General features: G+C 67.6%; 57 protein-coding genes (1 of these 57 running past the window's edge). 18 read left to right on the top strand and 39 right to left on the bottom strand.

The annotated features are described in order from the left end of the window. The 7 genes from EDC29_RS00295 to EDC29_RS00265 all read left to right on the top strand — a co-directional run. Positions 1-173, top strand: the end of a protein-coding gene (locus EDC29_RS00295; RefSeq protein WP_123139282.1) for an FxsA family protein. It extends 259 nt beyond the left edge of the window; 173 of the gene's 432 nt are visible here — the last part of the coding sequence; its start codon lies beyond the left edge, outside the window; it ends in the stop codon at positions 171-173. 279 nt (positions 174-452) lie between these two features. Then, positions 453-743 carry a co-chaperone GroES gene (gene groES, locus EDC29_RS00290; protein WP_005221801.1) on the top strand — a complete coding sequence of 97 codons (291 nt, stop codon included), beginning with the start codon at positions 453-455 and terminating at the stop codon, positions 741-743. 62 nt (positions 744-805) lie between these two features. Beyond that, on the top strand, positions 806-2,449 hold the full coding sequence (gene groL / locus EDC29_RS00285; protein ID WP_132228095.1) for a chaperonin GroEL: 1,644 nt from the start codon (positions 806-808) through the stop codon (positions 2,447-2,449). Between the two features lie 614 nt (positions 2,450-3,063). Next, positions 3,064-3,957 carry a D-hexose-6-phosphate mutarotase gene (locus tag EDC29_RS00280; RefSeq protein ID WP_165913400.1) on the top strand — a complete coding sequence of 298 codons (894 nt, stop codon included), beginning with the start codon at positions 3,064-3,066 and terminating at the stop codon, positions 3,955-3,957. A gap of 17 nt (positions 3,958-3,974) precedes the next feature. Further along, positions 3,975-6,833 (top strand): bifunctional [glutamate--ammonia ligase]-adenylyl-L-tyrosine phosphorylase/[glutamate--ammonia-ligase] adenylyltransferase, encoded by a 2,859-nt coding sequence (gene glnE / locus EDC29_RS00275; protein WP_420870456.1) that lies wholly within the window; start codon positions 3,975-3,977, stop codon positions 6,831-6,833. Between the two features lie 366 nt (positions 6,834-7,199). Then, positions 7,200-8,123, top strand: coding sequence for a branched-chain amino acid transaminase (locus EDC29_RS00270; RefSeq protein ID WP_005221792.1), 924 nt, complete (start codon positions 7,200-7,202; stop codon positions 8,121-8,123). Between the two features lie 59 nt (positions 8,124-8,182). Then, the gene (locus EDC29_RS00265) at positions 8,183-8,380 is read left to right on the top strand and encodes a zinc-finger domain-containing protein (protein WP_062277069.1); all 198 of its coding nucleotides are present in this window, start codon (positions 8,183-8,185) and stop codon (positions 8,378-8,380) included. A 42-nt stretch (positions 8,381-8,422) separates the two neighbouring features. On the opposite strand, the gene EDC29_RS00260 is transcribed toward EDC29_RS00265, so the two are convergent. From EDC29_RS00260 to EDC29_RS00175, 18 genes are all read right to left on the bottom strand, one after another. Continuing rightward, a complete protein-coding gene (locus EDC29_RS00260) occupies positions 8,423-9,391 on the bottom strand; it encodes an MBL fold metallo-hydrolase (protein WP_132228089.1) in 969 nt (322 codons plus the stop codon). A gap of 631 nt (positions 9,392-10,022) precedes the next feature. After that, entirely contained in the window at positions 10,023-10,391 is a 369-nt protein-coding gene (locus EDC29_RS00255) for a response regulator (protein WP_062275779.1), read from the bottom strand. Then, entirely contained in the window at positions 10,388-11,464 is a 1,077-nt protein-coding gene (locus tag EDC29_RS00250) for a sensor histidine kinase (protein ID WP_123139288.1), read from the bottom strand. The genes EDC29_RS00255 and EDC29_RS00250 overlap by 4 nt, the downstream gene beginning before the upstream one ends. Next, complete coding sequence (locus EDC29_RS00245) at positions 11,457-12,056, bottom strand: SpoIIE family protein phosphatase (RefSeq protein WP_123139289.1); 600 nt, start codon at positions 12,054-12,056, stop codon at positions 11,457-11,459. The genes EDC29_RS00250 and EDC29_RS00245 overlap by 8 nt, the downstream gene beginning before the upstream one ends. Further along, on the bottom strand, positions 12,047-12,490 hold the full coding sequence (locus EDC29_RS00240) for an anti-sigma regulatory factor (RefSeq protein WP_200189437.1): 444 nt from the start codon (positions 12,488-12,490) through the stop codon (positions 12,047-12,049). Before EDC29_RS00240 ends, EDC29_RS00245 begins: the two co-directional genes overlap by 10 nt. Before the next feature lie 28 nt (positions 12,491-12,518). Next, complete coding sequence (locus tag EDC29_RS00235; RefSeq protein WP_062275772.1) at positions 12,519-12,929, bottom strand: anti-sigma regulatory factor; 411 nt, start codon at positions 12,927-12,929, stop codon at positions 12,519-12,521. Then, entirely contained in the window at positions 12,922-13,314 is a 393-nt protein-coding gene (locus EDC29_RS00230; RefSeq protein ID WP_062275770.1) for an STAS domain-containing protein, read from the bottom strand. Before EDC29_RS00230 ends, EDC29_RS00235 begins: the two co-directional genes overlap by 8 nt. Next, positions 13,311-14,168 carry an STAS domain-containing protein gene (locus EDC29_RS00225; RefSeq protein ID WP_123139292.1) on the bottom strand — a complete coding sequence of 286 codons (858 nt, stop codon included), beginning with the start codon at positions 14,166-14,168 and terminating at the stop codon, positions 13,311-13,313. The genes EDC29_RS00230 and EDC29_RS00225 overlap by 4 nt, the downstream gene beginning before the upstream one ends. Positions 14,169-14,252: 84 nt before the next feature. Next, the gene (locus EDC29_RS00220; RefSeq protein ID WP_123139293.1) at positions 14,253-15,512 is read right to left on the bottom strand and encodes a methyl-accepting chemotaxis protein; all 1,260 of its coding nucleotides are present in this window, start codon (positions 15,510-15,512) and stop codon (positions 14,253-14,255) included. Between the two features lie 12 nt (positions 15,513-15,524). Further along, positions 15,525-15,899: a response regulator gene (locus tag EDC29_RS00215; protein ID WP_062275764.1), complete on the bottom strand. Its 375-nt coding sequence runs from the start codon at positions 15,897-15,899 to the stop codon at positions 15,525-15,527. 13 nt (positions 15,900-15,912) lie between these two features. Beyond that, positions 15,913-16,149 carry a hypothetical protein gene (locus EDC29_RS00210; RefSeq protein WP_062275762.1) on the bottom strand — a complete coding sequence of 79 codons (237 nt, stop codon included), beginning with the start codon at positions 16,147-16,149 and terminating at the stop codon, positions 15,913-15,915. Continuing rightward, positions 16,149-18,524: a chemotaxis protein CheA gene (locus EDC29_RS00205; RefSeq protein ID WP_132228087.1), complete on the bottom strand. Its 2,376-nt coding sequence runs from the start codon at positions 18,522-18,524 to the stop codon at positions 16,149-16,151. Before EDC29_RS00205 ends, EDC29_RS00210 begins: the two co-directional genes overlap by 1 nt. Next, on the bottom strand, positions 18,521-18,910 hold the full coding sequence (locus EDC29_RS00200) for a response regulator (RefSeq protein ID WP_123139295.1): 390 nt from the start codon (positions 18,908-18,910) through the stop codon (positions 18,521-18,523). The genes EDC29_RS00205 and EDC29_RS00200 overlap by 4 nt, the downstream gene beginning before the upstream one ends. Beyond that, positions 18,907-19,737, bottom strand: a complete 831-nt coding sequence (locus tag EDC29_RS00195; protein WP_223806122.1) for a CheR family methyltransferase — start codon at positions 19,735-19,737, stop codon at positions 18,907-18,909. The genes EDC29_RS00200 and EDC29_RS00195 overlap by 4 nt, the downstream gene beginning before the upstream one ends. 21 nt (positions 19,738-19,758) lie before the next feature. Then, positions 19,759-20,382 carry a HEAT repeat domain-containing protein gene (locus tag EDC29_RS00190; RefSeq protein ID WP_132228085.1) on the bottom strand — a complete coding sequence of 208 codons (624 nt, stop codon included), beginning with the start codon at positions 20,380-20,382 and terminating at the stop codon, positions 19,759-19,761. Between the two features lie 126 nt (positions 20,383-20,508). After that, positions 20,509-21,588: a chemotaxis-specific protein-glutamate methyltransferase CheB gene (gene cheB / locus EDC29_RS00185; RefSeq protein WP_123139298.1), complete on the bottom strand. Its 1,080-nt coding sequence runs from the start codon at positions 21,586-21,588 to the stop codon at positions 20,509-20,511. 36 nt (positions 21,589-21,624) lie between these two features. Further along, the gene (locus tag EDC29_RS00180; RefSeq protein WP_123139299.1) at positions 21,625-23,199 is read right to left on the bottom strand and encodes a chemotaxis protein CheW; all 1,575 of its coding nucleotides are present in this window, start codon (positions 23,197-23,199) and stop codon (positions 21,625-21,627) included. Between the two features lie 29 nt (positions 23,200-23,228). Then, positions 23,229-25,145: a methyl-accepting chemotaxis protein gene (locus EDC29_RS00175; RefSeq protein WP_123139300.1), complete on the bottom strand. Its 1,917-nt coding sequence runs from the start codon at positions 25,143-25,145 to the stop codon at positions 23,229-23,231. Between the two features lie 457 nt (positions 25,146-25,602). Between EDC29_RS00175 and EDC29_RS00170 the strand changes: the two genes are divergently transcribed. Then, positions 25,603-26,388, top strand: a complete 786-nt coding sequence (locus EDC29_RS00170) for a DUF2189 domain-containing protein (protein ID WP_132228083.1) — start codon at positions 25,603-25,605, stop codon at positions 26,386-26,388. A gap of 9 nt (positions 26,389-26,397) precedes the next feature. Here EDC29_RS00170 and EDC29_RS00165 read toward each other — a convergent pair whose 3' ends face one another. The 8 genes from EDC29_RS00165 to EDC29_RS00130 all read right to left on the bottom strand — a co-directional run bounded on the left by EDC29_RS00165 (position 26,398) and on the right by EDC29_RS00130 (position 33,305). Beyond that, on the bottom strand, positions 26,398-27,060 hold the full coding sequence (locus tag EDC29_RS00165; protein WP_132228081.1) for a sulfotransferase family 2 domain-containing protein: 663 nt from the start codon (positions 27,058-27,060) through the stop codon (positions 26,398-26,400). Positions 27,061-27,129: 69 nt separating this feature from the next. Then, positions 27,130-28,035: a tyrosine recombinase XerC gene (gene xerC, locus EDC29_RS00160; protein WP_123139302.1), complete on the bottom strand. Its 906-nt coding sequence runs from the start codon at positions 28,033-28,035 to the stop codon at positions 27,130-27,132. A gap of 7 nt (positions 28,036-28,042) precedes the next feature. Further along, the gene (locus EDC29_RS00155) at positions 28,043-28,735 is read right to left on the bottom strand and encodes a DUF484 family protein (protein ID WP_123142931.1); all 693 of its coding nucleotides are present in this window, start codon (positions 28,733-28,735) and stop codon (positions 28,043-28,045) included. 10 nt (positions 28,736-28,745) lie between these two features. Continuing rightward, positions 28,746-29,576: a diaminopimelate epimerase gene (gene dapF, locus EDC29_RS00150; protein ID WP_123139338.1), complete on the bottom strand. Its 831-nt coding sequence runs from the start codon at positions 29,574-29,576 to the stop codon at positions 28,746-28,748. Between the two features lie 31 nt (positions 29,577-29,607). Continuing rightward, entirely contained in the window at positions 29,608-30,279 is a 672-nt protein-coding gene (locus tag EDC29_RS00145; protein WP_123139304.1) for a class I SAM-dependent methyltransferase, read from the bottom strand. Further along, positions 30,276-31,523: a diaminopimelate decarboxylase gene (lysA, locus tag EDC29_RS00140; RefSeq protein ID WP_123139305.1), complete on the bottom strand. Its 1,248-nt coding sequence runs from the start codon at positions 31,521-31,523 to the stop codon at positions 30,276-30,278. Before lysA ends, EDC29_RS00145 begins: the two co-directional genes overlap by 4 nt. A 22-nt stretch (positions 31,524-31,545) precedes the next feature. Next, positions 31,546-31,734, bottom strand: a complete 189-nt coding sequence (gene lptM, locus EDC29_RS00135) for an LPS translocon maturation chaperone LptM (RefSeq protein WP_005221774.1) — start codon at positions 31,732-31,734, stop codon at positions 31,546-31,548. A 68-nt stretch (positions 31,735-31,802) separates the two neighbouring features. Next, entirely contained in the window at positions 31,803-33,305 is a 1,503-nt protein-coding gene (locus EDC29_RS00130) for an HDOD domain-containing protein (RefSeq protein WP_242466058.1), read from the bottom strand. Between the two features lie 212 nt (positions 33,306-33,517). Here EDC29_RS00130 and EDC29_RS00125 point away from each other — a divergent pair, with 212 nt between their 5' ends. Beyond that, positions 33,518-34,414, top strand: a complete 897-nt coding sequence (locus EDC29_RS00125) for a DNA ligase (protein WP_123142928.1) — start codon at positions 33,518-33,520, stop codon at positions 34,412-34,414. A gap of 34 nt (positions 34,415-34,448) precedes the next feature. On the opposite strand, the gene EDC29_RS00120 is transcribed toward EDC29_RS00125, so the two are convergent. Both EDC29_RS00120 and EDC29_RS00115 read right to left on the bottom strand, forming a co-directional pair. Beyond that, entirely contained in the window at positions 34,449-34,634 is a 186-nt protein-coding gene (locus EDC29_RS00120; protein ID WP_005221769.1) for a hypothetical protein, read from the bottom strand. 89 nt (positions 34,635-34,723) lie between these two features. Next, a complete protein-coding gene (locus tag EDC29_RS00115) occupies positions 34,724-35,287 on the bottom strand; it encodes a peptidylprolyl isomerase (RefSeq protein WP_200189413.1) in 564 nt (187 codons plus the stop codon). Positions 35,288-35,745: 458 nt separating this feature from the next. On the opposite strand from EDC29_RS00115, the gene EDC29_RS00105 reads away from it, so the two are divergent. Then, positions 35,746-36,168, top strand: coding sequence for a TerB family tellurite resistance protein (locus EDC29_RS00105; RefSeq protein ID WP_123139308.1), 423 nt, complete (start codon positions 35,746-35,748; stop codon positions 36,166-36,168). A gap of 6 nt (positions 36,169-36,174) precedes the next feature. On the opposite strand, the gene EDC29_RS00100 is transcribed toward EDC29_RS00105, so the two are convergent. Beyond that, on the bottom strand, positions 36,175-36,927 hold the full coding sequence (locus EDC29_RS00100; RefSeq protein ID WP_123139309.1) for a sulfite exporter TauE/SafE family protein: 753 nt from the start codon (positions 36,925-36,927) through the stop codon (positions 36,175-36,177). A gap of 91 nt (positions 36,928-37,018) precedes the next feature. Between EDC29_RS00100 and EDC29_RS00095 the strand changes: the two genes are divergently transcribed. Continuing rightward, complete coding sequence (locus EDC29_RS00095) at positions 37,019-37,570, top strand: N-acetylmuramoyl-L-alanine amidase (protein ID WP_223806120.1); 552 nt, start codon at positions 37,019-37,021, stop codon at positions 37,568-37,570. Positions 37,571-37,577: 7 nt separating this feature from the next. Here EDC29_RS00095 and EDC29_RS00090 read toward each other — a convergent pair whose 3' ends face one another. From EDC29_RS00090 to thiD, 9 genes are all read right to left on the bottom strand, one after another. Continuing rightward, a complete protein-coding gene (locus EDC29_RS00090) occupies positions 37,578-38,972 on the bottom strand; it encodes a sensor domain-containing diguanylate cyclase (protein ID WP_132228076.1) in 1,395 nt (464 codons plus the stop codon). 270 nt (positions 38,973-39,242) lie between these two features. Continuing rightward, on the bottom strand, positions 39,243-40,691 hold the full coding sequence (locus tag EDC29_RS00085) for a bifunctional 2-methylcitrate dehydratase/aconitate hydratase (protein ID WP_123139312.1): 1,449 nt from the start codon (positions 40,689-40,691) through the stop codon (positions 39,243-39,245). Positions 40,692-40,843: 152 nt separating this feature from the next. Beyond that, the gene (gene prpC, locus EDC29_RS00075; RefSeq protein WP_132228074.1) at positions 40,844-41,998 is read right to left on the bottom strand and encodes a bifunctional 2-methylcitrate synthase/citrate synthase; all 1,155 of its coding nucleotides are present in this window, start codon (positions 41,996-41,998) and stop codon (positions 40,844-40,846) included. A gap of 98 nt (positions 41,999-42,096) precedes the next feature. After that, positions 42,097-42,984: a methylisocitrate lyase gene (prpB, locus tag EDC29_RS00070; protein ID WP_062276915.1), complete on the bottom strand. Its 888-nt coding sequence runs from the start codon at positions 42,982-42,984 to the stop codon at positions 42,097-42,099. A gap of 93 nt (positions 42,985-43,077) precedes the next feature. Continuing rightward, the gene (locus EDC29_RS00065) at positions 43,078-43,755 is read right to left on the bottom strand and encodes a GntR family transcriptional regulator (protein ID WP_062276918.1); all 678 of its coding nucleotides are present in this window, start codon (positions 43,753-43,755) and stop codon (positions 43,078-43,080) included. 219 nt (positions 43,756-43,974) lie between these two features. Next, positions 43,975-45,870, bottom strand: a complete 1,896-nt coding sequence (locus EDC29_RS00060) for a propionyl-CoA synthetase (protein WP_132228072.1) — start codon at positions 45,868-45,870, stop codon at positions 43,975-43,977. Between the two features lie 665 nt (positions 45,871-46,535). Next, positions 46,536-47,819 carry a glutamate-1-semialdehyde 2,1-aminomutase gene (hemL, locus tag EDC29_RS00055; protein ID WP_062276924.1) on the bottom strand — a complete coding sequence of 428 codons (1,284 nt, stop codon included), beginning with the start codon at positions 47,817-47,819 and terminating at the stop codon, positions 46,536-46,538. Beyond that, the gene (gene thiE, locus EDC29_RS00050) at positions 47,819-48,451 is read right to left on the bottom strand and encodes a thiamine phosphate synthase (protein ID WP_132228070.1); all 633 of its coding nucleotides are present in this window, start codon (positions 48,449-48,451) and stop codon (positions 47,819-47,821) included. Before thiE ends, hemL begins: the two co-directional genes overlap by 1 nt. Then, positions 48,448-49,245 carry a bifunctional hydroxymethylpyrimidine kinase/phosphomethylpyrimidine kinase gene (gene thiD / locus EDC29_RS00045; protein WP_123139315.1) on the bottom strand — a complete coding sequence of 266 codons (798 nt, stop codon included), beginning with the start codon at positions 49,243-49,245 and terminating at the stop codon, positions 48,448-48,450. Before thiD ends, thiE begins: the two co-directional genes overlap by 4 nt. A gap of 285 nt (positions 49,246-49,530) precedes the next feature. Here thiD and EDC29_RS00040 point away from each other — a divergent pair, with 285 nt between their 5' ends. From EDC29_RS00040 to erpA, 6 genes are all read left to right on the top strand, one after another. After that, entirely contained in the window at positions 49,531-49,695 is a 165-nt protein-coding gene (locus EDC29_RS00040; RefSeq protein WP_062276931.1) for a rubredoxin, read from the top strand. 73 nt (positions 49,696-49,768) lie between these two features. Next, positions 49,769-50,272, top strand: coding sequence for a DUF5063 domain-containing protein (locus EDC29_RS00035; RefSeq protein WP_123139316.1), 504 nt, complete (start codon positions 49,769-49,771; stop codon positions 50,270-50,272). Between the two features lie 109 nt (positions 50,273-50,381). Then, positions 50,382-50,744 carry a HesB/IscA family protein gene (locus tag EDC29_RS00030; protein WP_005221723.1) on the top strand — a complete coding sequence of 121 codons (363 nt, stop codon included), beginning with the start codon at positions 50,382-50,384 and terminating at the stop codon, positions 50,742-50,744. Positions 50,745-51,063: 319 nt separating this feature from the next. After that, positions 51,064-52,095 (top strand): N-acetyl-gamma-glutamyl-phosphate reductase, encoded by a 1,032-nt coding sequence (argC, locus tag EDC29_RS00025; RefSeq protein WP_132228068.1) that lies wholly within the window; start codon positions 51,064-51,066, stop codon positions 52,093-52,095. Positions 52,096-52,099: 4 nt separating this feature from the next. Further along, entirely contained in the window at positions 52,100-52,777 is a 678-nt protein-coding gene (locus tag EDC29_RS00020) for a DUF6776 family protein (RefSeq protein ID WP_132228066.1), read from the top strand. 99 nt (positions 52,778-52,876) lie between these two features. Beyond that, positions 52,877-53,227 (top strand): iron-sulfur cluster insertion protein ErpA, encoded by a 351-nt coding sequence (gene erpA / locus EDC29_RS00015; RefSeq protein ID WP_123139319.1) that lies wholly within the window; start codon positions 52,877-52,879, stop codon positions 53,225-53,227. Between the two features lie 6 nt (positions 53,228-53,233). On the opposite strand, the gene EDC29_RS17355 is transcribed toward erpA, so the two are convergent. Next, positions 53,234-53,428, bottom strand: coding sequence for a hypothetical protein (locus tag EDC29_RS17355; protein WP_190287863.1), 195 nt, complete (start codon positions 53,426-53,428; stop codon positions 53,234-53,236). A gap of 258 nt (positions 53,429-53,686) precedes the next feature. Between EDC29_RS17355 and tyrS the strand changes: the two genes are divergently transcribed. After that, entirely contained in the window at positions 53,687-54,889 is a 1,203-nt protein-coding gene (gene tyrS / locus EDC29_RS00005; protein WP_123143303.1) for a tyrosine--tRNA ligase, read from the top strand. Positions 54,890-55,064 lie beyond the last annotated feature (175 nt).

Raw genomic sequence — 55,064 nt, 5'->3', positions numbered from 1 at the left:
CCGGATTCCTCACCGACGTGGTTGGCTTCCTGCTGCTGGTGCCGCCGCTGCGCCGGGCGCTGGTGTTGCGCTACGTGCGCGGGATCTCGGTGACCACGGTGCAGGGGCAGGACCCCTTCCGTTCGCCCGACGAACCCCGCGTCATCGAGGGTGACTACCGTCGCGAGGACTGATCCGCGCCCCTCTCGCGCATCGTCACGGCTCCGGTCGTGACGATGCCGCCCGCCGCTCGCCGCCCGCCTCTCCGCCGCCACCCCCAGCCCTTGCTCCGGCGTTGTGGTCTCTGCCTTCCGCAGTCGAGATCGCCCCGTCATCGGACCCTTGACAGCATGGATTTTGTCTCTACTATTAGCACTCGTTTCAGGTGAGTGCTAACAGACCTCCGGTCACCACCGCTGTGGCGCTCTAGATACAGATAGATCCACTTCTCAACCGTTACGAGGAGCCCTTGAATGAACATCCGTCCCTTGCATGATCGCGTCGTTGTCCGTCGCATGGAGGAAGAGCGCACCACCGCCGCCGGTATCGTGATCCCGGACTCGGCCACCGAGAAGCCGATCCAGGGCGAGGTGGTCGCTGTCGGCAACGGCAAGATCCTCGACAACGGTGAGGCCCGTGGCCTCGACGTCAAGGTCGGCGACCGTGTGCTGTTCGGCAAGTACTCCGGCACCGAGGTCAAGCTCGACGGCCAGGAGTTCCTGGTGATGCGCGAGGACGACATCATGGGTGTCGTCGAGGGTTGAGCCGAGCGCTCCCCCGCATCCATTCCGATACGACCAGAATTCATACTCGAGGAAGCTAGACAATGACTGCAAAAGACGTGAAGTTCGGTGGTGACGCCCGCGCCCGCATGATGGAGGGCGTCAACGTCCTCGCCGACGCGGTCAAGGTGACCCTGGGTCCGAAGGGCCGCAACGTGGTGCTGGAGAAGTCCTTCGGCGCACCGACCGTCACCAAGGACGGCGTCTCCGTGGCCAAGGAGATCGAGCTCACCGACAAGTTCCAGAACATGGGCGCGCAGATGGTGAAGGAGGTTGCCTCGCAGACCTCCGACATCGCCGGTGACGGCACCACCACCGCGACCGTGCTCGCTCAGGCGATGGTCCGCGAGGGTCTGAAGGCGGTTGCCGCCGGCATGAACCCGATGGACCTCAAGCGCGGCATGGACAAGGCCGTCGAGGCCGCCACCGCCGAGCTGCGTAACCTCTCCAAGCCCTGCACCGAGAACAAGTCGATCGCCCAGGTCGGCACCATCTCGGCCAACTCCGACGAGTCGATCGGCAAGATCATCGCCGAGGCGATGGAGAAGGTCGGCAAGGAAGGCGTCATCACCGTCGAGGACGGCACCTCGCTGAGCAACGAGCTCGACGTCGTCGAGGGCATGCAGTTCGACCGCGGCTACCTCTCGCCCTACTTCATCAACAACCAGCAGAGCCAGAGCGCCGAGCTGGACGACCCCTACATCCTGCTGTTCGACAAGAAGATCTCGAACATCCGCGATCTGCTCCCCGTGCTCGAGGCCGTCGCCAAGGCCGGCAAGCCGCTGCTGATCATCGCCGAGGACGTCGAGGGCGAGGCGCTGGCCACCCTGGTGGTCAACACCATCCGCGGCATCGTCAAGGTCTGCGCCGTCAAGGCCCCGGGCTTCGGTGATCGTCGCAAGGCCATGCTGCAGGATATCGCCATCCTCACCGGCGCTACCGTGATCGCCGAAGAGGTCGGTCTGTCGCTGGAAAAGGCCACCCTCAACGAGCTGGGCACCGCCAAGAAGGTCCAGGTCGGCAAGGACGAGACCACCATCATCGACGGCGCCGGCGCCGAGATCGACATCAAGAACCGTTGCGAGCAGATCCGCGCGCAGGTCGAGGAGACCTCCTCGGACTACGACCGCGAGAAGCTCCAGGAGCGTCTGGCGAAGCTCGCCGGTGGTGTGGCCGTGATCAAGGTCGGTGCCGCCACCGAGATGGAGATGAAGGAGAAGAAGGCACGCGTCGAGGACGCGCTGCACGCCACCCGCGCCGCCGTCGAGGAGGGCATCGTCCCCGGTGGTGGTACCGCGCTGGTGCGCGCTCTGACCGCGATCAAGGATCTCTCCGACGACAACCACGATCGCAACGTCGGCATCCAGATCGCCCGTCGCTCGATGGAAGAGCCGCTGCGTCAGATCGTCGCCAACGCCGGTGACGAGCCGTCGGTGATCCTCAACAAGGTCGCCGAGGGCGAGGGCAACTTCGGCTACAACGCCGCCAACGGCGAGTACGGCGACATGGTCGAGATGGGTATCCTCGACCCGACCAAGGTCACCCGCTCGGCGCTGCAGAACGCCGCCTCCGTGGCCGGTCTGATGATCACCACCGAGGCGATGGTCGCCGATGAGCCGAAGGACGACGCTCCGGGCGCACCTGACATGGGCGGCATGGGCGGCATGGGCGGCATGGGCATGATGTAAGCCCGGCGCGCTCGTCGCACCATAAGAAAGGCCCCGCTTCGGCGGGGCCTTTTTCGTTTGGGGCTGGCGTGAGAAAGGTTGAACCGCAAAGTCGCAAAGGGCGCGAAGATAAACTGTGCTGCCCTCGCTGTTTGATCTGCCGACGTTTGTACGCCCGGCGCCCACGGAGCATTGACGACTGGCTGCTTTCGAGCGCCTTTGCGTACTTTGAGGCTTTGCGGTTCAACATCCAGGCCGTCAGCCGTCAGCCGTCAGCCGCCGGAAGGTTGGACCGCAAAGCCGCGAAGAACGCGAAGGTGAGTTGGGTTTTTTCTCCTTACTTCTCCTGCGGCTCGGCAAGCCAAGATTGCTGAATGGCAGTGATCAAGTAGCCAGAGCGCATGTAATCCACTGACGACTGGCTGCTTTCGAGATCCTTTGCGTACTTTGCGGCTTTGCGGTTCAACATCCTGGCCGCTGGCCGCTGGCCGCTGGCCGCTGGCCGCTGGCCGCTCGCTCCCGTCATGCGGCGTATAATCGATCGAATCCGCATTCGTGAAGGTTTCCGCGATGTCCGTGCCCGCTTTCCCTCGTCTGTCGATGGTGCTCGTCCGCGTCGTGTGGGGGCGGGGCTGATGGGTGAGGTGGGGGAGGCGGTCTGCGCCGGGGTGCGGCTGGTCGCGACCGCGGCGGGCGATCTGCTCGCCCGGATCGAGACGCCGCTGGCCGAGGCGCTGGTGTCGGTCCGTCGGGCCCAGGTGCTCGCCTACCGACCGCGCGGTTGCGCCGAGGACCTGCTGTTCGTCGGCAGTCGCGCCGCCTTCCGTCCCGGGCGCGAGCGCATGGGCGGGGTCCCGCTGTGCTGGCCCTGGTTCGGGGTCGACCCGGACGGCGGTCCGATCCACGGCTTCGCCCGCACCGCCGACTGGCGGCTACTCGACTGCGCGCCCCAGTCCGATGGGGCGGTGCGGCTGCGTCTGGTGCCGGAGTCCGGGGCCCTCGCCGCCTGGCCGCATCCCTGCGCGCTGTTGCTGGAGATCCGCATCGGGGCGACCCTGGGGCTGACGCTGGAGACCCGCAACGAGGCCGATCACCCCTGGACGCTCACCCAGGGGCTGCACACCTATCTGCGCATCGGCGCGTCCGACCGGGTTCGCTTGCACGGGCTCGACGGTCGGTGTTATCTGGACAAGGCACGGGGCGCGCCGGTTGCGCCATGTCGGCAGCAAGGTCCGGTGAGCGCCGGCGGCGAGGAGGTCAATCGTATCTATCTCGACGCCCCCGGTCCGCTGTGGCTCGACGACCCGGTGCTGGGGCGACGCATCCGGGTGCGCGCGCGCGGCAGCCGTACCTGGGTGGTGTGGAACCCGGGCGCGACCGAGATCCACCGTTTTGCCGACGACCTCGCGCCCGAGGACGCGCGCCGCTTCCTCTGCGTGGAGACGGTCAACACCGCCTCCGAGACCCTCAACCTGGCGCCGGGCGCGGCAAGCCGCATCGGTGCCGACTACCAGATCGAGACCCTGTAGCGCCGATGAACGAACCGATGAGCACCGAACCCGTCACCGAGAGTCACTGGCAGGACTGGCTGGCCTGGGCCGCCGAGACGGGTGTCGAGGTGCCCGATACCCCCGTCTTCGCGCGCGCCCGCGCCGCGGTGTGGGACGGCAGCGAGTTCGTCGCGCTGGAGGTACAGCGTCACCCCGAGATGTTCGCCGAGCTGCTGGCCAGCGGCGATCTCTTCCGCGCCTATGGCCCGGGGGATCTCGATCGCGCGCTGACCCGGGCGCTCGCCGAGGTCGACGACGAGCAGGCGCTGGCGCGCGCGCTGCGGCTGTTCCGGCGCCGCGAGCAGGTGCGCATCGTGTGGCGTGATCTCAGCGGCGAGGGCGCGCTCGAGGAGGTGCTCGAGGACCTCTCGGAACTGGCCGACTGCTGTATCCGTCAGGCGCTCGGCAAGCTCCAGGACTGGACCCGCGCCGAACTCGGCGTGCCCTGCGATGCCGAGGGGCGCGCCCTGGAGATGGTGGTGCTGGCGATGGGCAAGCTCGGTGCGCGCGAGCTCAATCTCAGCTCCGACATCGATCTCATCTTCGCCTTCCCCGAGCGCGGCGAGGTGCGCGACGGGCCGCGCGCGCTCAGCAACGAGCAGTTCTTCACCCGGCTCGGTCAGCGTCTGGTGCAGGCGCTCGGCCAGCAGACGGTCGACGGCTTCGTGTTCCGCGTCGACACCCGGCTGCGTCCCTTCGGTGAGTCGGGTCCGCTGGCGATGTGCTTCGATGCCATGGAGGACTACTACCAGTCGCAGGCGCGCGAGTGGGAGCGCTACGCGATGATCAAGGCCCGCGCGGTGTGCGGTGACGCCGAGGACATCGCCCAGCTCGAGGCGATGCTGCGGCCCTTCGTCTACCGGCGCTATCTCGATTTCGGCGCGATCGAGTCGCTGCGCGAACTCAAGCGGCTGATCGCCAAGGAGCTGTATCGGCGCGGCATGGACGCCAACATCAAGCTCGGTCCCGGCGGCATCCGCGAGATCGAGTTCATCGGTCAGGCCTTCCAGCTGGTGCGCGGCGGGCGCGATGCGGAGTTGCAGATCCGTCCGATCCGCGAGGTGCTGGCGCTGTTGGGTGAGCGCGAGCTGCTGCCGCCCGAGGCGGTGCGCGAACTCGATGACGCCTATTGTTTCCTGCGCCGGGTCGAGAACCGGCTGCAGGCCTGGCGCGATCGCCAGACCCACACCCTGCCCGAGGACGAGGCGGCGCGCGAGCGGATGGCGCGCGCGATGGGCTTCGCCGACTGGGCGAGCTTCGCCCCGGTGCTCGCCGCGCACCGCGAACGGGTGCAGCACCACTTCGACGAGGTGTTCGCGCCGCCGAGCGGCGAGGACGAGCCGGCCGACCACGAGCACGAGGATGAGCTGGCGGCGCTGTGGCGTGGTGAGTACGAGCGCGAGCAGGCGCTCGCGCTGCTCGCCGAGTCCGGCTTCGCCAGCCCCGAGTCGGCGCTGGTGCACATCGATGCCTTTCGCGACACCATCGAGCGCAAGGTGAGCCGCCGCGGCAGCGAGCGTCTGGCGCAGCTGATGCCGCTGGCGCTGCCGATCGTCGCCGCCAGCGAACACGCCGATCTCGCCCTCGAACGGGTGCTGCGCCTGCTCGAGGCGGTGGCGCGGCGTACCTCCTATCTGGCGATGCTGGTCGAGCACCCCTGCATCCTCTCGCAGCTGGCGCGACTGGCGGGGATGAGTCCCTGGTTCACCGACCGGCTGTCGCGTCAGCCGCTGCTGCTCGACGAGATGATCGACCCGCGCCGGCTCTATGACCCGCTGCGCCGCGAGGGACTCGACGAGGAACTCGACGTGTTGCTCGGTCCGGTCGACCCCGAGGACCTCGAGCAGCAGATGGAGCGGCTGCGTCAGTTCGCCCAGGGCAACATGCTGCGGGTGGCGGCGGCCGATCTCACCGGGGTGATCCCGCTGATGGTGGTCAGCGATTATCTCACCGAGATCGCCGAGGCCACGGTGACGCGGGTGCTCGAGCTGACCCTGACGCACCTGCAGGCGCGTCATGGTCGTCCCACCGCGATCCCCGGCGAGGGTTCGGGGTTCCTGGTGCTCGGCTACGGCAAGCTCGGCGGCATCGAGCTCGGCTACGGCTCCGACCTCGATCTGGTGTTCGTCCATGCCAGCGACTCGATGACGGCGATGACCGACGGCGAGCGCGAGATCAGCAACGAGCAGTTCTACGCCCGTCTCGGTCAGCGGATGATCCACATGCTGACCACCCGCACCCCCTCGGGAACGCTCTACGAGGTCGACATGCGGCTGCGCCCGGACGGCGGCAAGGGGATGCTGGTGCGCTCGATCGGCGCCTTCGCCGCCTATCAGGACAAGGACGCCTGGACCTGGGAGCATCAGGCGCTGGTGCGCGCCCGTCCGGTCGCCGGCGACCCCGAGCTGGCACGTCGCTTCGCCGAGGTGCGCCGCGGGATCCTCTGTCGTCGCCGCGATCCCGAGCAGCTGCGTCGCGACGTGCGCGAGATGCGCGCCAAGATGCGCGCCAACCTCGATCGCAGCGGCGACGGGCGCTTTGATCTCAAGCAAGGTCCTGGTGGTATTGCCGATATCGAGTTTATGGTTCAATACGCTGTACTGCGCTGGGCTGCCGATCACCCGGAGCTCGCCGACTGGACCGACAACGTCCGCCTGCTCGATACCCTGGCACGCATCGACCTGCTGCCGGGAGACACCGCTGAGAACCTCGCCGAGGCCTACAAGGTCTTACGTGCCGCCTATCATCGCAGCGCCCTGCAGGAACAGCCCAAGACCATCGCCGACGACCAGTTGCTGGCCGAGCGCGCGCGGGTCCGGGCGCTGTGGTGCGAGCTGATGGAGGAGTGCGGCTAGCGGCTGCCCACGCATTCCAGACCCCTCCCACCGTGACCCCGGCGCGACCGGATGGCGGGCGGGTGTCTGTGTCCGGTCCCGATGTGGGCCGGGGATCGGCCGGCGTCTCCGGCGCCGGCCTGTCGAGCGGTCCGTCGCGTCCCGAGCGGGCGGCGGAACCGATCGTTTCGGGCGCGCCTCGGTTCCGTCGCCGGGCGCAGGACCGACAGACGCGCCAGTCAATGGGGTGTCGAGACGACCCGGCTTGGCCGGGTATCGCCGCGCACATGTTATCTGGGGTCCGCCTTGCGCGGACCGATCGGGGCCCCCGGGCCCTCATTATGGTGACCGGACCCGAGCCTGGGCCCGGGAGATACGGAGCAGAATATGACGACGATGGCGGACCGCGACGGTCTGATCTGGCTGGATGGTGAGATGGTGCCCTGGCGCGAGGCCCAGACCCACGTACTGACCCATACCCTGCACTACGGCATGGGGGTCTTCGAGGGCGTTCGCGCCTATCAGACCGATCGGGGCGCGGCCATCTTCCGGCTCCAGGAACATACCGACCGGCTGTTCAACTCGGCGCACATCCTCGGCATGGACATGCCCTGGGATCGTGACACCCTCAACGCGGCGCAGTGCGCGGTGGTGCGCGAGAACGGTCTCGACTCGGCCTATCTGCGCCCGATGTGCTTCTACGGCCCGGAGGGCATGGGCCTGCGCGCCGACAACCTCAAGGTGCATTGCGTGGTCGCCGCCTGGTCCTGGGGTTCCTACCTGGGTGAGGAGAACATGCGCAACGGCATCCGCGTGAAGTTCTCCTCCTTCACCCGCCATCACGTCAACATCACCATGTGCCGCGCCAAGGCCAACGGCAACTACATGAACTCGATGCTGGCGCTGCAGGAGGCGCAGCGCGACGGCTATGACGAGGCGCTGCTGCTCGACGCCTCGGGCTATGTGATGGAAGGCAGCGGCGAGAACGTCTTCATCGTCCGCGACGGCGTGCTCTACACCCCGGACCTGACCTCGGCGCTCGACGGCATCACCCGTCGCACCGTGATCACCCTGGCCAAGGAATTCGGCATCGAGGTGGTGGAGAAGCGCATCACCCGCGATGAGGTCTATATCGCCGACGAGGCCTTCTTCACCGGCACCGCCGCCGAGGTCACCCCGATCCGCGAGGTCGACGGCCGGGCGATCGGTGCCGGCACCCGCGGACCGATCACCGAGCGGCTGCAGTCGGCCTATTTCGACCTGGTCCACGGTCGCGACGCGGCCCGCGCCGAGTGGCTGACCCTGGTCTGAGTGCGACTCGCGCCGTGTCCGTCGAGGGCACGGCGCCCACGATCACGGAGGTTCGATCCATGGCCAATCCCGCTACCCGTCAACCCCAGCAAGAGGCGCCGATCGCGGTCACGCGCGCGGAACTGCCGCTCGCCTGTCCGCGACCGGAGACCCCGGTATGGGACCTCCATCCGCGGGTCTATCTGCCGATCGCCGATGCCCCGGACGGTCGCGTCACCTGCCCCTACTGCGGCGCCAGCTATCAGCTCGTCGATTGATCCCGCGCCCCGCCCGCAACCCTGCGGCGGGGCGCCTTGGGGTCAACGCGCGGCCCGTTTCTCGCGCCGCTTCAGCCACACCTCCAGCCCCTGGGCATTGAGCCCGATATCGACCGCGAGCAGCTCGCGCAGCCGGGCCTCGTCGAGGGCGACGCCGTGCGCGCGCGCGCCGGCGATGAGCCAATCGGCGACCGCCCGGGTCAGGCGCTCGCCGCGCTGCGGGTCATCGCGTCCCTCCTCGGCCAGCGCCAGATCGGCCAGCGCGCGGATGCTCTCGCGCAGCATCCCGACCAGTTCGGCGGGGCGATCGACACGACCATAGTGGGTCAGGTACATCGCCTTGGGTTCGAGCGCCATCAGCTGGTCGAGGGTCTCGAACCAGGACTCGGGGTCGAAGGCGACCGGGGTGGTCGGCGCAAACAGCCAGGGGCCGGCCTCGGTGTCGAGTTCGCGGTAGGAGATGCCGAAGGTGTCGCCGGTGAAGATCCCCCGGGTGAGCGAGTCGAGGATGCAACCGTGGTGGTTGGCGTGTCCCGGGGTGTCGAGGAAGGTCAGGGTGCGCGCGCCGAGCTGGAAGGTCTGGCCGTGCTCGGCGGCGATCACGCGTGACTCGGGCACCGGGCGCAGGGTGCCGTAGTCGCTGGCGAAGCCCTCCTCGCCGTAGACCGCGGTGGCGCCGGCGATCAGCCGCTCGGGGTCGATCAGGTGAGGGGCGCCGCGCGGGTGCACCACCAGCCGCGCCTCGGGACAGGCGGCCATCAGCGAGCCGCTGCCGCCGGCATGATCGAGATGGACGTGGGTGGGGATGACATAGTCGACGTCTGCCGGGGTCTGCCCCAGCTCGGCGATGACCTCGAGCAGCGCCGGCACGGTGTGATCGGTGCCGGTGTCGATGAAGGCGAGACGATCGTTCGAGCGGACCAGATAGCAGGCGGCCAGTCCGTGGCGATAGAGGCCGGTCTCGATGCAGTAGACATCCTCGGCGACCTGTTGGAAGGGGGCGTGCGACATGGGCTCTCCGTTCCTTATCCTGACAAGGGTTCAGCCGCCCGAGTCTAACGGCTTCGTCGGTTGGCAGCCACCAGCGACCAGCCGCCAGCCTCCAGCGACCAGTCGTCAGTCGTTTGAACCGCAAAGCCGCAAAGAACGCGATGGTGAGTTGTGCTGTGGTGTCCTCTTGCCGTTTGACCTCACGACCTGTGCGTGTCCGTTATCGATTGAGCACTGACGACAGGCCGCTTTCGAGATCCTTGGCGCGCTTTGTGACTTTGCGGTTCAACGTCCTGGCCGCCAGCCGCCAGCCGCCAGCCGCCAGCCGCCAGCCGCCAGCCGCCAGCGGCCAGCCGCCAGCGAATTGAACCGCAAAGCCGCGAAGTGCGCGAAGATTCAAGTTTCGGGCGATCGGCCTTCAGTCGCCAGCGGGTGTGCGCTTTCGACCACGGCACCGCCCGCTGTCAGCCGTGGCGCACGATCCAGGCATCGATCGTTGAGTGCAGCGCCGCTGGCGGCTGAAGGCTGGTCGCTGGAGGCTTTTCTCCCTTCGCGCCCTTTGCGTCTTGGCTGTTCAATCTTTTGGCCGCTGGCCGCTGGCCGCTGGCCGCTGGCCGCTGGCCGCTGGCCGCTGGCCGCCTTGCGCCGGGGCTCATTGCAGGGCCTCGGTGATGGCGCTCCTGAGTTGTTCGCGGGTGAAGGGCTTGGGTAGCGTCGCCCGCACGCCCATGAGTTCGGCCGACTCCAGGTTGAACTCCAGGCTGATGGCGCGCCGTCCCCCGGAGATGGCGATGACCGGTATGGTGTTGCCTCGCCTGTTCTGCTCCATGATGAGTTCGATGCCATCCATTTCCGGCATCAGGATGTCGGTGATGATGAGCTGCGGACGATCGTGCTCGATGTGCTCGAGTGCCTCTTTGCCGTTGCTGACGGCGCTGACCTCGTAGCCCTCGCGACGCACCATCTCCACGAGCATGGTGCGAAAGAGGTCGTCGTCGTCGACGATCAGGATCTTGGTCATGGCGCTTCTCCTGTGGCGGTGGGCGGCGCGGTGGTATCGGGGTGGGAAAGGCGAGGTAGATCGATGAGAAAGCGGGTGCCGCTGCCGAGGGTGCTCTCGACCTCGATCGTTCCCTGTAGCTTGGTGACCAGTCCGTGCACGACCGATAGCCCCAGTCCGCTGCCCTTGCCGGGTGCCTTGGTGGTGAAGAAGGGGTCGAAGACCCGCTCCAGGGTCTCGCCGTTCATGCCCTCACCATCGTCCTCGACCCTGAGTCTGATCATTGCGCCGGCCGCGGTGGCGATGGGCTGGATGGTGACCTGGATATTGCCCGGTCGGTCGCCGATGGCGTCGGCGGCATTGATGCAAAGATTCATCACGATCTGCTGCAGCTGGCTCGGCTCGGCCAGGACCCAGGCGTCCCGGTCGGGCGGCGCGAATGCGAGCTGGATGGTCGCCGGTAGCGAGACACGCAGTAGCTTGAGCGTTTCCTCGGTCAGTGAGACCAGTTCGACGGCGCTCGGGGTGTCGGCCATCGCCCGTGCGAAGGTGAGCATGCGGGCGATCAGGTCGCGCGCGCGGAAACTTGCCTGCTGGATGTGTGCAAGGTGATGGCGGCCTGCCGAGTCGGCGGGGAGTTCGTCACCGAGCAACTCGCTGAAGCCGAGGATGGCCCCGAGGATGTTGTTGAAATCGTGGGCGATACCGGCGGCCAGGGTGCCGATCGCCTCCAGACGACGCGATTGCTCGAGACGGGCGTTCACGATGGCCTCGGCGCGGCGTTCGAGCTGCTCGCGCAAAGCGAGGCTGTAGGCCATGTAGGCCTCCATCAGCGGCGCCGTGATCTGCCCGGCGACCTGGCTCAATGGCAGGTCGGGATGGTGGCGGGCGAGGTGGATGAGTGCCTCGTGATGGAGTTCTCCGACCTCCTCGAGTGGTACGGCGCGAGCGATCAGGGTGCGCCCGAGATCGGCCGCCTCGGCCAGCGCCGCCTCCGAGACCAGTGGGTCCTCGGCGAAGACGGCACGGCGTAACAACTCGGTGTAGCGCTGACCGAGTTCCCCGGTGTGTTGTGGTGCTCTGGGTTCAGGCATGGCGATAGATGAGGATGCCGGCATCGTCGTGCCCGTCGGCCCAGCGCTCGATGAGCTGCTCGGCGAGACGGTCCGAGACCGTGGCATCGTCGAGGCCGCTGAGGACCTCGGCGCTCTCCTGGATCCCGTCGGTGAACAGGGTCAGCCAGTCGCCGGCGGTGATGGTGAACGACTCGGCGCGCAGATCCCTGTAGCCCGCGCCGACGATGCCTCGGGAGCTGCTCAGGCGTCTGATGAGGCCGCTGCGGGCGATGACGCTGCGGATGTTGCCGACGGCGGCATGGCGGAGTCGGTCGAGCTGGGGGTGGATGTCGACGATGGCGAGCGCGGCGCCGCGCGTGTCCCGCAGGGCCTGATCGCAGGCGAGGAAGATCTCCTCGAGGTGATGCTCGGGCATGGCCGCGACCTGGGCGATGGCCGCGCTGGCCGCGATCTCGGCCTCGTGTCCGTGGCCCAGACCGTCGGCAAGCGCCAGGCGCAGCCGATCGGGTCGTGTCCACCAGCCGAGTTGATCGCCACAGTGCAGCTCGTCCGGGTGTGAACGCAGCGCCTGACCGACGGACGGCTGGAGGGGCGGAGGGTTCAGCGCCATTTGACCGCCCTGACCCGGGTACCGTGGCCTGGCACGGAGTCGATGTCGCAAAGATCCATCAGCCGCTCGACACCCGGCAGGCCGCAGCCGAGACCGCCGGCGGTGCTGTAGCCATCGGTCAGCGCAAGCCTGAGGTCGTCGATGCCCGGTCCGTGGTCCTCGGCCAGCAGCTCGATCCCGGCGCGCATGCCGGGGAGCGGGGCGACCTGTAGTTGGCCGCCGCCGGCATGGATCAGGAGGTTGGTCGCCAGCTCGGACGCGGCGGTGGCGAGCGAGTAGGCCGCGCTGCGGCTGAATGCCATGTGCTCGGCCAGGGCACGGACCACGCGGCAGACGGCCGCGACATCGGATTCGGTATCGATGCGCATGCTGGTGGCGACGATGCCGGGGCCGGGGTGCGCGGGCGCTGGAGGAGTGGGTCGGTCTTGATGCATGTCACCGCCTGGAGTCATGGTGAGGTGATCACAACGGCTTTTGCAGGGCGATGGTGATCCGGGTGAGCCCCGGTGCCGATTCGATGCCGAAGTCGTCGACCAGACGTCGTGTGCCGGGCAGGCCGGCACCGAGTCCGCCACTGGTGCTATAGCCGTCGGTGAGCGCCAGGGTGATGTCGGGGATCCCCGGGCCGTGGTCCTCGACCAGGACGCGGATGCGCCGGTATCCGGCGTCCGAGGTGTCGCTGATCTGGCAACTGCCCTCGCGGGCGTACTGGATGACGTTGCGGGTCAGCTCGGAGACGGCGGTGGCGAGCCGTGTCTGATCGGCCTTGCCGAAGCCGAGACGCTCGCACAGGGTCCGGGCGGCACGCCGTGCGGTGACGATATCCGTCGGCGTGCGGATCGGGATGAATTCGCTGGCAAAGGCCTCAGTCATCCTCGTCCTCGTCGATGTGAATGTCGCCACGTGTAGCGATACGACGGTTGAGGATCTCCAGACCCTGTTCGAGGTTGAACGCGCAGTTGGCGCCGAGCAGGTCGCGTCCCATCTCGATCAGCGTCATCGCCACGAACGGCTGAACGCCGCAGATCACCACCTCGGCGCCGAGGAGTCCGACCATGCAGGCGGTGTCGTTGATGACGCGCGCCATGTAGGAATCGACCACGTCCAGTGCGGTGATGTCGATCGCCACGCCGAGCGCCTCGATCTCGGCCACGCGTTCGACCAGGTCCGACTGGAACTGCATGGCGTCGTTGTCGGTCAGGTCGTCCTGGATGGAGACCAGCAGGATGCGTCCCAGTCGCAGGATCGGGATCTTCATGGGTGTCGATCCTCGATCGGGCCGATGCGCAGTCCGATCAGCTGCAGCGCCTCGGCGATGCCCGCGCGCAGCGTGGCGCGGCTGAGCACGTCGTCGAAGCGGATGCCGAGCTTGGTGAGGGTCTGCGCACCCTCCGGGCTGATGCCGGTCATGACGATGCGGGTGCCGAGCAGGCGCGCGGCGTCGATCGTCTTCATCAGGTGCTGGGCGACGCTGGTGTCGAGGATCGGCACGCCGGTGAGGTCGATGATGGTGACCCGTGCCTCGTGATGGGCGATCGCCTCCAGCAGTCGCTCGGTGACCTGGCGGGCGCGGATGGTGTCGATGACCCCGACCAGCGGCAGCAGCAGGATGCGGTTCCACAGTCGCAGCACCGGGGTCGAGAGCTCCAGTAGCGACAGGCTCTGTTGGGTGATGATCTGTTCGCGGACCTCGACGAAGGCGTCGAAGGTGCTGAGCGTCAGTCCATCGAAGACGCGGTCGAGCCACAGCAAGCCGTCGACCTCCGGGGGCGTGCCGGAGGTGATCGAGCGGGCCGTGATCAGCCGCTTGAGCGCGAGTAGCATCGCGATCGTCTCGTTGGCGCTGCCGCCGTGGCGTGCCTGGTCGCTGACGAGCTGACGTAGATGATCCGTCAGTGGGTCCGTGGCGCCGAGGGTGAAGTCCTCGGAGGGTGATTGCTCAAGGGTATCGAGGATGCCGTCGAAGATGGTGCGCAGGTGATGTCCTGGGGGCGTTGGCGCTGTGCTGGTGAGCGAGGATGACGAGGGCAGCATTGCCCTGATTTGTTCCAACCAGGCCGTGAATAGCGTGTTGCGTTGGTCTTGTAAGAGGTGTCCGAGTGCGTTCGTCATGGTATCCGGGGCGTTTTGTCGGCGGCGCTATCTCGGCCTGGCAGTGTCGCGCGCGGGTTGGTTCTCAGGCGCCAGGGCCGGTTGCTAGAAGAGTTCTATCCGTGGCTCGCTCGGGTCCTCTGTCACGTGACTGGTCTGCGAGCGTGCATGGCTCGACTCGTTGCGCAGATACTCGTCGAACACCGCCCTGAGCTGGCTCGGCAGTTGTCTGGAATCGTCATCGGCGCCCACCAGGACACTGGCGCGGTGGTTGAGGGTGGTGCGGATGCGCTCCAGTCGTTGACCGGTGACGTCCTGGTATTGCAACAGCCCGAGGATGTCCGAGATCTGGTCGGCCAGGCTGGTGTTGTGATGGGTGATGACCGAGAACAGCACCTTGTAGAACTGGCGCATGTCCTCGTAGTTGTCGCGGAGACGATGGATCGATTCCACTGCCCGGCTCGCCTGCGCCAGCTGTTCCTCGGAGCCCTCGAGCAGGGTGAACTGGAGGTTTTTCTCGACGTTCTGGAGCGCGCGGTTGAGCCCGTCCTCGATGGTGTCGGCCGTTTCGGTGGCGTGGTCGGCCAGCGACTGTACCTCGCCGGCGACGACGGCGAAGCCGCGTCCGGCCTCGCCCGCCCGCGCCGCCTCGATGGCGGCGTTGAGCGCGAGGAGTCGCGTTTTCTTGCTGATCTGCTTGATCGAGCTGGTCAGTCCGCCGAGCTGGCGGATGTCGTTGAGGACCTTCTCGATGGCCTCCATGTCCGCCTGGATGCGCGTGGGTAGTTGTTGTACCAGGAGGGCGATCTCGGTGATGTCCTCGAGCCTGCCGGAGATGTCCTCTTCCATCGACTTGGCATTGCCCGTGGACTTCTTCAGATAGTCCAGCAGATGGGCCGCGTCGGCATTGAGCTTGGTGGTGCGCTCGATGACGTCGAGCGTGGAGGCCTCGGTCTCGGCGACCGTCTCGCCGAGCTGCTGCTCGATGGCCTGGTCCTGCTCGACCGTGAGCGCGCGCGCCTCCTTGTCCCCCTGTATCCGTTGCTGGCCCTGGCGAAACTCCTCGATCACCCGGTCCCAGGTCTGGCACAGGGCGCTGTTGACGCGGAAGCTGAAGCGAAAGAACACCAGTCCGGCGATGAAGTTGGTGCCGAGCACGGCGCCACCGAAGATCAGGGCATGGATGAGCGCGGCGTTGGAGCCGGCCGTTTGCAGCCCGAGGTTCAACCAGTCGTGCGTCAGGTACACCAGGATGGTGATGGCGAGGCTGCCGAGCAGGTTGATCCAGCCCATGGTGCGCCGCAACATGCGGGCCTGCGCCAGATTCGCATCGATCACCACTTGGTGTTGGTTGGTGATGGGCATCGTCTGAGGTCCTCAGGCCCCCGGCAGTACCTGTTTGATGACCTTGATCAGATCGGCCCCACCCACGGGCTTGACCAGCCAGCCGGTCGCGCCGAGCTTCTTGGCCTCGTCGCGCTTGGCCTGTTGGCTCTCGGTGGTGAGCGCAAGGATGGGGGTGAAGCGCATGCCGGGCAGGGCTCGCGCGTTGCGGATGAAGTCGATGCCGCCCATGTTGGGCATGTTGATGTCGGTGAGGATGAGGTCCGGCTTGATCCCGGACTTGAGCTTGGAGATCGCCTGGACGCCGTCGCCCGCGGTCTCCACGGTGAAGCCGGCGATCTCCAGGCTGGCCTTGAGGCTCATCACCATGGTTGCCGAATCGTCTACAACCAGTATCGTCTTGGACATGCTCTTGAACTCCTCATGGGGTCAGGGCCGCCTTGATCCACGCGGCCAGCGGCGCATGGCGTGGCCAGGCCGAGATCCTCGGCCGCGCGGCCATCAGGACCTGGAGGTTGGCGGCGTGCAGATGGGTGCAGGCGGATAGGTTGATCCGGCCACGTGGGTGTTTGATCAGCCAGTCGAGCAGGATCTCGGCGTCCTCGACCGTCATCTGTTCACTGACGACCGCGGTCACCTTCTTGAATTCGAGCGCCATCAGAGCAACTCCCTCGGGTTGAGCACCAGCAGCACCGAGCCGTCACCGAGCAGCGCGGAGCCGGCGTAGCCGCCCAGCCCGGCCAGGACCCCGCCGAGTGGCTTGAGGATGATGTCGACCGTTTCCCGACAGTCGTCGACGATGATGCCGAGATGGTCCGCGCCGATGCGGACCACCAGCACGGCGAACTCGTCGTCGTCGTTGGGGACCTGCTCGATGGTGAGCGCCAGCAGGTCGTTGAGCGTGACCAGTGGTACCAGGCGTCCGCGCAGCACCGTGGTGAGACGGCGCTTGATGGTGCGGATGTCGTTGCGCGCGACCCTGACGGTCTCTGCGACCCTGTCCATCGGCACGCCGAAGCGCTGCCCGGCCGACTCGATGATCATGACGTTGGTCACCGCCATCGAGAGCGGCAGCGAGAGTCGCAGCCGGGTGCCCTGGCCGAGCTGGCTGTGGAGCTCGACGGCGCCGTTGACGCAGGCGATGGCGTTGCGCACGACGTCCATGCCGACGCCCCGCCCGGACAGGTCCGAGACCTGCTCGGCGGTGGAGAAGCCCGCCGCGAACACCAGATTGATCGCCTCCTGGTCGGTCAGTCGTTCCAGCTCGGGCTCGCCGATGAGACCGCGCTCGTATGCCTTGCGCCGAATCCGATCCGGGTCGATGCCGCGGCCGTCGTCGCTGATCTCGATCACCACCCGGTCGGACTCCTGGCGGGCGGAGATGGTCAGCCGTCCTTCAGTCGGCTTGCCGGCGGCGCTGCGCTCGGCGGGGGACTCGAGTCCGTGGTCGAGACTGTTGCGGACGATGTGCACCAGCGGGTCGGCCAGGGCCTCGATGATGTTCTTGTCGGCCTCGGTCGACTCGCCCTCCATCACCAGCCGAACCTCCTTGCCGAGCTTGCGGGCGGTGTCGCGGACCAGGCGGGGGAAGCGTTGCAGCACGAAGGAGACGGGCATCATGCGAATCTGCATGATGGCGTCCTGCATCTCCTCGGCGATGCGGTTGATGATCCCGTACTGTGCCTTGATCTCGCGGGCCAGCTCGCGTGTTCCGAACACCTCTTCGGCGCGGTTGGCGAGATAGGGCAGGGCGTTCTTGGTGACCACCATCTCGCCGATCAGGTTCATCAGTCGGTCGACCTTGGCCTGATCGACCTTGAGGGTGTGGCCGGCCAGCCGGTCCTCGGCACGTCGTCCGAACTTGATCGGCTCCTGCGGTTCTTGCGCCTCCGGGGGAGGGGCGATGTCCTCGGCGGGGGCACCGGGCGGGGAGGCCGCGGTCGGGAGCTGGGTGTCGCCGCGACGCTGCTGCTCGTCGAGCCAATTCAGCAGAGGCTGTGAGGAGTGTGAGGCGTCGGCCGAGTGCAGTGCCTGCTCCAGTGCGTCGCGCTCCACCACTTGGCCGATGCTGGCGAAGGCCGCCTCCAGGGTGGTGGCGACGGCACGCAGTCGACCGCTCAGCCACGGCGGGTTGTCGGTCAGTCCGAGGATCTCGCGCTGGGCCTCCAGCACGACGTTGAAGGACCAGGTGGTCTCGGCATCGGGCGGTGGCTCGGATGAGGACGCGGAGGTCGGCGCTGGCGGTTGCAGCGGGATGATCCGTACCTGTTCGGGGATGTAGCGGAAGTGTTCGTGCAGCGCCTCGGCCGGGGTGTTCAGGATCGCCTCGAAGCGCAGGATGCAGCGATAGGCGTCGAGCTCGGCCAGGGGCGGCCAGTCCTCGCGGCTGCTCACCCGGCGCCAGCAGGGTTCGCCGAGCTGCAGGATCTGGTGGAAGGGGTCCTCGCCCTTGAAGAAGCACTCCTCCTCGGGCTCGTAGGTCAGCCAGCACAGTGGTTCGCCGGCCTCGAGGCGCTGGGTCAGCTCCTGCTGGATCCTGCTCGGGAGCGCCTCGAGCGGCATCGCTGCGGGCGCAGGGGAAGGCGCTGGCGTGGCCGCCGGCTCGGTCTCGGTGGCGGTTGGTGTCGTGGCCTGGGCAGCGGCGAGCAGGCCCCGCAGCGCGTTGGCGAGTTCGAGTGCGTCGTTGGCGTGTCGCGCGGTATTCGGTGGCGCCGCCTCGGCACTGTCGCCGATCTCGTCGATCAGGGCGAGCACGAAGTCCATCGCCTCGAGCAGTCTGTCGGCCACCGGACGGTCGAAGGGGCGCCTGCCATCGCGTACCGCGTCCATCAGGTCCTCGGCGGCATGCAGGACGCGGGTCATCTCCGGCAGGTCGAACAGTCCGCTGTTGCCCTTGAGGGTGTGGACCAGGCGGAAGAGCTCGCCCATCAGGGCGCTGTCGTCGGGGGTGTCCTCGAGCTGGAGCAGGCGTTCACCGATGGTCTGGAGGATGTCTCGTCCCTCGGTGATGAATTGATCGAGCAGTGGGTTCATGACGGCGCTCCCCGGCCGTTCGGTGTCATACCGAGCAGGGTCAATACGTGTGAGGCGAGCCGTTCGGGTCTGACCGGCTTGACGATATAGAGGTTGGCGCCGGACAGGAAGGCGAGCTTCTGGTCGTTGGCGCCGGCCTCGGTCGAGACCATGATCGCCGGGGCCTGCGGCATGTCCTTGCCGCGCAGCTCGCGCAGGAAGCCGTAGCCGTCGAGCTTGGGCATGTTGATATCGACCAGATAGAGGTCGAAGTCGCCCTCGGCCACCCGTTCCAATGCCTCGAGGCCGTTGACCGCCTCGGTCACCTCGAAGCCCAGCTCTTCCAGGATGCTGCGGTGATAGAGCCGCACCGTCGCGGCGTCATCGATGACCAGGATCCGCTTCATCGGGCCTCCCAGGGTTTCTGATAGACGATGGCCTCGGGGAACTTGCGTACCCGGAACAGCGATGAGATCCGACTCATCGATTCGGAGTGACCGAGACAGACGAAGCCGCCCGGATTGAGTGCGTCGTAGAAGGATTCCGCGGTCTGCTTGCGCGACAGATCGTCGAAATAGATCAGCAGGTTGCGACAGAAGATGATGTCGAAGTGACGGTGTCTGCGCATGTCCGCGGCGTCGCTGACGTTCACCCGGGTGAAGTCGACCGCCTCGCGCAGCTCCTGGTCGATCAGGTAGTGATCCCTGTCGCGCCTGAAGTACTTGGCCAGCAGCGACGGTGGCAGGTTCTGTATCGAGCGGTGGGTATAACGACCGCGCCTGGCCTGCGCGAGGATCTCGGTGTCGATGTCGGAGGAGACGATCTCGATGTCCCAGTCGTCCAGCCGCGGCCAGTGTTCGAGCAGATAGATGGCGATGCCATAGGGCTCCTCGCCCGACGAGGAGGGCACCGACCAGATCCGCAGCGCACGTTTTTGCCTCGTGTGCGTGACGATCTCCTCCAGCATCGAGTCGACCAGACAGCGGAACTGGTACTCCTCGCGGAAGAAGTAGGTCTCGTTGACCGTCATCGCGTTGATCAGCGTCTGCAGTTCCTCGCCGGAGGCCTGGAAGCGCACCATGGTGAAGTAGGCGCGAAAGCTCTCCGAGTCGGTGGCATCCATCCGTTCGAGCAGACGCTTGTCGACGAAGTAACGCTTGCTGTCCTCGAACAGCATGCCGGTCTTGCGGTAGAAGAACTCCCGGAACTTGCGGAAATCTTCGTCGCTGATCATGCGCGCCTGTGTCATCCGGGGTCAGCCTTGTGCAATGCGTTTCAGCGCCAGATCGGCGGCGAACTGGATATAGGGTTCGTCGACGAAACGGGCCTTGAGCGCGTGCAGGGTCGGCACCGCGCGCTCGGAGCCGACCTCACCGAGCAGGTCGACCGCGGTGGCGCAGACGTTGACGTGCGGATCCTCGGCGATGACCCGGATGAGCCATTCCTCGACGCGGGGGTGGCGCAGCGATTCGAGCACGTCGACGGCGAAGATGCGCACGTCCGGGTCGTGATCCTTCAGCAGCTGCTCCATGACCGGGGCGACCTCGTCGGGGAGCTGCTTCATCGCCTCGATGGCGGCGTTGCGCAGCATGGCGTCCTCGCTGCGCAGACACTCGGTGAGGCCGGCGACCGCGATCTCGTCGCCGAGTCGGGTCAGTGTCGTCAGGATCACCTGGCTGACGCTCGGCTCGGTCTCGATTCCGAGCCGCTCGACCAGGGCGCGTGACGCGTCCGGGTGATCGGTCAGGTCGCGTGCCGCCCAGCGGCGTGCGAGCGGATCGGCCGCCTCGAGTGCGCTCAGCAGCCCTGGGAGATCGCGCGCCAGGCGGCGCTCGTCATCGCTGGATGGCGCTGCCGGAGCAGGTTTCTTGAGTGCCATGCCATCGTGCTCCTCGGTTGGTCTGGGGTGCGTGTCCGAGGTGGGTGCCGGGGCTCCGACCTCCCGTCGTCACGCGATGTCGCTCGCGGGGGTGGTGTCGTGACGGCGCCGATGATCGTCATCGGCTCAGCGCTCCACCCAGATCTGCAGCTGGTCGGCGATGCGCTCGACCGGCAACACCAGGCTCGCGCCACCGCGCGAGATGAGTTCGGCCGGCATGCCGAATACCACTGCGCTCTCTTCCGATTCGGCGATGGTGCGGGCGCCGCGCTGCTTGAGCTCGGTGAATGCCTGGGCGCCGTCGTGTCCCATGCCGGTCAGCATCACCGCGATGACCCGGGTCGGGTCGCAGTGCTCGAGCATCGAGCGCCCCAGCAGTTCGACCGACGGGTGCCAGAGCTTGGTCGGGTCCTCGGGGCGTGCCAGCGCCGTCAATCTGCCGCCGCGTCGTGCCAGGATCATGTCGGCGCCGCCCTTGCCGATATAGATGTTGCCGGCGGCGACCGCGGTGGGGCGATTGACCTCGGAGACGGCGAGCTGGCAGAGCAGGTTCATGCGTTCGGCGAAGGGGAGGGTGAAGCTTGGCGGCATGTGCTGCGCCACCAGGACCGGCCAGGGAAAGTCGGCGGGGAGTCGGGGGAGGATGTCCTCGAGGGTGCGTGGACCGCCGGTCGAGACCCCGATCACCACGACACCGCTGCCGCTGGCCGGTGTGTCGTCGGGCGCAGCCCTGGTCGGTTCGGTTCGGGGACGTTGCGGGCGTGACGGGGTGTCGCCACGGATACGTGCGGCCAGCCCGCGGGCGGTACGGATGCGTGCGCGTGCCGCCGCGCGCACCTTGGCGACGATCTCGGACTCGATCTCGACCATCGACAGCGAGATGGTGCCGCCGGGCTTGGGGATATAGTCCACGGCGCCGAGGTTGAGTGCCTCGAAGGTGGCGATGGCCCCCTTCTCGGTCAGCGAGGAGACCATCACCACCGGTACCGGTCGCTCGGCCATCAGCAGCGACAGTGCGGTCAGGCCGTCCATCTCCGGCATGTTGATGTCGAGTGTGACGACATCCGGGGCGAAGTCGATGTTCTCGGCGACCGCCTCTTGACCGTTGCGGGCGACGCGGATCTCGAAATCGCCCTCGGCCAGGAAGAGTGCCTTGAGTTGGCGGCGCATCAGCGCCGAGTCGTCGACAATCAACAGCTTGATCACGTGAGCTCCTGGTCGATGGGCCTGTGCCGCGACGTCCTAGGCGGACGTTTCGGCTAGCTCTTCCAGCTCGGCGCGTTGCTCCTTGGCGATCAGCTGGGAGGGTTCGATCAGTTGGATCATACGCTTCTGACCCTCCAGATTGGCCACCCGCGCGATCAATCTGGCCTGCTCGCTGGAGAGCTGTGGCGCTGGCTCGATCGCCGTCCTCGGGATCTTGAGCACCTCGGCCACGGAGTCGACGATGAAGCCGGTACGTACGCCATCGAGCAGGAACACCATGATGCGCTGTCGGTCGTTACGTGCCACCGTCGCCAGACCGAAGCGGCGGCGCTGGTCAATCACCGGCAGTACCGAGCCGCGCAGGTTGATGACTCCTTCGACGAAGTCTGGCGCCTTGGGGACGTGGGTGAGTTCGTCGGGGAGACGGACGATCTCCTGTATGCTTTCGATGGGGACACCGAACTCCTCCTTGTCGAGCCGGAACACCACCATCTGTTCCTCATCGTCGTCCTGCTCGTCGTCCTCGATGTCGTCACCGCTCCGGTTGTCGTAGTCGATGTCTTCCACGCTGCTCAAGGCCTCCCGGATCGATGAGTGACGAAAGAGTCTGTCTGTCGAGATGATGGAGACCAGACGCTGCCCTTCATCGAGCCGGCAGATCTGTTCGATGTCCGACAGGTCATCATGCTGCGCCAGCAGTTTGGGCATGGCGTCGACCGCCGACCAGGGGACGCGCAGCACCTCGTTGACGCTGTCCATCGCCAGGCCCACGGCGCACTCGCCGAGCTGCACCACCAGGATGCGGCTGTGTTCGTCGGCGGTGCGTGGCGGCAGACCGAACAGACAACGCAGAGAGACCAGGGGCAGCAAGCGGTTGCGCAGTGTCATCAGCCCGATCACGTGAGGCTCGGTGCGCGGGATCTGTACCGCCTGTTCGGGGAACTGGACGATCTCCTGCACGTTCTCGATCGGGATGGCGTATTCCTGTTCGGCGACCTCGAAGCTGACCAGCTGGAGTTCGTCTGCGTCCTCTTCCTCCTCCTCCTCGACATCCCTCGTCTCGGCCAGCGCCGCGGCGCCATGCCGCGCCAGGGTGGTGATCGCGCTGAACTCTTTTTCGATCAGGCGCTTGAAGTCAAGTTCCATCACCATGGGGAAGCCGCCGACATCCTTGATCAGTCCGCAGAGCAGGTCGGTCTTGACCGTTGCCGCCAGCGATCCAACCTCCTCGATACACGAGGGCTCGACCCCGACCACACTGCTGACGCGATCGACAACGAACCCCAGTGGCTGACCGAGATCGATCACCAGAGCGCGGGTGGCGTCGTCATCGTCGCGCTCCTCGAGGCCGAACAGACGGCGCAGGTTGATGATGGGCAAGACCTTGCCGCGCAGATTGGCCAGGCCCTCCAGGGTGGGGGGCGCGAGCGGTACCCGAACCACCTCGGGCACCCGGATGATCTCCTGCACCGGCGCCATGTCGACGGCGAAGACCTCGCTGCCACACACGAAGATGACGAACTGACGCAGGTCGTGCTCCTGCCCCTCTGTGGCCACATCCTCGCCGCTCGGCGCGGCGGGGGGTGACGATTTGACCAGGTCTTGGGTCATGACTGTCTCCCGCGTAACCGCGATGGGCCTCAAGCGCTCTGCAGCTCGTCGGCCAGCGAGGCGATCTCCTCGATGGCTGCCGCCAGCTCCTCCGCCCCCTGTGATTGCTGGCGTGCCGCGGCCGCAGCCTCGGTCGAGGCCTTCTCGGCCTCCTGGGCTGCCGATGCGATCTGATCGACTCCGACCTTGACCTGTGCGATGGCGGCGGAGATCTCGCTGGCCGCGGCCTCGATCTCCGTCGATGAGCGGCTGACCTCGGCGATATCGGTCTCGATGGTCTCCAGTCCCGTGGTGATCGATTTGGCCTTTTCCGCCTCGCTGATCGCCGCCGAGATGATCTCCTCCAGGTCGCGTCCGACGACACCGATCTGGTCCTGCACCGCCTTCACCAGGTCCTTGATGCGATCGGCGTTCTCCGCCGAATCGTGAGCGAGGTTGCGGATGTCGGTGGCGACGACCACGAACCCCTTGCCGAACTCCCCGGCGCGCGCGGCCTCGATCGAGCCGTTGACCGCCAGCATGTTGGTCTGGATGGAGACGGTGGTGATGGCGTCGACGATCTTGTCGATGCGTCGCGAGACCAGTTCCAGGTCCTTGATCTGACGCAGGCTCAGGCGCGATGACTCGACCGAGTCCGCGACGCCGGCGATGAGCGCGTCGATGCTGCTCTTGTTGTTGGTCAGCAACTCGCTGATGGCGCCGACCCTCTCGCCGGATGCGCGCGAGCGTTGCAGCGAGTCGTCGACGCCCTTCTCGATCTGAGTGATCGCCGTTGCCGATTCCTCGGTGGCCGAGGCCTGTACCTGGGTGCTCTTACGGATCTGCTCGACGGCGGCCATGATCTGGGTGCCGGAGCGGTTGATCTCCTGTACCGCCGACGAGAGCTGTTCGGCGGCCGAGGCCACCTCCTCGGCGCTCTTGGTGATGTCGGTGGAGTTCTTGAGGTCTTCGGCCAGCTCGGAGAGGTTCTGCGCGGCCTGCTCGCACTCGGCCAGCGCCTGGGTCTGTTCGGCGACGGTCTTGGCCGACTCCTCCGAGGCCGCCGACTGTTCCTCGGCCGCCGCTGCGATCTCCTCGGCGCCCTTCAGTGCCTGACCCGCAGCAGTGTTGGATTGTTGGGCGCTGGCGGCGATCTCCTGGACCGCGCGGGTGATCTCGACTGCGTCGGCGCGAATCTGCTCGAGCTGCGAGTTGACCGCCCGACCGTTCTCGACCTCGCCCTGTACCTTGGTGGCCGAGTCGTTGATGCCGTCGGAGATGACCTTGACCTCGGATTGGATCTGGCCGACCAGATCCTGGATCTGCTTGGCGCTCTTCTCCGATGTCTCGGCGAGCGTGCGGACCTCGTCGGCAACCACGGCGAACCCCTTGCCATGCTTGCCGGCGCGCGCCGCCTCGATGGCGGCGTTGAGTGCGAGCAGGTTGGTCTGGTCGGCGATGCGGGCGACGGCCTTGACGATGTCGCCGATGTTGGCCGCCTGCTGCTCCAGCTCGGCGACCATCCTGACCGACTCGCCCTGGCGTTGGGCGGCCACCCCGACGTTGGTGATCATGCCGGTGACGTCCGCGCTGACCTTGGTGATCAGCGTCTGCGAGGCCTCGACCTTGGTCTGCGACAGACTGGCGTTGTCGAGTTGGCGGTCGAGTGCCGCGCTGACCTGCTTGAAGGCCGCCAATGATTCCTGCGCCGCTCCGGACGCCTCCTCGGCACCGGTGGCGATCTGGTCGGAGGAGCGCTTGAGCTCTTCGGCCGCGGAGGCTGCCTCGTTGATCCCGGACGAGAGCTGGGCGGTCGCCGAGGCGACGCGTTCGGCGGCCTGCTGCTGCTTCGCCAGGGTGCGCGCGCGCCTGCGCTGTGCCTCTGCCTCGCGGGCGGTTGCCGCGTTGGTGCGTGTCTCGCCGGTCGATTGGGGGCGGGGTGTGCTAGGGGTCTTCACGAGTGCCATGACGGTTTCCTGCGCGATGTGACGAGTATGAACAGGTCAACCGGGATGCCGCCTCGTGGATGAGGTGCCGCGCAACGAGGCAATGCCGCCCTTTGGCCTAATGGATCGGGTCTGCTGACTGTGGGTGGTCTGGTGCTGACTGCCTCCGACGCAGTGCGGGCGGTAGCCCCTCAATGGGGTTGGATTCATACTTAGGAGTTTAGGACACTTGTGGCGGATTGGGCGCTTGACGCCCCAGTGGACAAGACCATTGGTGGTTCCGGGGCACACCCCTCGGTCTCGCCCATGCGCTCGCCAATGGCTTGATCGTGCAGGGGATTCGGCCGGCCGCTGAAAGCCCTTCTCTACCCGTCGCGTCCTTTTCGACGTTGCAGTTCAATCCCCTGGCCGCTGGCGTTGCGGTTCGCGCTTCCGCCACCAGCTATCGGGGGTCGATCCAGCGCGGAGGAATGCCCGCATGCAGCCGTCCACCTCGTCCGAGTCCGCCGTTCGTCCGCCGCCCGGGGTCAACCGGGTCGCCCCGGGTCAGCCCTTGCAGTGGCTGCGCGCCGGTTGGCGCGATCTGCGCGCCGCCCCCGGCTACAGCCTGCGCTACGGCGCCGGGATCGTGCTGATCAGCCTGGCGATCACCGTGCCGCTGGCGCTCGGGCGCCTCGCCTTCCTGGTGCCCTTCCTGCTCGCCGCCTTCTATCTGGTCGCGCCGCTGTTGGCCATCGGGCTCTACCAGATGAGCGCGCACCTCGAGGCCGGTGAGTCGCTCGAACGCTGTCAGGCGCTCGAGGCCTTTCGTCGTAACCAGGGGCAGCTGGGCATCGCCACCGGTTTCCTGCTGATGATCCTGCAGCTGTGGATCCTCGCCACCGTGTTCCTGTTCATCATGCTGTTCACCGATCCGTTGCCGAGCTGGGAGCGCTTCGTCGCCGTGGTCTTCCTCTCCGGGGATCATCTCGGGCTGGTGGCGGTGCTGGTCGGGGTGGGGGCGGTGTTCGCGGCCGCGGCCTTCTGCATCGCTGCGGTGACGGTGCCGATGCTGATCGACCGTCCGGTCGATGCCTTCACCGCGGCGCGCACCAGCTTCGCCGCGGTGCGGGTCAACTGGGCGCCGATGCTGCTGTGGGCGGGGTTGATCGTGGTGATCGTCGGGCTCGGGCTGGCGAGTCTGCTGCTCGGGCTGTTCGTCGCCGTACCGCTGCTCGGGCACGCCACCTGGCACGCCTATCGTGACCTGGTGCCGCGCGACTGAGCCGGGTGCTCAGTCGGGGTCGAAGCGGTAGTCGAGCAGCTCGATGTCGCGGGCGAAGTGGCGCGCCACCAGCTCGGCGGTGTCGTCGTCGTAGTAGCTGCGGTAGTCGCGCTTGCGATCGGTCGCCTTGCGCGCGTGAGGGAGAGCCGGCGGGGTGATGCCGATGCGCGCGCAGACGGTGGCGAAGTCGTCGTGGAGCTGTTCGTAGCGACCGATGAAGTCGACGATGACCTCGCCGTGGAGGTCGACCAGATAGTCGCTCTGGCGGGTGATCGAGGTGTCGACGTGGTACTGGTAGGGGCGCTCGGGGTCGAGCTTCCAGCGCAGGAAGTCGGCGAACTCCTGGTGGCCGCCGAGATAGTGCGGGCGCTCGCGACGGATGTGATGGAAGGAGCTGACCTGCAGGTCCCAGGGGTTGCGTACGAAGGCGAACTTGAACAGCGAGTCGTAGAAGGGCCGCGGCAGCAGCTCCTGGGCGAGCACCGCCTTGGCATGACGCGGCAGCTTGGTGCCGATGCGATGACCGCTGAGATGGCTCATGCGGCTGCACAGGAACATCGGGTAGTACCAGGGGTCGCGCCAGCGCAGCCCCTGGAGTGCGGCGCGCACGCTGGTGCCGCCGGTCTTGGCAATGTGGACGAAGAGGAAACGATAGCGAGGCGAGAGCAGCATGAGGGTCTCTGGGGCTGTGGAGCGGTTCCGGCGCGGGCGGCGCGCGGCGCCGGTGTTCTATCCCCGGCTTCAGCGCCGGCGCTTGGCGCGTGGATGCGCTTGGTCGTAGACCTGCGCGAGGTGCTGGAAGTCGAGGTGGGTGTAGATCTGGGTGGTGCCGATGTCGGCGTGGCCGAGCAGCTCCTGGACGGCGCGCAGATCGGCCGAGGACTCCAGCAGGTGGGTGGCGAAGCTGTGGCGCAGCATGTGCGGATGCAGCCCCTGGGCCAGCCCCTGGACCTGGGCCCACTGCGTCAGCCGTGCCTGGACGGTGCGCGGGTGGATGCGGGTGCCGCGCAGGCTGACGAACAGCGCCGGCTCCTCGGGCGCGGCGACAAAGGGACGCAGCAGTCGCCACTGGCGCAGCGCCTCGCGCGCCTTGCGCCCGACCGGTACGCGCCGGGTCTTGGCGCCCTTGCCGACGACCTCGAGCTCATCGACATCGAGCGGCACCTCGGCGAGATCCAGCGCGACCAGCTCGGCGAGGCGCAGCCCGGCGGAGTAGAAGAGCTCGATCATCGCCCCGTCGCGGATCTCCAGCACCTCCTCGCGGGGACGGTCGAGTACCGCGCAGAGCTGATCGGCCTCGAGCGTCCTGGGCAGCTTGCGCGGGGTCTTGGGGGCGCGGATGTCGAGCGCGGGGCTGGCGGTGACCAGCTCCTCGCGCAGCAACCAGCGATAGAAGGCGCGCAGGCTGGAGAGTTCGCGCTGCAGGGTGCGCCCGCCGATGCCCTCGCGATGACGCGCGCCGATATAGCGCTGCACCGTCTCGCCGTCGATGGTCTCGATCGTCACCTCGGCGTGGGCCTGCAGCCAGGCGAGGAGACGCTCGAGGTCGCGGCGATAGTTGGCGACGGTCAGCGGCGCCAGCCGACGCTCGTGGGCGAGGTGGTCGAGAAAGCGCGCGAGCAGTTGGGCTGAGGTCTCGCCGGCCATGCGCGACTCAGTCCCGTCCGCAGCGTTCGATGGTGACCGCGCTCAGCTTGTGGGCGATGATCTCGCCGAGCCGGTCGAGCAGGTCGGTGCCGAGCTCGGGGCGGAAGCGCTCGGGGTCGCTGCTGCCGATGGCGAGTACGCCGGAGCGTTCCGCGGTGCGGATGGGGACCAGGGCGGCGGTACGCACGCTCGCCGCGGCCTCGCCGAACAGTACCTCGGCCTTGTCGGCGTCGAGTGGCCCACAGAGCGCGTGTTTGCGTGCAAGGAAGTCCTTGAAGGCGGCGGTGAGCGGGTCTGGTGCGGCGGTCTCGGGGTCGAGCGGGAACAGCTTGAGGGTGACGGCGTCGGCGCGGAATTCCTGCAGTAGGGTCTCGCGCGTCTCCTCGCACAGCCGGTCGGGATCGTTGATCGCGATCAGCCGCAGCACCAGCGCGTGCAATCGGGTCGACAGCGACTCGTACTCGCGGGCGCGGGCGATGAGCTGGCCGAGACGCTGGCGCTCGGTGTCGAGCTCCTGGCGCAGCGCCCGCACCTGGCGCTCGATCAGCGAGACGGCGTCACCGGTGGGATGCGGGATCCGCAGCGTGATGAGGATCTCCGGGTGGTGCTCGAAGAAGTCGGGATGGCGCTGCAGATAGGCGGCGACCGTGGCCTCCAGCGCCTCGTCCCTGGTCTCGGGCTGCTCTGCCTGTGTGATCACGATTGACCCCTCATAGAACGATCTCCCCGTGGAACACTGATTCGGCAGGCCCGGTCATCCAGACGACGTCATCCGGGCTGCGCCAGTCGATTATAAGCCCTCCGCCCGGCAGGTCGACGCGTACGCGCTCATCGAGCAGACCGCGTAGCCGCCCACTGACCACCGCGGCGCAGGCACCGGTGCCGCAGGCCAGGGTCTCGCCGGCGCCGCGCTCGTGCACCCGCAGACGGATTGCGTCGCCGGCGAGCCGTTGCATGAAGCCGACATTGACCCGCTGCGGGAAGCGCGGGTGATGCTCGATCGCCGGCCCGAGGCGCGCCACCGGCGCGGTCTCGACGTCCTCGACCAGCAGCACCGCGTGCGGGTTGCCCATGGAGACGGCGCCGATCTGGTGGTGCTCGCCGGCGACCTCGAGGTCGTAGAGCGGCGCCTCGTGCTCGGCCTGGAAGGGGATCTCGACCGGCGCCAGCCGCGGCCGACCCATGTTGACCCGGACCTGGCCGTCGGCCTCGAGATGGAGCCGGATCGCCCCGGCGGCGGTGCCGACCGGGATCTCGTCGTGCTCGGTCAGCCCCTGCTCGCGCACGAAGCGGGCGAAGCAGCGCGCACCGTTGCCGCACTGCTCGACCTCGGAGCCGTCGGCGTTGAAGATCCGGTAGTGGAACTCGGTGCCCGGCAGCCGTGGCGGCTCGACCAGCAGGATCTGGTCGCAGCCGACGCCGAAGCGCCGATCGGCGAGCCGGCGCAACCGCTCGGGGTCGAGCGCGATGCGTTGGCGCACCGCGTCGAACACCACGAAGTCGTTGCCGAGCCCGTGCATCTTGGTGAAGCGGACCTTCATCGATTCGATCTCCTGCATGTCGCCGTCGGGCTCATCCCGGCACGCGTCCCCAGATCGCCAGATGCCGGTCGCTGACCACGCCGACCTCCAGCCCCTCGAGCCCGGCCTCGGCAAGCTGCTCGACCACCTCGCGCGGCTCGTAGGCGGCGAACAGCGAGTTGCGGAAGTCGCTGCGCAGCACCTCGGGTGCATTGGCGACATAGGTCTCGACCAGCGCCTCGGCCCAGCCCGCCGAGGGCGGGCGCAGCAGGTCCATCACCAGCACCAGGGCGTCGGGGTTGGCGTGCGCGCGCACCGTCCGCCACAGCACCTGGGGATCGTGGAGATGATGGAGCAGGCTGTTGGAGAGGATCAGGTCGTAACGGCGGTCTGCGAGCCGGCTCGAGGGCAGACGGTCGTGCACCAGCTGCCAGCGGCCGTCGAGATCGGCGGCGTCCTCGAGGGTGGCGCGGGCCCGTTCGAGCATGGTCGCAGCCCCGTCGAGCGCGTCGCAGTGCAGCCGCGGATAGGTACGCAGCAGGCGCAACACGATGTCGGCCGGGCCGCAGCCGAGGTCGAGCGCCGCCGAGCCCGGCAGGCCGCCCCGCGCCTGACGGGCGAGGAGACGCATGAACAGGCTGTTGGAGTCGGAGAAGTCGGCCTCGGCATAGGCTTGCGCCTGCTCCTCGGTGTCCATCAACTCGGGCTCGGGGCGACGCTTCACGGCAGTCTCCGTTCCCCCGCGAACAGCGACTCGATCGACTCGCGCTCGCGCACCAGGTGGGCCTGATCGCCGTCGACCATGACCTCGGCGGCGCGGGGCCGGCTGTTGTAGTTCGAGCTCATGGTGAAGCCGTAGGCGCCGCTGCCGCGCACCGCCAGCAGATCATCGGGGCGGATGGCGAGCTGGCGCGACTTGCCGAGGAAGTCGCCGGTCTCGCACACCGGGCCGACGAGGTCGTAGCGCTGGGTCTCGAGCGTGGGGTCGAGGTGGACCGGGACGATCTCCTGCTCGGCCTGATAGAGCGCCGGGCGCAGCAGGTCGTTCATGGCGCCGTCGACGATGGCGAAGTGACGCGCCTCGGTCGGCTTGAGGTACTCGACGCGGGTGAGCAGCACGCCGGCGTTGCCGGCGATGGCGCGCCCAGGCTCGATGAGGATCTCGTAGGGCTTGCCGGCGAGGCGGTGACGGATGGCGGCGGCATAGGCGGCCGGATCTGGCGGCAGCTCGTCGCGATAGCGGATGCCGAGCCCGCCGCCGAGATCGAGGTGTTCGATGGCGATACCGGCCTCGGCGAGACGGTCGGCGAGGGCGAGCACCCGGTCGAGGGCGTCGATGAAGGGGGCGAGGTCGGTGAGCTGCGAGCCGATGTGGCAGTCGATGCCGGTGACCCGCAGGTTGGGCCGCGCGGCGGCGTCGCGATAGACCGCCTCGGCGGTGCGGATGTCGATGCCGAACTTGTTCTCGCGCAGTCCGGTGGAGATGTAGGGATGGGTGCGGGCGTCGACGTCGGGGTTGACCCGCAGCGACACCGGGGCGATCACGCCGAGTTCGCCGGCGACCTGATCGAGCCGGTCGAGTTCGGCCTCGGACTCGAGGTTGAAGCAGCGGATGCCGACCTCGAGGGCGCGACGCATCTCGTCGGCGCGCTTGCCGACCCCGGAGAAGACCACCCGCGACGGATCGCCGCCGGCGGCGAGCACGCGTTCGAGTTCGCCCACCGAGACGATGTCGAAGCCCGAGCCGAGCCGCGCCAGGGTGTCGAGCACGGCGAGGTTGGAGTTGGCCTTGACGGCGAAGCAGACCAGGTGCGGATGCTCGCCGAAGGCGCGGTCGAAGGCGTGCCAGTGACGCTCCAGGGTCGCCCTGGAGTAGATGTAGCACGGGGTGCCGAAGCGTTCGGCGATCTCGGTGAGGGGGACGGACTCGGCGTGGAGCAGGTCGTCTCGATAGTTGAAGTGATCCATGCGGCGTCGATGTGGTGCTCGGCTAGGGCTGATCGGCGGCGGGGACGGCGGCGTCGGTGACGTCGGGCAGGTCTCCGCCGGTGGCGGCTGGCGTTGCCGGCTCCGGCTCGGGCAGATAGAGCGGGCCCTTCTGGCCGCATGCACCGAGCATGCTGACGGTCCCGAGCACCAGGATGATGGCGATGAACAGATAACGGGCCCAACAGAGCATTGGAGCGTCTCACGCGAAAAGGGGTTGAGTCGGGCCTCTAGTATACATTCCAGCGCCCGCGACGCGGGTCAGCGCGCGCGCCGCCGTGCCGCCAGGGTCAGCCCCTGGCTGGCCTGCTTGGCGAAGTGCTGGAAGTCCTCGAACAATGGCTCGGTGAGGGCGCGCGCGCTGCTGGCGCGATCGGCGTAGAGCAGCCCGATGCCCTGTCCGGCGATCTCGATCGGGGCGATCATGAAGGGGGTGCGACCGAGCGCCTGGATCACCGTGGCCGGTACGTCGGCGAGCGCCTCGCCACGGATGCAGCGTGCCTGCTGGCGCTCGATGACCGTGAACAGCAGATGGTTCTGACCCGGCAGGCGGGTGAACTGGAAGCGGGCGAGCAATCGCTCGGATTCGCTGCCGAGCGTGTATCTGGCCTTGAGGGTACGCTTGTCCGGGGTGATCAGGGCGAACACCACCCGATCCATGCCGACGCCGCGGTGGATGCCCTCGAGCGCCAGGGTCATCACCTGATTGAGGCTGGCCGTGCCGCTCTCGATCAGCGTCGAGAGCTCGCGCAGCACGCGCAGCTGGAGCTGGGCGTCGGGTTCGGGGGCGGTGCTCTCGGCGTCTGTCGTCGCCGCCGCCGCTGTCTCGGTGGCTGTCTCGGGCGTCGGCTGGTCTGACGTCTCCTGCTGTTGCGGGATGTGCGGGGCAGCGATCTGGGCACCGATGACGGCGGCCACCTCGGCCGCCTCGCTGGCATTGTGCTGCAGCATCTTGTGGGTCTCGCCGATCGCCAGGTCGATCATCTTGGCTGCGCGCTTGACCAGTTTCTCCATCGGCTCGGTATGCCAGCCGCCGTCCTCGGCGCAGAGCGCGATCTGCTGACCGAGCACCACGGTCTGGACCCGCTCGTCGAGCACGCTGGGGGTGACGATCGCCTCGCGCACCAGCTCGTTGAGGTTCCATACCTTTGCCAGCTGGCCGCTGAGCTGGTTGAGACGAAAGCCGAGGATGCGCTCCTGGGCGCGCTCGGGGAGGGTGGAGGGCTGCTGGCGGTAGAGCTGGTCGAGCGCCTCGGCCTGCTCGCCGCCGAAGCACCAGAAGGCCAGCTCGCCGATGCGGTGGAGCAGGGCGGCGATGAAGACCTCCTCGGGGGCCTTGTCCTCGCGCGCGGTGGCGATCGAACGGGCCTGGATCGCCGCGTGGAGGGCGCGCGCCAGTTCGCGCGCGACACGCTCGCGGGTCGCCCCCTCGATGGTGTCGTCGACCAGGGTCGCGGCCAGGCACATGTTGCTCACGGCATTGAAGCCGAGCACCACCACGGCGCGGTTGACCGTGGTCAGGCTGTGGCCCGTGCTGGCGCCGGCCGGGTTGTAATGGACGGAGTTGGCGAGCTTGAGGATGCGGGTGGTGAGCGAGGGATCCTGCATGATCACCTGGGCCAGGGCGGCGGCGGGCGCCAGTTCGTCCTCGGAGACACGCAACACCTGATGCACGGTGTTGTTGAAGATCGGCATCTCGTGATGCTGGATCAACTCGACCCATTCGGCCAGACGGCGTTTCTGCGGGGTGCGTTGCGTGTTCAAGGCAGGCTCCTGGCGGGATGGCTGCTGCGTGCTGGCCCAGGTGCGTCCGGTTGATGCGGTGCTGAAAGAGGAGGGCAGTTTACCGGTTTTCCGGTGGACGGCGTATCTGCGGCACGCCCCGTGTCCGTGCGCCCGTCCGATTCGGCCTCGTATCAAGCGGCGCTGCACTAGCCTTGTCCGGATCATCATGAGGGCGAACCGGGGACGACAAAATGCTCTTGCGACCGCTGCTGCTGGCCGTCTTGCTCGTGCCGGCCTCCGCTCTCGCCACGACCGACGCATGGCCCGTCGGCTGCACGCCCGGTGCGCCGATCGGTGAGCGTGGTGGCGAGGCGCCCCCGGCGCTGACCCTGGCCGGGGTCTATCGGCGGGGCCTGCCCGTCGCCGATTATTGGGTCAGCGAGAAGCTCGACGGGGTGCGCGCCTACTGGGACGGGCGGCGTCTGGTCAGTCGCGGCGGTCGGGCGATCGTCGCGCCGGCGCAGTTCACCGCCGGCTGGCCGCGACTCGCGCTCGATGGTGAGCTGTGGATGGGGCGGGGGACCTTCGACCGGCTGTCCGGGATCGTGCGTCGTCAACGGCCCGACCCGGACGCGTGGCGCGCGGTGCGTTACATGGTGTTCGACCTGCCCGGGTGCGGGCTTGATTTCGATGGCCGCTTGGCTGCCCTGCGCCAGCTCTTCGCCGTGCCGCAGCCGGCGTCGCTGCAGCTGATCGAGCAGTGGCGCGGCCGCGATCATGCGCACTTGATGATGCGGTTGCGTCGGGTGGTTGCCGCCGGGGGCGAGGGGCTGATGCTGCACCGCGCCGCTGCGCCCTATCGGGCGGGGCGCGGCGATGATCTGCTCAAGCTCAAGCCCTATCTCGACGCCGAGGCGCGGGTGATCGCCCACCTGCCCGGCAAGGGGCGGCTGCGCGGGATGGTCGGGGCGCTGCTGGTGGAGGATGCCGAGGGGCGGCGCTTTCGTCTCGGTAGCGGCCTGAGCGATGCCGAACGGCAGGCGCCGCCGCCGGTCGGCAGCTGGGTGACCTTCAGGTATCAGGGCTACACCGGTAACGGCATTCCGCGCTTTGCGCGTTATCTGCGGGTGCGGACGGCGGAGGAGTGAGGGGGGCTGGGGCGCGTCCCTGCGCCATCGCAGGCTAGCGCAGTGTGCGCAGGATCGCCGCCTCGATCTGGCGGGCATGGGGGTGTTCGCGATCGGCGCCGTGCGGGTGCACGGTCTCGAGTTCGCTCCAGGTCTGCAGACGCGGCTGGCGCTCGGGTGCCTGCTCGAGCGGCTGGCGCCGTGGGTCGAGGAAGGTGTCGCGAGGGTCTGGGATACGCATGGCTGAGTCCTCGTTCGCGTCGGTTGGTAGCTTGTTGTTAAGGGTGGGGGTGGTGGACACCAGACCAAGGGCCCACCACCCCCCGGGGGTCACAGTGCCCGACAGTCCTCCAGCATCACCGTTGTCCGGGTGCGCCCGGAGCGCGAGCCCTCGGCCTCCATCGCCTTGATGACCTCGATGCCGTCGACGACCTCGCCGAAGACCACGTGCTTGCCGTCGAGCCAGGGGGTGGGAGCGACGGTGATGAAGAACTGCGAGCCGTTGGTGTCGGGGCCGGCATTGGCCATCGACAGCATGCCGGGGCGGTCGTGACGCCGTTCGAAGTTCTCGTCGGGGAAGCGCTCGCCATAGATCGAGCGGCCACCGGTGCCGTTGCCGTTGGTGAAGTCGCCGCCCTGGATCATGAAGCCGGGGATGATGCGGTGGAAGGGGCTGCCGGCGTAGGCGAGGTCGTCCCCGCGCTCACCGGTGCAGAGCGCGCGAAAGTTCTCCGCGGTCTTCGGGGTGGTGTCGGCGAACAGCTCCAGGGTGACGGTGCCGGCCGGCTCGCCGCCGATGGAGACGTCCATCGCGACACGGGGATTGGCCGCCAGCGCGGAGGTGGCGATGGTGGCGAGCGCCACCGCGGCGAATGAGGTCAGGGATCTGGACATGCGGGCTCCTGGATGATCGCGGTTGCACGGGTCCGGCAAGTCGAGCGGCCGCTCCGTCACCTCTAAAGCTTAAGGTCGGCGTGGAGCGGGCGGCGCGATGCAGGTCACGCCGCGACCCGTCTGGGCTCGCCCCATTGTGGTGCCACTCGACGGTTAGGTGCAATCGGCGGAGTCAGCTATCAGCCGTCTTCAGTCTCCAGCCGCCAGCCATCAGCCATTAGCCGCCAGCCACCAGCCATCAGCCATCAGCCGCCAGTCGCCAGTCGCCAGTCGCCAGCCAGCGACCAGCAAAGGCGGGGCGCGACGCCTTTGCTTCCGCGACGGTGGTCGAGGACGACCGCCCACTGGAGGCTGATGGCTGGCGGCTGGAGACTAAAGGCGACTGATGATGACTCGTGCCGGATCCGGGGTCTGTGCGATGATCGTGGCAGTCCCATTCGTCATCAGCTGGAGCAGGTATGTCGACGCTCGAACTCACTCCCTATCCCGACAACAGCGCCGAGGCGCTGCTGCGGGTGATCACCCTCTTCATCGTCAGCGACGGCGAGGTCGCCGACGGTGAGCTGGAGATCCTCGACGATCTCGGGGTGTTCGAGACCCTGGGCGTCGACCACAACCGTTTCGCCGAGGTCTTCGATGCCTATTGCGACGACCTGATCGCCCATGCCGGCACCGCGCGCTATGTCGGGTTGAACGACCCGGAGTGGATCGACGCGGTGCTCGCCCCGGTCACCGAGGTCTCGCGACGGCGTCTGCTCGCGCGAGTCCTGCTGCTGGTGGCGCGCGCCGACGGCCATTTCGCCGACAGCGAGCTGGCGATCTATCGGCGCATCCTCGAGCGCTGGGAGATCGATCTCGACTCGCTTGCCGAGGCCGACTGAACCGTCTCACCAGGCCTCGATGATCAGCAGTGCGGCGATCGCCCAGAGCGCGCCGCGCAGCCAGTTGCGGTAGCTCGTCCCACCATGATGGCGCCGCACCCGGATGCCGATCCACAGCGCCAGCAGCACCGCCGGGAGCAGCACCAGCGCCAGACCGAGCACCGCGGGGTCGAGCGCATCGCGACTGGCGAAGCCGAGTACCTGGCCGCTCTTGCTGGTGATGAAGCTGAGGTTGAAGGTTGCGACCATCAGCACCGGGTTCATCCGGGTGTAGAGGGCGAAGGCCACCACCACCGGGGCGAAGATGTTGATCAGCCCTGCCAGCAGACCCATGCTCAGTCCGAGCAGTGCCAGCGCCCAGTGCGGCACCTGGCGCTCCGGGCCGCTGCCCTGACGGCGCTCGAGCAGCAGGAAGGCGACCAGCACCAGCGCCAGCAGGATCTGGAAGGGCTGCGGGTCGATGCTGAGCAGCAACTGGGTGCCGATCAGACTGCCGATCATGGTGCTCACCGGGAGCGGCCAGAAACGGCGCAGCGCCTCGCGCCAGTGTCGCTCGTGGGCGATGCTCACCAGGTTGATGAGGATGGTCGGGATCAGGGTCAGCAGGATCGCCATGCGCAGGTCCATCACCAGCGCCAGCAGCGGGGTGGCGAGCAACGGGAAGCCGAAGCCGAGGGCGCCGTGGGCGAAGGCGGCGACGGTGAGGATGACGAGGGTGGCGAGATCGGTCAGGGAGAGGATGGCCGGATCCTCCTGCAAGGCGGATTCAAGCCCTCCAGCATAGCCGAGATCGCCTGCGTGGGCGTGCTCGAGATGCGGCCGAGGCCGCCGGAGGTGGGGCATGGGGGGGATGGCGAGATACGGGCGCTGGCTGCTCGGCCTGCTCTTGCTGCTCGGGCTCGGCGCGACGCCGGCGCGCGAGATCGATCTGGTGGTGATCCATGCCACCGGCGGTCCGGGCTGCAAGGCGGGGCGGCTGTGGCACTCCGGGGGCGGTACGCTCGAGTCCAACCGGCGTCATTTCGCCCGCAACCCGGGCATCAGCTATCACTATCTGATCGGTCGCGACGGCACCACGGTGACGGGGACGCCGGTGGCCGAGGTCGCCCATCACGCCCGCGGTCACAACGCCCGCTCGGTCGGCATCGAGCTGGTCAACGACGGCGATGGTCGCGACCCCTTTCCCGAGGTCCAGATCCAGGCGCTGATCGCGCTGCTGCGCCCGCTGCTCGTCGCCCATGACCTGACCCCGGCGCAGATACGTGGTCATGGCGAACTCGATACCCGCAGCTTCGTCTGCGGCGGGCGGCGCTACAAGTCGAAGGTCGATCCCGGCGGCGCCTATCCGGGGTTCGCGGGCAATTTCCCCTGGTCCCGGGTGCGCGAGGCGCTGATGCGCTGAGTCGGCCTCAGAGTCCGTGAGCGTTGCCGGCGAGGCGCTGTAGCTCGTCGTCCGAGGGGGTCCAGCAGGCGATCCGGTCGCGTCCGGCCTGCTTGGCGGCGTAGAGCTTGCGATCGGCGCATTCGAGCAGGGTCGAGACCCTGGTCCTGAATCCACCGACGAGTTCGGCGACGCCGATGCTGATGGTCAGCGAGAGCGCTCCCTGGTCGGTCTCGATCGGGGTGTCGGCGATGCACTGACGCAACCGCTCGGCGGTCTCGCTGGCGGTGCTGAGGTCGGTCTCGGGGAGCAGCGCGGCGAATTCCTCGCCGCCGTAGCGACAGAGGATGTCGCTGTGGCGCAGGTTGAGCTTGAGTTCGCTGGCGATGGTCTGCAGCACCTGATCGCCGATGAGGTGGCCGTGACGGTCGTTGATCGACTTGAAGTGATCGATGTCGATCATCAGCGCGCTGGTCGGCGTGCGCTTGCGCGCCGCCTGGGCCAGGCTCTGCTCGGCCAGCGACCAGAACTGACGGCGGTTGAACAAGCCGGTCAGGGGGTCGGAGATGGCCAGTTGCTCGAGGGTGCGCTCGAGCTGTTTCTGCTCGGTGATGTCGCGTGAATAGAGCGCCAGCTGCGAGACCTGACGGTGCGCGTTGCAGACCGGGTAGAGGGTGTGGTCGAACCAGCGGTCGCGATATTGCTCCTGGAAGCGGATCGGCTCGGCGCTGGCGATCACCTTCCTGAGCTGACGGTGCAGGTTGGCGGCGACCTCGGTCGGGAGCCGCGCGAACAGGCTGCTGCCGATCAGCTGTTGGCGGTCGCAGCGCAGCTGGCGCGCGGTCATGTCGTTGCAGGCGATCAGCTTGCCGGTGGCGTCCATCAGCAGCATCGAGTCCTCGGGGGTATCGAGCAGCGCGCGCAGTGTCGCCTGATGGTCGCGCAGTGCTTGTTCGGCGCGCTTGTAGGCCGAGATGTCGGTGATGAAGCCCTCGAGGGTGAACAGTTCGCCGTGATCGGACCACAGTCCCCAGCCGCGCTCCCAGGCCCAGCGGATCTCGCCGTCGATGTGGTTGATGCGGTACTCGACCTCGAAGGTGCGTTGCTCGCCGAGCGCCAGCTGGACCTGATCCCACACCCGGCTGCGATCCTCGGGGTGGATCAGGTCTGAGTAGATGACCCGCGAGCGCATCAGCGCCTCGGGGGGGTGGCCGGTGAGCGCCAGGCAGCCGGCGCTGACGTAGTCCATGGTCCAGTTGCTGTCGTTCTGGCAGCGGTAGGCCATGCCGGGGAAGTTATCGAGCAGGGCGGCGGTGTCGGGGCCGCGCGTCCTGTGCTGCGCTCGTTCGAGTTCGTTGATACGGCGCTTCAGCGCGGCGTTCTCGACACGCAGTTGCTCGCTGTCGGGGCCGGGGGGATGCATTGACCACTGCCTCCGCGAGATGCCGCAGTCGGGGTGCGGCTTGACCGATATGGATAGAGATGCTGCGCGATGGCCCGGGACGAGGCCCGCTCGACCGATGGCGAGATTCGGCGCCAGTGGGTCGTGCACGGGAGCGCTCTCTAACAAGCATGGCCCAGTGCGGGTGGCACGCCAAGTGGGACGGGGGGCGGCGGGGGGTGGAGAGAGGGGCGCGGGGTGGCCTCGGCCACCCCGCTCGGGGCGCGCCCCGGCGGGGGCGCGCGACCGGGGTCAGATCATGAACAGGTCCATGAACTGGTGCACCGGGGTCTGCATCAGCTGCTGCTCGTCCTGGCAGAGGTCGTAGATGCGCTGTGCCTGACCCTTGGGGAAGCGGGTCTTGAGTGCGGCGAGGAACTTCGCCTCGAGCACCGGGATGCCCTCGGCGCGACGACGACGGTGACCGATCGGGTACTCGACCTCGACCAGCTCGGTGCTGCTGCCGTCCTTGAAGAAGACCTGCACGGCGTTGGCGATCGAGCGCTTCTCGGGATCGAGGTACTCGGCGGTGTAACGCGGATCCTCGCGCACCACCATCTTTTCACGCAGCGCATCGATGCGCGGATCGGCGGCGACGCCGTCCTCGTAGTCGGCGGCGGTGAGACGACCGTGGATCAGCGGCACGGCGACCATGTACTGCAGGCAGTGGTCGCGGTCGGCCGGGTTGTAGAGCGGGCCGTCCTTGCTGATGATGCGGATCGCCGACTCCTGGGTGACCAGCTCGATGCGCTCGATCTCGTCGATGCGGTCCTTGACCTGGTCGTGCAGGCGCATCGCGCACTCGACCGCGGTCTGGGCGTGGAACTCGGCAGGGAAGCTGATCTTGAACAGGATGTTCTCCATCACATAGCTGCCGTAGTCGCGCTGGAAGGCGAACTTGTTGCCCTTGAACAGCACGTCGTAGAAGCCCCAGGTCGGCGCGCTCAGCACCGAGGGCAGGCCCATCTCGCCACGATCGACCATCATCGCCAGACGCACCGCGCGCGAGCTGGCATCGCCCGCCGCCCACGACTTGCGCGAGCCGGTGTTGGGGGCGTGACGGTAGGTGCGCAGCGCCTGGCCGTCGACCCAGGCCTGCGACAGGGTGTCGATGACCTGGTCGCGATCGGCGCCGAGCATCAGCGCCGAGACCGCCGCCGAGGCCACCTTGACCAGCAGCACGTGGTCGAGACCGACGCGGTTGAAGCTGTTCTCGAGGGCGAGCACGCCCTGGATCTCGTGTGCCTTGACCATGTACTGCAGCACGTCGCCCACGGTCAGGGGCGCGGCGCCGTCGGCCACCGCCTTGCGCGAGAGATAGTCACCGAGACCGAGGATGGCGCCGAGGTTGTCGGAGGGGTGGCCCCACTCGGCGGCGAGCCAGGTGTCGTTGAAGTCGAGCCAGCGGACCATGGCGCCGATGTCCCAGGCGGCCTTGACCGGGTCGAGCTGGAAGGCGGTGCCGGGCACGCGCGAACCGTTGGGCACGGTGGTGCCGGGGACGATGGCGCCGAGGTGCTTGGTGCACTCGGGGTACTGCAGCGCGAGCATGGCGCAGCCGAGCGAGTCCATCAGGCAGTGACGGGCGGTGGTGATGGCCTCGGCCGAGTCGATCTCGGTGTTGCAGACGTAGTCGGCGATGGCGACCAGTTCCTGGTCCGGATCGGGGCGAACGTTGGCGTCGGCGATATGTGCGCTCATTTGAATGAGGTCTCCAGTGGGTTGGGAATGCGGTGGCTTGCAGCCGCCGGCCACCAGCTCCAGCCTCGAGCTGGTAGCTGGTAGCTGGTAGCTGGTAGCTGGTAGCTGGTAGCTGGTAGCTGGTAGCTGGTAGCTGGTAGCTGGTAGCTGGCTCAGCGCTGCTTGATCGGCAGCCAGTTGAGGTCCTCGGGACCGACATAGTTGGCGCTCGGGCGGATGATCTTGCCGTCCTGGCGCTGCTCGATGACGTGTGCCACCCAGCCGGTGGTCCGCGAGATCACGAAGAAGGGGGTGAACATCGCGGTGGGCACGCCCATCTGCGCGTAGGACACGGCCGAGAACCAGTCGAGGTTGGGGAACATCTTCTTGAGGTCCCACATCACCGTCTCCAGACGCTCGGCGACCTGGAACATGCGCATGTCGCCATTGCCCTCGGCGAGACGCTTGGCCACGGCCTTGATCACCTTGTTGCGCGGATCGGCGATGGTGTAGACCGGGTGGCCGAAGCCGATGATGATCTCCTTGCGTGCGACCCGCTCGGTGATGTCGGCCTCGGCCTCGTCGGCGGTGGCGTAGCGGTTCTGGATGTCGCAGGCGACCTCGTTGGCACCGCCGTGCTTGGGACCGCGCAGCGCGCCGATGGCGCCGGTGATCGCCGAGTAGATGTCGGAGTTGGTGCCGGCGACCACGCGCGAGGTGAAGGTCGAGGCGTTGAACTCGTGCTCGGCGTAGAGGATCAGCGAGGTGTGCATCGCGTGCACCCACTCGTCCGAGGGGGGCTCGCCGTGGAGCAGGTGGAGCAGGTGACCGCCGATCGAATCATCGTCGGTCTCGACCTCGATGCGCCGCCCGTTGTGCGAGAAGTGGTACCAGTACATCAGCATCGAGCCGAAGCTGGCGAGCAGCCGGTCGCCGATGTCGCGTGCGCCGGCCACCGACATGTCGTCCTTCTCCGGCTCGAGGGTGCCGAGCACCGAGCAGCCGGTACGCATCACGTCCATCGGGTGGGCCGAGGGCGGCAGCTGCTCGAGCGCGGTCTTGAGCGCCGCGGGCAGGCCGCGCAGGCTCTTGAGCTTGCGCTTGTAGGCGGCCAGCTCGGCGTGGTTGGGCAGACGCCCGTGGATGAGCAGGTAGGCGATCTCCTCGAACTCGGCCTGGTCGGCGAAGTCGAGGATGTCGTAGCCACGGTAGTGCAGGTCGTTGCCGGTGCGGCCAACGGTGCAGATGGCGGTGTTGCCCGCGGCGGTGCCGGACAGGGCGACGGACTTCTTCGGCTTGGGCAGCTGGGTCTGCGAGGTCTCGGCCATGGTTCTCTCCTCGGATCGGGTTGGCCCCGGACGCGGCGCGTGCGACGGGGCGGGAGACGCTGGCCGAGGCGTGGCCGGGCGTCTCCTGCGTCAGGGATTTACTCGGGTTTGTTCTGCTCGAACAGGGCGTCGAGCTTCTGCTCGAAGGCGTGGTAGCCGAGGTAATCGTAGAGCTCCATGCGGGTCTGCATGGTGTCGATGACGCCGGCCTGGGTGCCCTCGTTGCGGATCGCCTGGTAGACGTTGAGCGCGGCCTTGTTCATGGCGCGGAAGGCCGACAGCGGGTAGAGCACCATGGAGACGCCGACCTCGGCGAGCTCGGTGGTCTTGAACAGCGGGGTGGCGCCGAACTCGGTGATGTTGGCGAGCACCGGGACGTTGACCGCGGCGGTGAACTGACGGTACTGCTCGAGTTCGGTCATCGCCTCGGGGAAGATCATGTCGGCGCCGGCCTCGACACAGGCCACGGCGCGCTCGATGGCGGCGTCCATGCCCTCGACGGCGAGCGCGTCGGTGCGCGCCATGATCACGAAGTCGTCACGGCGTGCGTCGACCGCGGCCTTGATGCGGTCGACCATCTCGGCCTGCGAGACGATCGCCTTGCCCGGACGGTGACCGCAGCGCTTGGCCGCGACCTGGTCCTCGATGTGGCAACCGGCGGCGCCGGCCTGGTTGAGCAGGCGCACGGTGCGGGCGATGTTGAAGGCGCCGCCCCAGCCGGTGTCGGCGTCGACCAGCAGCGGGGTCTGGGTGGCGTCGGTGATGCGGCGCACGTCCTCGAGGACGTTATCGAGGCTGGTCATGCCCAGGTCGGGCAGGCCGTAGGAGCCCGCGGCGACACCGCCGCCGGAGAGATAGATGGCGCGGTAGCCGGTGCGCTCGGCCATCATCGCGTGATAGGCGTTGATTGCGCCGATGATCTGCAGGGGGTTCTCTTCCTGGACCGCGAGTCGCAGTCGTGCGCCGGCCGTCATGGTGTCGCTCATGGTGTTGGGTCTCCTTGAACCGCCCGGACGCGTGCGGCGTCCGTGACTGTGGTGATTTCGATGCGCGGACCCGCCCCGCGGTCGTCGTCCGCGCTATGGGACGAGGCGCCGGGCGATGGCCTCGCGCGAGGCGCGGATGTGGCGACGCATCAGCCACTCCGCCAGCTCGCCGTCCCGCGCCGCGATGGCGTCGACGACGAGTTCGTGCTCCTTGAGCGCGTCCCGCGCCCGCTCGCTCCGCATCCCGAACTGGCAGCGATACATCCGCGCCAGGTGGTAGAGGTCGTTGCAGAGGATGTCGACCAGTCGGCGGTTGCCGCCGCCCTGGACGATGCGGAAGTGGAAATCCAGATCGCCCTCCTCCTGGAAGTAGGTCTGCCAGTCGTCGCGGGCGATGTCGCCGCGATGATGCGCCAGCAGCGCCTTGAGCTCCTCGATCGCGCCCTCCGGCATGCGCTCGGCGGCGATCCGCGCGGCCATGCCCTCGAGCGCCTCGCGCACGTCGTAGATCTCGAGCAGCTGGTCGCTGTTGAGCTGGATCACCCGGGCGCCGACGTTGGCGCGGCGCTCGACCAGCTTGATCGACTCAAGCCGACGCAGCGCCTCGCGCAGCGGCCCGCGGCTGATCCCGTAGCGGGCGGCGAGCACCGGCTCGCTGATCTTGCTGCCCGCGGGGATGCCGCCCTCGACGATCGCCTGACGCATCTGGTCGAAGATGCGATCGGCGATGGTGGAGCTGGGCTCGGTTGAGGCGTTGGAGGCCTTTGTCATCTGGATTGTCGACACTTCAACAGAATGACAGCGAAGATAGCGTGTTTTTTATCGATGTCAATCCTGATTGTCGACAATGCTGCGGATTGAGCAGGCTGATAGTCGATCTTGTCGGGGGTGTTGGGGAGGGGCGGACGGAGGAGCTGTGGCGTGGGGTGCGCCGCCCGGTGGGGCGGGCGGCGCACGCGACCGTCCGTGCGGACGGTCGTCGCGGGGGGGTCAGTCGTGACGGCCGTAGCCGATGGCGCTGAGCGAGCTGGTGATCTCGTCGAGGATCGAGGGGTCGTCGATGGTCGCCGGCTGCTTGTAGGTGGTGCCGTCGGCGATCGCCTTCATGGTGCCGCGCAGGATCTTGCCCGAGCGGGTCTTGGGCAGACGCTCGACCACGGCAACGGTCTTGAACGCCGCGACCGGACCGATCTGTTCGCGCACCAGCTTGACCAACTCCTTCTTGATCGTGTCGTGATCGCGCTCGACCCCGGACTTGAGCACCACCAGGCCGAGCGGCAGCTCGCCCTTGAGCTCGTCGGCGGCGCCGATCACCGCGCACTCGGCGACGTCCGGGTGCGAGGCGAGCACGCCCTCCATCGCGCCGGTCGAGAGCCGGTGACCGGCGACGTTGATGATGTCGTCGATACGGCTCATCACGAAGACGTAGCCGTCCTCGTCGAGATAGCCGGCGTCGCCGGTGAGGTAGTAGCCCGGCTCGGCCGAGAGGTAGGACTGGACGTAGCGGGTGTCGTTGCCCCACAGGGTCGACAGACAGCCGGGCGGCAGCGGCAGCTTCACCATGATGCGGCCGATGTTGCCCGGTTTGACCGGCTCGCCCTCGTCGTCGAGTACCTGGATGTCGTAGCCGGGGACGGCGCAGGTCGGCGAGCCGGCCTTGACCGGGAGCTGCTCGATGCCGATGCAGTTGGCCGCGATCGCCCAACCGGTCTCGGTCTGCCACCAGTGGTCGATCACCGGGCGCTTGAGGATGTCCTCGGCCCAGTGCAGGGTGTCGGGGTCGCAACGCTCGCCGGCGAGGAACAGCGCGCTCAGCGAGCTGGTGTCGTAGCGCCCGAGATGCTCGGCCTTGGGGTCGGCGCCCTTGATCGCGCGGAAGGCGGTCGGCGCGGTGAACAGCACCTTGACCTTGTGCTCCTCGATCACCCGCCAGAAGGCGCCGGCATCCGGGGTGCCGACCGGCTTGCCCTCGTAGACCACGGTGGTGCAGCCGCGCAGCAGCGGGGCGTAGACGATGTAGGAGTGACCCACCACCCAGCCGACGTCGGAGGCGGCCCAGAACACCTCGCCGGGCTGGACGTCGTAGATGTTGCCCATGCTCCAGGCCAGTGCTACGGCGTGACCGCCGTTGTCGCGCACCACGCCCTTGGGCTGGCCGGTGGTGCCGGAGGTGTAGAGGATGTAGAGCGGGTCGGTGGCGGCCACCGAGACGCAATCGGCCGGCTCGGCGGCGGCGAGCGCCTCGGCCCAGCCGAGGTCGCGACCCTCGACCAGGGTGCCGGGCTCCTCGGGGCGCTGCAGCACGAGGCAGTGCTCGGGCTTGTGGGTGGAGAGTTCGATCGCCTCGTCGAGCAGCGGCTTGTAGTGCACCACGCGGTTGGGCTCGATGCCGCAGGAGGCGGCGACGATCATCTTCGGCTTGGCGTCATCGATGCGGGTGGCCAGCTCGTGCGAGGAGAAGCCGCCGAACACCACCGAGTGGATGGCGCCGATGCGCGCGCAGCCGAGCATGGCGATCAGCGCCTCGGCCACCATCGGCATGTAGATGATCACCCGGTCGCCCTTGGTCACGCCCTGCGCCTGCAGCGCGCCGGCCATCCGCGCGACCTGCTGCTGCAGCTCGGCGTAGGTGATCACCCGCTTGCTGCCGGTCACCGGGCTGTCGTGGATGATCGCCGCCTGGTCGCCGCGACCGGCGATCACATGACGGTCCACCGCGTTGTAGCAGGTGTTCATCATCGCGCCACTGAACCAGCGGTAGAAGGGCTTGTTGGCGTCGTCGAGCACCTTGTCCCACGGCTTGTCCCAGTCGATGAGGCTGGCCGCCTCCGCCCAGAAGGCCTCGGGGTCTTTCATCGAATGCTTGTAGACGCTCTGATAGTCCATCGCTCTATCCTCTGTGTTGAGATCTGGGCCTCCACTACATCGATGGAAGGCCTCGTGGAACTCGATGCGTGGCGACATTAGTGCCGTGTAAACGAATTTGCAATCATTCCGTCAATGACTGCAGGTCGCGCCCGAGAGGCTGTCGAGGTCGTTGATGAGTGAATTAGCAAAGCGAATATTTCGTATAGGGCGAAGGGGGTTGATCTCTGTTCTGGACCCGGTTATATCGCGCGCGAAAGCCTGTACGATGAATTTATATTGCTGTTTTTATGGCGATTTTTTAAGGCTTTCGGTAGCTGCTGAATTGTCGTGAGCGGCGGCGGTGATGATTCGTGCCGTGACCGTCCGGCATGTCACCCTGAGTGGATTGAGGTGTGTGCGTCGGCGCTGGGCTCGAGGGCGTGTTTCATTCGCCTGGAGGCCGGTCTTTTCGAGGCGCTGTCAGCGGATCGTGTTGATGGCCGGGAAGGGAGGTCTGTCGCGGTGTTTTCGTTTCGTGTCCGCGTCGCGCTTCGTTCGGTGCGCGCGGTTGCGTTGCGTGTGCGTGTGGCGGTCGCGGCAGTTGCCGGGGCGCGGTGGCTCGGCTGCCGGTGTCGGGTGGGGTTTGGCGGTGAGAAGACCCGGACGGGCGGGGCCCGTCCGGGTGAGGGGGCGGTCGCCCCGGGTCAGCCGGCGATCTCGGCGAACACCTCGGCGGCGGCGTCGAGGGTGGCCTGGATCTCGGCCTCGCCGTGCTTGATCGAGACGAAGCCGGCCTCGAAGGCCGAGGGCGCGAGATAGACGCCGCGCTCGAGCATGCCGTGGAAGAAGGCCTTGAAGTGCTCCTGGTTGCAGGCGGTCGCCTGGTCGAAGCCGGTGACCGGTTCGGCGCTGAAGAACAGGCCGAACATGGCGCCCGCCTGGTTGGTGGTGAAGGGCACCCCGGCGGCGGCGGCGCGCTCGCGCAGGCCGGCGAGCAGCTCGCTGGTGGTGGCGGTGAGACGGTCGTAGAAGCCCGGCTCGCTGATCAGCTCGAGGGTCTTGAGGCCCGCGGCCATGGCGATCGGATTACCCGAGAGGGTGCCGGCCTGGTAGACCGGGCCGACCGGGGAGACGTGCTCCATGATCTCGCGCTTGCCGCCGAAGGCGCCGACCGGCATGCCGCCGCCGATGACCTTGCCGAGGGTGGTGAGGTCGGGGGTGACGCCGAAGTGACCCTGGGCGCCGCCGAGTGAGACGCGGAAGCCGCTCATCACCTCGTCGAAGATCAGCACCGCGCCGTGCTCGGTGCAGACCTCGCGCAGACCCTCGAGGAAGCCCGGCAGCGGCGGGATGCAGTTCATGTTGCCGGCGACCGGCTCGACGATGATGCAGGCGATCTCGGAGCCGATCTCGGCGAAGGTCTCGCGCACCGCCGCGATGTCGTTGTAGGGCAGGGTGATGGTCAGCTCGGCGAGTGCGGCGGGGACGCCGGGGGAGTTGGGCTCACCGAAGGTCAGGGCGCCGGAGCCGGCCTTGACCAGCAGCGAGTCGACGTGACCGTGGTAGCAGCCCTCGAACTTCACCACCTTGTCGCGACCGGTGTAGCCGCGCGCCAGGCGCAGCGCGCTCATCGTCGCCTCGGTGCCGGAGCTGACCATGCGCACCATCTCCATGCTCGGCACCAGCTCGCAGACGGTGTCGGCCATCTGGGTCTCGACCTCGGTCGGGGCGCCGAAGGACAGGCCCTTGCGCATCCGCTCCTCGACCGCGCCGAGCACCTCGGGGTGGGCGTGGCCGAGGATCATCGGGCCCCAGGAGCCGACATAGTCGACATAGCGCTTGCCGTCGGCGTCGTAGGCGTAGGCGCCCTCGGCGCGCTCGAAGAACACCGGGTCGCCACCGACGCCTCGGAACGCGCGCACCGGCGAGTTGACGCCGCCGGGGATGTGGCGCTGCGCGGCTTCGAAGAGTTCATGGGATCGGCTCATCAGGATGACTCCTTGGGGAACAGTGAGGTGTAGGCGCGGGCCGCGACGGCGACATCGGGCGCCGCGAAGACTCCGCTGACGACGGCGAGCATGTCCGCTCCCGCCGCGATCAGCAAACCGCCATTTTGTGGCGTGATCCCACCGATCGCAACTCGCGGCAGCGGGATCTCGCGCCGTGCGGCGTCGAGCAGTTCGGGGGTGGCGCGTACCGCCGCGGGCTTGGTCGGCGAGGCGAAGAAGCTGCCGAAGGCGACATAGCTCGCGCCCGCCGCCACGGCCCGGCGGGCGCGCTCGAGTGCGTCGTAGCAGGAGACGCCGATGATCGCCCCCTCGCCGAGCAAGGCGCGCGCGTCGCGCGGGTCGCCGTCGTCGCGCCCGAGATGGACGCCATCGGCGTGGATGCGTGCGGCGAGCGCGAGGTCGTCGTTGATGATCAGTCGCGCGCCGCCGGCGCGGCAGCAGTCGAGCAGGGCGCGGGCCTGCTGCTCGCGCGCCCGCGCATCCGTCCCCTTGTCGCGAAACTGGATCAGCCGCGCACCGCCGGCGATGGCCTCGGCCACGCGCTCGGTGAGCGGGCGCGGGTGCGGGGCGGTGGGGGTGATGGCATAGAGCCCGTGCAACGCCTGGCTCATGGGTGCGACTGTGCGTAGAAGCGGTTGGGGGTGAGCTGGCAGCGCCCGGTGCGGAAGGCCTGATCGAGTGCGTTCCAGGTGTACTCCTGGGCCGCGGTCACCGCATCGACCATCGACTCGCCCCTGGCCAGGCGCACGGCGATGGCACTCGCCAGGGTGCAGCCGGAGCCGTGGTATTCGCCGGGGAGGCGTGGCCAGTCCCACTGGTGACGCGCGCCGCTGCGACCGTAGAGACGATTGGTGACATGCTCGGTGGTGTCGTGGGTGCCGGTGATCAACACCCAGCGCGCACCGCTGCCGAGCAGCCGTTCGGCGCATCGCGCCGGGTCCTGGAGGTCGGTGAGGGTGCGCGCCTCGGGCAGGTTGGGGGTCACCAGGGTGCTGCGTGCGATCAGGTTATGGCGCAGCTGGTTGAGCACCGCGGCGTCGGCGACACGCTGGCCGGTCCCCGAGGCGAGCACCGGGTCGAGCACCAGCGGCAGCTCGGGGTGCTCGTCGGCGAGGGTGGAGATCACGCGGACCGCGCGCGAGCTGCCGAGCAGCCCGACCTTGATCGCGCGCGGCGCGCTGTCGGCGATCAGGGTGCGGCACTGGGCCTCGAGCTGCTCGGCCGGCTGGGCGTGGATGGCGCGCACGCCGCAGGTGTCCTGGTCGGTCAGCGCGCTGATCGCGCTCACCGCGAAGCCGCCGTGCGCGGCGATCGTTTCGGCATCGGCCATGATGCCGGCGCCGCCGCTCGGGTCGTGGCCGCCGATACAGAGCACCACCGCCCGCTCAGGGCTGTCATTGATCATTCGAGATATCTCCGCGAGAGGCCCGGTGTCGATGCGCCGGGCGTGATGACGACGATTGCCCGGCGAATCTGCGCCCGGCGGCGATCAGGGGCATGATCAGCCGCCGATCGATGGTGATCGCGAGCGCGTCGCGGGCACGGTCCCGAACCCGTCGGGACGGTCGTCGACGTTGAAAACCGCGGGGTCTCCCCCGATTGTGTCTGGCAGTATTTAACCGCGCGTGCTGGCCGGGTGTCGACACCATGGCCGCTCGGTGTGCGGAGTAGCCTGAGGTCGTACACCCCGATGAAGACCTATCTCTGTATTGTCTGTGGACTGATCTACGACGAGGCCGAGGGCTGGCCCGAGGACGGCATCCCGCCCGGCACCCGCTGGGCCGATGTCCCGGCCGACTGGCGCTGCCCCGAGTGCGGCGCCGGCAAGGAGGATTTCGAGATGGTCGAGGTGTGAGGATCGCGTCCTGATCGAAGGGGTTGGATCAAGTTGGGGTCACTTGGCCGCATTCTCGGCTACACTCCTTGGCATGGAAGTCCTCACCCGCCCATCGCCCGTCTCCGAAGCGCCCTGCGGCGAGCTCGTCTCGCTGGTGCGCCGTTACTGCAGCCTGATCGAGTCATCGACCCGTGGTCGGCTGCACTGGCTGCCCGAGTTGGCGGTGCTGCTGCCCAGGCTGCATGCGCTCATCGCCCCGTTGAGCGCGGCTGGACTGGGTGCCGGTCACGTGCCGCCGGTCGATCTCGATGCCCGCTTCGAGCTCTTCTCCCATCTGCGCCGATTGCTCGCCGATCTTGACGGTTACTGGCTCGAGTTCGATCTCGCCAGTGAGGGGCGCGAGGCCATGTCCGGCAGCCTCGCCGATGACCTGACCGACATCTACTGCGAACTCAAGGCCGGACTCTGTGCCTACGACGAGGACCCGGAGTGGGCGTTGGCGGCCTGGTGCGCGGGTTATGAGCTGCACTGGTCGCGTCATCTGCTCGACGCCGAGCGTCATCTCTCCATGCTGATCGCCGACGGTCGGCTCTGAGCAGGGCCCCCGATCGCTTGAGGCCGGGCGCGCTTGCTGGATGCCCCTGAGTGCTTTTGCTATGCTCAAGAACTATTTTTCCGTTTTCTGAAGAAGAGGTTCGCCCCACATGTCCGCAGCGCTCACCGACGCGGAGCTGACCCTGACGGCACCGGCCCAGGCGAAGATGCAGGAGTTGTTCTCACAGGTCGACGCGACCGTGCAGGGGGTTCGCGTGTTCGCCTCGCCCGGCGGTTGCAGCGGCGTCAGCTTCGGCATGACCTTCACCGATGCCATCAACGACAACGATGGCGTGCTCGAGTGCGACGGCTTCAAGGTCGTGGTCGACGATGGCACGCTGGAGTATCTTCGCGGCGTCGAGATCGACTTCTCCGATGATGGCGAAGGCACCGCGACCTTCGTCTTCAACAACCTCCCCCAGGTCCAGGGCGGTGGTTGCTCCAGCTGTGGTTCCGGCAGCGGTTGCAGCTGATCCCGTCCCGGATCCGCTGGTGCCGGCCCCGCCCGGCACTCGCGAGGCCGCCTTCCGGCGGCCTTTGCGCCGAACCCGTCAGGCGAGCACCCCCCCGGGTGCGTCACCAGTCCGTCGGTCGCGCTGCCGCGATCGGCGTGACGCCGATCCCCGCGCGTTCCGTCCTCGCCCGATCATCGATGCGGCGAGGTCCGGTGTCCCCGGTCGTCGTCCTTCCCGCCGTCGGGCCGGATCGATGGCGTGGGTCACCGCCCGCTGTCCTCTATAAGGATTCTCGTCGTGCGCGGCCCCTCGCTGGTCCGTGCATGGAGGCTTGAGCATGTTTAAGGTTGGAATCGTTGGTGGTACCGGTTACACCGGTGCCGAGCTGCTGCGCATCCTGGCGCGTCACCCCGAGGTGGAGATCGCGGTCATCACCTCTCGCGGCGAGGCCGGGCTGCCGGTCGCCGAGCTCTTCCCCCATCTGCGCGGTCATGTCGACCTGTGCTTCAGCGCGCCCGATGCCGAGACCCTCGGCGGCTGCGATCTGGTGTTCTTCGCCACCCCCAACGGCACGGCGATGAAGCTGGTGCCGGAGCTGTTGGCGCGCGGGACCCGGGTGGTCGATCTCGCCGCCGACTTCCGCATCAAGGACATCGCCGAGTGGGAGCGTTGGTACGGTATGTCGCACGCCTGTCCCGAGCTGGTGGCCGAGGCCGTCTACGGTCTGCCCGAGGTCAACCGCGCGGCGATCCGCGAGGCGCGTCTGGTGGCCAATCCCGGCTGCTACCCGACGGCGGTGACGCTGGGTCTGCTGCCGCTGCTCGAGGCCGGTGTGGTCGATCCGTCGTGGCTGATCGCCGACGGCAAATCGGGGGTCAGCGGCGCCGGGCGCAAGGCCAACGTCGGTCAGCTGATGGCCGAGGTCGGCGAGAGCTTCAAGGCCTATGCCGCCGGTGGTCATCGCCATGGCCCGGAGATCACCCAGAACCTGAACGCCGCCGCCGCTTCGTCGGTCAACCTCACCTTCGTGCCCCATCTGGTGCCGATGGTGCGCGGTATCGAAGCGACGCTCTATGCCCGCGAACTCGAGCCCGGCCAGGATCTCGAGGCGATCTATGCGCGCCGCTATGCCGACGAGCCCTTCGTCGACCTGATGCCGGCCGGCTCGCACCCCGAGACCCGTACCGTGCGTGGCTCCAACCTGTGCCGTATCGCCGTCACCCGTCAGGGCGACTCGGGGGTGGTCGTGGTCCAGTCGGTGATCGACAACCTGGTCAAGGGCGCGGCCGGTCAGGCGGTGCAGAACATGAACCTGATGCTCGGGCTCGACGAGTCGCTCGGGCTCGATGCCCTGGCGCTGCTGCCCTGAGCCAATGACGAGCCGTGGCGAGCGCTCGGCCCTGCTGGCGTGTCTGTTCTTCATCGCGCTCGCCTGCGGCGTCGGTTACGAACTCGGTCGCATCCCGGCGCGCACCGAGCTCGGCCCGGAGCTGGCCAGGCTCGCGGTCGAGCGCGAGACGCTGGCCCGCGAACTCGATGCGGCGCGCCAGCAGGCGCTGATCCTCGAACGCGACCGGACGATCGAGCGCGAGACGGTGCGGGTGCTGCAGTCGCGCCTGGAGGCGGCACAGGATGCGCGGCTCGAGCAGGCGCGCGAACTCTCCTATCTCAAGCGTCTGCTGCAGGCCGGTGACAAGGGGGCGGTTCGCGCACACGATCTGCGGCTGTCGGCGCAATCGCAGCCGCGTCGCTATGGCTATGACTTCCTGCTCACCCAGCTCGTCGACGGGGTGGGGCAGGTCGAGGGGCGGGTGGTGCTGGTCATCGAGGGGGTGCGCGGCGATGAGCCGGCGCGGTTGCGACTCGATGAGCTGACTGCCGAGCCGGCGACGATCGGCATGGACTTCGAACACTATCAGCACTGCTCGGGCTGGTTCATGCTGCCCGAGGGCTTCGCCCCGCAGCTGGTGGTGATCCAGATCGAGCCGGATGGCGAGCGCCTGGCCGCGACCAGCGCCTCCTTCCCCTGGCCGCTGGAGCTGATCGACTGACCCGGCGCTGGGCGCTGCCGTGTCCGGCGCGTGGTTGAACCTGCTCCCGGCGGGACGCATCTCGGCAGACATCACCATCATCACGAGGATGTCCATGTCATGAGCGCCGATGCCGCTACCGATGCCCCACTGGTCTTCACCACGTCGGCCGCCTCGAAGGTGGCGGAGCTGATCGCCGAGGAGGGCAACCCGGGGCTGATGCTGCGCGTCTATATCCAGGGCGGCGGCTGTTCCGGCTTCCAGTATGGCTTCGCCTTCGAGGAGCGTACCGAGGACGGCGACACCGAGGTCGTCACCGACGGCGTCAAGCTGCTCGTCGATCCGATGAGCATGCAATATCTGATGGGGGCCGAGATCGACTATACCGAGGGGCTGCACGGCGCCCAGTTCGTGATCCGCAACCCCAATGCCTCAACCACCTGCGGCTGCGGGTCGTCGTTCTCGGCCTGAGTGCGGTCAGCGCGGTGCGGTCGTCGTCCCGCTCTGCGGGAGTTCGGTCAGCTCGGCCTGCAGCGGCGGCAGCTCCAGCGGGATGACGCGCGCGTCGGTGTCGACCGCCTGGGGCTGGCCCTGAGGCATGTGCTCGAACCACCAGTAGGCACCATAACCAGCGCCTCCGACCACCGTGAGCAACAGCAGGATCGGGAACACGCGTGGTCCGCGTCTGCGGCGGGGGCGAAGCGGGATATCGCTCTGCCTGAATTTGTAGTCGCGCATAATGTCTTTTATTTACAATGATGTAGGGCTTTATTTTCGAGTCCTAGTGTAGTCCCAAAGAACGGCTTCTCACAAGGATGGGTGCGCCCGTGCCCGGTCGGTAGCGATTGCGCTTGAGTCCCCCTGGGTGGCGTCGTAGGCTCTTCTCTTTGCGCCTCAAGGGCGCGCCACAGCTGAGAAGACACGATAACGATGGAAGCACTCGACCACGCCCTCGCGCTCATCAAGCGCGGTACCGATGAGATCCTCGTCGAGGATCTGTTGCGCAAGAAGCTCGCGCGTGGAGGGTCGCTACGCATCAAGGCCGGGTTCGATCCCACCGCGCCCGACCTGCACCTCGGCCACACCGTGCTGATCAACAAGCTGCGTCAGTTCCAGGATCTCGGCCACGAGGTGCTGTTCCTGATCGGCGACTTCACCGGCATGATCGGCGACCCCAGCGGCAAGAGCGCCACTCGCCCGCCGCTCACCCGCGAGCAGATCATGGAGAATGCCGCTACCTATCGCGAGCAGGTGTTCAAGATCCTCGACCCCGAGCGCACCCAGGTCGTCTTCAACTCGCAGTGGATGGACGAGCTCGGCGCCGCCGGCCTGATCCAGATCGCCGCGCGGCACACCGTTGCACGCATGCTCGAGCGCGATGACTTCGCCAAGCGCTACAAGGGTGGTCAGCCGATCGCCGTGCACGAGTTCCTCTATCCGCTGATCCAGGGCTATGACTCCTGCCAACTCAAGGCTGACGTCGAGCTCGGCGGTACCGATCAGAAGTTCAACCTGCTGGTGGGGCGTCAGCTCCAGGAAAGCTTCGGCCAGGAGCCGCAGGTGGCGATCACCGTACCGATCCTCGAGGGGCTCGATGGTGTGCAGAAGATGTCGAAGTCGCTCGGCAACTACATCGGCATCACCGATGCGCCGGGAGAGATGTTCGGCAAGATCATGTCGGTGTCCGACACCCTGATGTGGCGTTACTTCGTGCTGCTCAGTCGGCGTGAGATGGCCGAGATCGAGGGGTGGCAGCGCGCGGTCGAGGAGGGGGCCAATCCGCGTGACATCAAGTTCGAGCTCGCGCTCGAGCTGGTCGGGCGTTTCCATGGCCAGGAAGCGGCGCGTCGTGCCCAGGAAGAGTTCATCGCGCGCTTCCAGAAGGGAGCGATGCCCGAGGAGATCGAATCGCTGACGGTGGCTCCGCAGGACGATGATGCCCTGCCGGTCGCCAACCTGCTCAAGGAGGCCGGGCTGGTGAAGAGTACCTCCGAGGCGATCCGCATGATCGGCCAGGGCGCGGTGCGCATCGACGGCGAGCGCATCGAGGATCCGCGTCTGGCTTGTGTCTCGGGCAGTGAGCACGTCTACCAAGTGGGCAAGCGGCGCTTCGCGCGCGTGCGCGTTTCCTAAGATGGCCGGAAGGCCTATCCCGGGCCATGGAAGGCCGGGATAGGTTTTTTCAAAAAAAGTGTTGACGTTTTTCGAGAAGCGTCTAAAATGCGCAGCTCGCTCAGGGCAGAGCGGCCCGGATCACCAACCGATTCGGGGTTGACCGGAAAAAAGACGGTTGACACGGAATACGGAA

Source organism: Marichromatium gracile, from assembly GCF_004343155.1.
Taxonomy (GTDB): Bacteria; Pseudomonadota; Gammaproteobacteria; order Chromatiales; family Chromatiaceae; genus Marichromatium; species Marichromatium gracile.
This window is presented reverse-complemented; position numbering and strand designations above follow the sequence as displayed.

Excerpts from the sequence above, each read along its gene's own strand:
- groES (WP_005221801.1), top strand. The coding sequence starts at position 453 with ATGAACATCCGTCCCTTGCATGATCGCGTCGTTGTCCGTCGCATGGAG.
- groL (WP_132228095.1), top strand. The coding sequence starts at position 806 with ATGACTGCAAAAGACGTGAAGTTCGGTGGTGACGCCCGCGCCCGCATG.
- EDC29_RS00280 (WP_165913400.1), top strand. The coding sequence starts at position 3,064 with ATGGGTGAGGTGGGGGAGGCGGTCTGCGCCGGGGTGCGGCTGGTCGCG.
- glnE (WP_420870456.1), top strand. The coding sequence starts at position 3,975 with ATGAGCACCGAACCCGTCACCGAGAGTCACTGGCAGGACTGGCTGGCC.
- EDC29_RS00270 (WP_005221792.1), top strand. The coding sequence starts at position 7,200 with ATGACGACGATGGCGGACCGCGACGGTCTGATCTGGCTGGATGGTGAG.
- EDC29_RS00265 (WP_062277069.1), top strand. The coding sequence starts at position 8,183 with ATGGCCAATCCCGCTACCCGTCAACCCCAGCAAGAGGCGCCGATCGCG.
- EDC29_RS00260 (WP_132228089.1), bottom strand. The coding sequence starts at position 9,391 with ATGTCGCACGCCCCCTTCCAACAGGTCGCCGAGGATGTCTACTGCATC.
- EDC29_RS00255 (WP_062275779.1), bottom strand. The coding sequence starts at position 10,391 with ATGACCAAGATCCTGATCGTCGACGACGACGACCTCTTTCGCACCATG.
- EDC29_RS00250 (WP_123139288.1), bottom strand. The coding sequence starts at position 11,464 with ATGCCTGAACCCAGAGCACCACAACACACCGGGGAACTCGGTCAGCGC.
- EDC29_RS00245 (WP_123139289.1), bottom strand. The coding sequence starts at position 12,056 with ATGGCGCTGAACCCTCCGCCCCTCCAGCCGTCCGTCGGTCAGGCGCTG.
- EDC29_RS00240 (WP_200189437.1), bottom strand. The coding sequence starts at position 12,490 with ATGCATCAAGACCGACCCACTCCTCCAGCGCCCGCGCACCCCGGCCCC.
- EDC29_RS00235 (WP_062275772.1), bottom strand. The coding sequence starts at position 12,929 with ATGACTGAGGCCTTTGCCAGCGAATTCATCCCGATCCGCACGCCGACG.
- EDC29_RS00230 (WP_062275770.1), bottom strand. The coding sequence starts at position 13,314 with ATGAAGATCCCGATCCTGCGACTGGGACGCATCCTGCTGGTCTCCATC.
- EDC29_RS00225 (WP_123139292.1), bottom strand. The coding sequence starts at position 14,168 with ATGACGAACGCACTCGGACACCTCTTACAAGACCAACGCAACACGCTA.
- EDC29_RS00220 (WP_123139293.1), bottom strand. The coding sequence starts at position 15,512 with ATGCCCATCACCAACCAACACCAAGTGGTGATCGATGCGAATCTGGCG.
- EDC29_RS00215 (WP_062275764.1), bottom strand. The coding sequence starts at position 15,899 with ATGTCCAAGACGATACTGGTTGTAGACGATTCGGCAACCATGGTGATG.
- EDC29_RS00210 (WP_062275762.1), bottom strand. The coding sequence starts at position 16,149 with ATGGCGCTCGAATTCAAGAAGGTGACCGCGGTCGTCAGTGAACAGATG.
- EDC29_RS00205 (WP_132228087.1), bottom strand. The coding sequence starts at position 18,524 with ATGAACCCACTGCTCGATCAATTCATCACCGAGGGACGAGACATCCTC.
- EDC29_RS00200 (WP_123139295.1), bottom strand. The coding sequence starts at position 18,910 with ATGAAGCGGATCCTGGTCATCGATGACGCCGCGACGGTGCGGCTCTAT.
- EDC29_RS00195 (WP_223806122.1), bottom strand. The coding sequence starts at position 19,737 with ATGATCAGCGACGAAGATTTCCGCAAGTTCCGGGAGTTCTTCTACCGC.
- EDC29_RS00190 (WP_132228085.1), bottom strand. The coding sequence starts at position 20,382 with ATGGCACTCAAGAAACCTGCTCCGGCAGCGCCATCCAGCGATGACGAG.
- EDC29_RS00180 (WP_123139299.1), bottom strand. The coding sequence starts at position 23,199 with ATGACCCAAGACCTGGTCAAATCGTCACCCCCCGCCGCGCCGAGCGGC.
- EDC29_RS00175 (WP_123139300.1), bottom strand. The coding sequence starts at position 25,145 with ATGGCACTCGTGAAGACCCCTAGCACACCCCGCCCCCAATCGACCGGC.
- EDC29_RS00170 (WP_132228083.1), top strand. The coding sequence starts at position 25,603 with ATGCAGCCGTCCACCTCGTCCGAGTCCGCCGTTCGTCCGCCGCCCGGG.
- EDC29_RS00165 (WP_132228081.1), bottom strand. The coding sequence starts at position 27,060 with ATGCTGCTCTCGCCTCGCTATCGTTTCCTCTTCGTCCACATTGCCAAG.
- xerC (WP_123139302.1), bottom strand. The coding sequence starts at position 28,035 with ATGGCCGGCGAGACCTCAGCCCAACTGCTCGCGCGCTTTCTCGACCAC.
- dapF (WP_123139338.1), bottom strand. The coding sequence starts at position 29,576 with ATGAAGGTCCGCTTCACCAAGATGCACGGGCTCGGCAACGACTTCGTG.
- lysA (WP_123139305.1), bottom strand. The coding sequence starts at position 31,523 with ATGGATCACTTCAACTATCGAGACGACCTGCTCCACGCCGAGTCCGTC.
- lptM (WP_005221774.1), bottom strand. The coding sequence starts at position 31,734 with ATGCTCTGTTGGGCCCGTTATCTGTTCATCGCCATCATCCTGGTGCTC.
- EDC29_RS00125 (WP_123142928.1), top strand. The coding sequence starts at position 33,518 with ATGCTCTTGCGACCGCTGCTGCTGGCCGTCTTGCTCGTGCCGGCCTCC.
- EDC29_RS00120 (WP_005221769.1), bottom strand. The coding sequence starts at position 34,634 with ATGCGTATCCCAGACCCTCGCGACACCTTCCTCGACCCACGGCGCCAG.
- EDC29_RS00115 (WP_200189413.1), bottom strand. The coding sequence starts at position 35,287 with ATGTCCAGATCCCTGACCTCATTCGCCGCGGTGGCGCTCGCCACCATC.
- EDC29_RS00105 (WP_123139308.1), top strand. The coding sequence starts at position 35,746 with ATGTCGACGCTCGAACTCACTCCCTATCCCGACAACAGCGCCGAGGCG.
- EDC29_RS00095 (WP_223806120.1), top strand. The coding sequence starts at position 37,019 with ATGGCGAGATACGGGCGCTGGCTGCTCGGCCTGCTCTTGCTGCTCGGG.
- EDC29_RS00090 (WP_132228076.1), bottom strand. The coding sequence starts at position 38,972 with ATGCATCCCCCCGGCCCCGACAGCGAGCAACTGCGTGTCGAGAACGCC.
- EDC29_RS00085 (WP_123139312.1), bottom strand. The coding sequence starts at position 40,691 with ATGAGCGCACATATCGCCGACGCCAACGTTCGCCCCGATCCGGACCAG.
- prpC (WP_132228074.1), bottom strand. The coding sequence starts at position 41,998 with ATGGCCGAGACCTCGCAGACCCAGCTGCCCAAGCCGAAGAAGTCCGTC.
- prpB (WP_062276915.1), bottom strand. The coding sequence starts at position 42,984 with ATGAGCGACACCATGACGGCCGGCGCACGACTGCGACTCGCGGTCCAG.
- EDC29_RS00065 (WP_062276918.1), bottom strand. The coding sequence starts at position 43,755 with ATGACAAAGGCCTCCAACGCCTCAACCGAGCCCAGCTCCACCATCGCC.
- EDC29_RS00060 (WP_132228072.1), bottom strand. The coding sequence starts at position 45,870 with ATGGACTATCAGAGCGTCTACAAGCATTCGATGAAAGACCCCGAGGCC.
- hemL (WP_062276924.1), bottom strand. The coding sequence starts at position 47,819 with ATGAGCCGATCCCATGAACTCTTCGAAGCCGCGCAGCGCCACATCCCC.
- thiE (WP_132228070.1), bottom strand. The coding sequence starts at position 48,451 with ATGAGCCAGGCGTTGCACGGGCTCTATGCCATCACCCCCACCGCCCCG.
- thiD (WP_123139315.1), bottom strand. The coding sequence starts at position 49,245 with ATGATCAATGACAGCCCTGAGCGGGCGGTGGTGCTCTGTATCGGCGGC.
- EDC29_RS00040 (WP_062276931.1), top strand. The coding sequence starts at position 49,531 with ATGAAGACCTATCTCTGTATTGTCTGTGGACTGATCTACGACGAGGCC.
- EDC29_RS00035 (WP_123139316.1), top strand. The coding sequence starts at position 49,769 with ATGGAAGTCCTCACCCGCCCATCGCCCGTCTCCGAAGCGCCCTGCGGC.
- EDC29_RS00030 (WP_005221723.1), top strand. The coding sequence starts at position 50,382 with ATGTCCGCAGCGCTCACCGACGCGGAGCTGACCCTGACGGCACCGGCC.
- argC (WP_132228068.1), top strand. The coding sequence starts at position 51,064 with ATGTTTAAGGTTGGAATCGTTGGTGGTACCGGTTACACCGGTGCCGAG.
- EDC29_RS00020 (WP_132228066.1), top strand. The coding sequence starts at position 52,100 with ATGACGAGCCGTGGCGAGCGCTCGGCCCTGCTGGCGTGTCTGTTCTTC.
- erpA (WP_123139319.1), top strand. The coding sequence starts at position 52,877 with ATGAGCGCCGATGCCGCTACCGATGCCCCACTGGTCTTCACCACGTCG.
- tyrS (WP_123143303.1), top strand. The coding sequence starts at position 53,687 with ATGGAAGCACTCGACCACGCCCTCGCGCTCATCAAGCGCGGTACCGAT.